Below are 56964 nucleotides of genomic sequence, written 5' to 3'. Positions count from 1 at the left end.
AAGACGGAGGCCGAGAACGAAGGCAACGCGCAGATCAATCCGTCCTGGCAATACAGCAAAGCGGCCGGCAACATCGTTCCTGCGCTGGGTGTCGGCAGTCCGGTGTCGGCGGCCAACCCGGATGGCTACTACGTCAACAGCCTCGTCTACTTCGACTCCACCAGCATGACCCTGGACCAGAAAGCCTGGTTCCTGGAAGACCGCTGGCAGATGACCGACAACTTCCTGCTTTCCGTGGGTATCCGCAACGACCAGTTCACCAACTCGAACAACGTCGGTGAGGTCTACATGGACGCCAAGAATCAGTGGGCTCCGCGCCTGGGTGCCAGCTGGGACGTGTTCGGTGATTCCTCGTTCAAGCTGTTCGCCAACGCCGGCCGCTACTTCCTGGCCATGCCGAACAACGTGGCGATCCGTGGCGCTTCGGCTTCGACATACACCCGCCAGTATTACACCTACACGGGCATCGATCAGTACGGCAATCCAACCGGCCTGACTGAGGTTCCGGGTGTCGATGGCGCGCCGCCTCCGGGCCCCGTGTCGGCCAACGGCGAGTATGGCGAACCGGTGGACGTGCTGGCATTCGCGCCCAAGGATATGGAGAACATGTACCAGGACGAGTACATCCTGGGGTTCGACAAGACCTGGGGCGAAAGCTGGGCCTATGGTGCGAAGCTGACCTATCGTGACCTGAAGTCCTCGATCGATGACGTATGTGATTCCGGCAAGATAGCGGCCAAGATGACAGAGATCGGTTTGGATCCCGATAGCGTGGAAATCGCCGGCTGCTACATGTTCAACCCGGGCGGCACCAATACCTTCAGCCTGGCAAACGTCGATGGCTCGGGCCGCACCGAAGTCAAGATGTCGGGCTCGGATTGGGGCTTCGAACAGGGAACCACGCGCACCTACAAGGCGATTGACCTATATCTGGAGCGTCCGTTCGACGGCAAGTGGGAAGTCCGCGTTGACTACACCTACAGCAAGCTGGAGGGCAACAACGAGGGCCAGGTGAAGTCCGAGTTCGGGCAGGACAACATCTCCAAGACCCAGGATTGGGACGCGGCCGAGATAATGGCGTTCTCGGATGGTTATCTGGCCAACGACCGTCGGCATCAGCTGAAGGTCCGCGGCAGCTACGAGATCACCCCGGAATGGATGGTCAGCGGCAAGCTCCGAGTCCTCTCCGGCATGCCGATCAGCTGCCTGGGCTACTACAGCCCGGATGGCAGCATCGACGAGAGCTCGACCGCAGGTGATCCCATCGGTTATGGCTCCAGCTACCACACCTGCTTCGGCCAGGTGCGGACGCCGGGCGAGGAACGTACCTCATGGACCCATCCGCTTGATCTGTCGGTGAGCTATCGCCCGGCGATGTTTGACCACAAGCTGGCCTTGGGCCTGCAGGTGTTCAACGTCCTCAACGAGCGCAAGGTTACCCAAGTGCAGGTTCAGGCCGAAACCGACCCGTACACGGTCGACAACACCTTCATGATGCCGCTGTCGCAGCAGACCCCGCGCTATGTGATGTTCACCGCTTCGGTGGATTTCTGATCCTGCAGGCGCAGGGTGTAGTAGCTTCACGCCAGTAAAGAAAAAGGCCGGTCCCTGAAGGGGCCGGCCTTTTTCTTGTGGGCTGCATGAACCATGCGTCATGGCCCATAAAAAAAACCGCGGTTGCCCGCGGTTTTTCATGACTGAAGCTTGCAGTTGGCTTTAAGCCAATCCGGCCTGCTTCATGACTTCGGCGTGGAAGTCGTCGGCCTGCTTCTCGATGCCTTCGCCAACGGCGAGGCGGGCGAAGCTGACCACTTCGGCACCGGCAGCCTTGAGCGTCTGCTCGACACTCTGGTTGGTGTCCAGCACATACGCCTGGCCGGTCAGGCACAGCTCGTTGATCGTTTTGGCGACCTTGCCGGAGATCATCTTCTCGAGGATTTCCGGCGGCTTGCCGGTGTCCTTGACCTGGGCCAGGGCGATTTCCTTCTCCTTGGCGATGAAGTCGGCGGGGACGTGGGCCGGCGAGATATACGGAGGATTCATTGCCGCGACGTGCATGGCCAGGCCGCGGGCGAGAGCGTCTAGGTCGGAACCGGGGTTGCCGCCCTTCAGCTCGACCAGCGCGCCGATGCGGCCACCGTGGACATACGCGGCAAGCGTGTTTTCGCTGTCGACACGGGCCATGCGCCGGACCTGCAGGTTCTCGCCAACCTTGGCGATGAGCGCCGAACGGGCCTCGTCAACGGTCTCGCCGGAAGCCAGCTTGGTGGCCTTCAAGGCGTCGATGTCGGCGGCCGCCAGGGCGGCGTTGGCGACGGTCTCGGTGAAGTTGATGAAGTTCTCATCCTTGGCGACGAAGTCGGTCTCGGAATTGATCTCCACCAGTACCGCCTTGCCATCGGCCTGGGCGGCGGCGACGCGGCCCTCGGCGGCGACACGGTCGGCCTTCTTGTCGGCCTTCGCCAGTCCCTGCTTGCGCAGCCATTCCGCGGATGCCTGGATGTCGCCATTGTTCTCGATGAGGGCTTTTTTGCACTCCATCATGCCGGCGCCGGTACGCTCGCGCAGCTCCTTGACCTGGGAGGCTGTGATCTCTGCCATGGGGTTTTACCTCGGTGTTCTGGGGGGATAGAGCCGTCGCGCGAGTGTCGCGCGACGGCGTGACAGCGGCCTTACTTCGTGGCGGGCGTATCGCTGGCCGGCTGGTCTTCGGCTGCCTTGGCGTCGGTTGCAGGCGCAACGTCTTCAGCTTCGGCGGTATCGGCCTTCACTTCTGCATCAGCGGCTTTCGGCGCGTCGTCGGTTTCCGCAGCAGCCTTCGGTGCTGCCGCCTTCTTGGCCGGAGCGCGGCGTGGCGCCTTGTCGGTGCCACCCTCGATGAAGTCTTCCTCGCGCACGCTGGCAGCCGACGGCGCAGCCGCCTTGCCTTCCAGCACCGCGTCGGCAGCGGCACGGGCGTACAACTGCACGGCGCGGATGGCGTCGTCGTTGCCCGGGATCGCGTAATCGACCAGGGTGGGGTCGTAGTTGGTATCGACCACGGCGATGACCGGGATGCCGAGCTTCTTGGCCTCCTTGATCGCGATGTCCTCATGGCCGATGTCGATCACGAAGATCGCGTCGGGCAGGCGGTTCATTTCCTTGATCCCGCCGAGCGAGGCCAGCTTCTTGTCGCGCTCGCGCTGCAGGCCGAGCACTTCGTGCTTGACCAGCTTCTCGAAGGTGCCATCGGTCTCGGCCGCTTCCAGCTCTTTCAGGCGCGCCACCGACTTCTTCACCGTGGCGAAGTTGGTCAGGGTGCCGCCGAGCCAGCGCTGGGTCATGTACGGCATGCCGCAACGCTCGGCTTCTTCCTTGATCGATTCGCGGGCGCTGCGCTTGGTGCCCAGGAACAGGATGACGCCGCGCTTCTGGGCGACGCCGGAGATGAAGTTCATCGCGTCGTTGAACAACGGGACGGTCTTCTCGAGGTTGATGATGTGGATCTTGCCGCGCGCACCGAAGATGTACGGGCTCATCTTCGGGTTCCAGTAACGGGTCTGGTGGCCGAAATGGACGCCGGCTTCCAGCATCTGGCGCATCGTGATCTGGGGCATTGGTGTAACTCCGATAAGGGAATCCGGCCGCCGGATAGGGTGGGGCGGCTGTCTCGGCGTGAACCGAGGCAAGGATTCCGGGGTTGGACTTCCCCGCTGCCTCCGTGACCGAACCTCGAGGCAACAAGCCTTGAAGCACCCCGGCACGGGCTTTGACAGCAGGTGTGTATTCGCCGGTGACGCCCGGCGTGGGCGAATCGCCAAGGCAGCGCCGTGGTGATCCGGGCAAGTATAGGGGTTGCCGACTGCGGTACGCAATTGCCGGCTCGTTTCGGTCCCGACAGGTCCGTCGCGAAGCGCCAATAGCTCGGTCAAGCGCCTTCCCAAGACCCGCAACGGGCAAGGGCTCATATAACGCAGGCAGATGGGCGATAATGTCCGGATGCCAGTCAATATAAAAACCCCCGAAGACATCGAGAAGATGCGTATCGCCGGCCGTCTGGCCGCTGAAGTCCTGCAGGTTGTCGCCCCGCATGTGAAGCCGGGCGTGACCACCGAGGAACTTGATCGCATCTGCCACGACCACATCATCAATGTGCAGAAGGCGACCCCGGCCAACGTTGGTTACAAGGGCTTTCCCAAGACCGTCTGCACCTCGGTGAACAACGTCATCTGCCACGGCATCCCCAACGAGGCCAAGGTGCTCAAGGACGGCGATATCGTCAATATCGACGTCACCGTGATCAAGGACGGGTGGCATGGCGACACCAGTCGCATGTATATCGTCGGGACCCCTTCGGTGCTGGCCCAGCGCCTGGTCGATGTCACCCGCGAGGCGATGTTCCGCGGCATCAGGGTGGTGAAGCCCGGTGCGACCCTGGGGGACGTCGGTCATGCGATCCAGCAGTACGCGGAGTCCGAGCGCTTCAGCGTGGTGCGCGAGTACTGCGGCCACGGCATCGGCAAGGTCTATCACGACGAGCCGCAGGTGCTGCATTACGGCCGTGCGGGCGAAGGGCTGGTGCTGGAGGCGGGAATGACCTTCACCATCGAGCCGATGATCAATGCCGGCAAGCGCCATACCCGGGTCCTGCCGGACGGCTGGACGGTGGTCACCAAGGACCGTTCGCTGTCAGCGCAATGGGAACACACGGTGCTGGTCACCGATGATGGCGTGGAGATCCTGACCCGCGTGCCAGGCGACGACAACGACCTATGAGCGACCCCGACCCTGGCGCCATTCAGGGCGGACAACAGGATGCGACATGGGCGGCCAGTGCCCGTGATGAGTTGGCCGTGCATGACGCCGGTTTTGCGGCCCGTTTCGACGCTGATGCCGACATCGACCGGTTGCTGGCCGAGCGTGCGGCGGCGGTGGATGTCGTGGTGCAGGCGGCGTGGCAGCGGAGCATCCCCGCGGACGCGGAGCTGGCGTTGTTCGCCGTGGGCGGCTACGGCCGTGGCGAGTTGTACCCGCAATCGGATATCGACCTGCTGGTGATGGCTGAGCCGGCGGCGTCCCGGGCCCACGCCGATTCGCTGGCCCGGTTCTTTGCCTTGCTGTGGGATTCCGGGCTGCCGGTCGGCCATGGCACGCGTTCGCTTGAGCAATGCACCGAGGCCTCGATCGAGGACATCACCGTGTTGACGGCGTTGCTGGAGGCGCGCCCGCTGGCCGCCAACGAGCATGAGCGCCGCGAGTTGCAAGGCGCGGTATCGCCCCGGCTGGTGTGGCCACCGCAGCAGTTCTTCGAAGCCAAGCGCGCCGAGTTGCGCGAGCGTCATGAGCGTTTCGACGACACCGCCGACAACCTGGAGCCCAACCTCAAGGAAGGCCCGGGTGGTTTGCGCGACGTGCAGACCCTGAACTGGATGGCGCTGCGGATCATTGGTACCGCCGACATGGAGTCGCTGGTCGCCTTTGGCCAGCTTGGCGCCGACGAGGTCGCCACCCTGGAGCGCGAGCGACGTGCGCTGGCGCGGCTGCGCTACGGCTTGCACCTGGTGGCCGGCAAGCGCGAAGAGCGGTTGCGTTTCGACTACCAGAAGTTGCTGGCGACCCGCCTGGGTTTCGAGGACGTGGGCGGCACCCTGGCGGTCGAGCAGATGATGCAGGGCTTCTACCGCAACGCCTCGCTGGTGCTGCGCATTGGCGAGCGCCTGCTGCAGCGCTTCGAGGAACAGTTGGAAGGCGAAGCCGAACCCGAACCGCTGGATGACCTGTTCGAATTACGCCGGGGCTACCTCGCCGCGCGCGACCCCGAGTGGCCGCACACCCCCGAGCAGGTGTTTGCGTTGTTCGCGACCTGGGCCGCGCGCGGTGAGTTGAGCGGCCTGCATTCGCATACTGCGCGGGCGTTGGCCGAGGCGCTGCCGACGTTCCCGGATTTCGGTCATGCAGCGCCAGCGCTGCGGCAGCAGTTCATGAAATTGCTGCGTGGCACGCAACCGGTCCGCACGCTGACCCGGATGGCGCGGCTGGGCGTATTGGGGCGCTGGATTCCGGCATTCCTGCAGGTTTCCGGGCGGATGCAGTTCGACCTGTTCCATGTCTATACCGTCGACCAGCACACCCTTGCGGTGCTGCGCAACCTGGCGTCGTTCGCGTCCGGCGGGCCGAGTGACCGTTTTGCGTTGGCCCACGAGGTCTGGCCACGATTGCGCAAGCCGGAACTGCTGTTGCTGGCGGCCCTGTTCCACGACATCGCCAAGGGGCGTGGCGGTGATCATTCGGTGTTGGGGGGCGAGGATGCGCGAGTGTTCTGCACCGCCATGGAGCTGACCGAGGTCGATACCGCATTGGTCGAATGGCTGGTACGCAAGCATCTGCTGATGTCGATGACCGCGCAGAAGCAGGACATCGCCGACCCGGACGTGATCCACCGCTTCGCCACCGCAGTTGCCGACCGCGAACGGCTGGACCACTTGTACCTGCTGACCTGCGCCGACATCGCCGGCACCTCGCCGAAGCTGTGGAATGCGTGGAAGGACCGGTTACTGGCCGACCTGTATGCCGCTACCCGGCTGGCGCTGCGACGCGGCCTGGAGAATCCCCTGGACGCCGCCGACCGCAGCGCGGAAACACGCCGCGCGGTGCACTCGATGCTGAGCGCGTTCGGCATTGATGATGCCGGGGTTGCCGAGTTGTTCGAGCGCATGCCGGCGTTGTCGTTCCAGCGCGGCCGGCCGGACCAGCTGGCCTGGCAGGCGGCCTCCCTGCGCGGCCTGGCGAGCGGCGGCACGCGGGTCCGGGTACGTGCGGTGGCCGCCCACACCGGTGCGCTGGAGGTGTTCGTGCACTCGCCGGATCGCGACGGACTGTTTGCGGCGATCGTCGCCGTGCTGGACCGCTGCGGCTTGGCGATCCAGCAGGCCAGGGTGCTGGACGGCCCCGACCACACGATCTTCGATACCTTCGAAGTGGTGCCGGTCGATCCGCGCCATGCACCGGTCGCCGATACGGTGGCCAACCGCCTCGCGCTGGCATTGGATGGCGCGCTGGAGGATATCCGGCCGGCCCGCCGCACCTTGCCCCGCCACCTGCGTCATTTCCGGATCCCACCGAGCATCGGTTTCAACGATACCGGCGATGGCCGCAGCACGCTCAGCCTGGTCTGCACCGACCGGCCCGGCCTGCTCGCCGATGTCGCCCAGGCCCTGCGCGACCAGGACCTGCGCGTGCACGATGCACGTATCGCGACCTTTGGCGCCCGCGCCGAGGACGTCTTCCAGATCACCGCCACCGATGCCGACGGCCACAACCAGCCGTTGGACGAGGGCCGCCAGGAGGCGTTGAGCATTGCGCTGCTCGCCTGCATTGAAGGAGAACACCAGTGAGTCCAGGCATTTCCGCGACCGATGAGCTGAGGGTGACCATCGAAGGCGCCTTCGCACGGCGCACCACGTTGACCTCGGCGGAAATCGAAGGCTCCACCCGGCCGGTCGTGGAGCGGGTGATCGAAGGCCTCGAGAACGGCGAGTTCCGCGTTGCCGAGCCCGACGGGGACGGTGGCTGGAAGGTCAATGAGTGGCTGAAAAAAGCCGTGCTGTTGTATTTCCGCACCCAGGACATGGAAGTGGTGGAGTCGTACCCTGCACCGTTCTGGGACAAGATCCCGGCGCGCTTTGGCGATTTCGACGAGGCTGCGTTCCGCCAACTCGGTGCGCGCGTGGTGCCCGGTGCGATCGTTCGTCGCGGCGCCCACATCGGCAAGGACGTGGTGCTGATGCCGAGTTTCGTCAATATCGGTGCGTACGTGGGCGAGGGCAGCATGGTCGACACCTGGGCGACGGTGGGTTCGTGTGCCCAGATCGGCAAGGGGGTTCACCTGTCCGGTGGCGCTGGCATCGGCGGCGTGCTGGAGCCGCTGCAGGCGACGCCGACGATCATCGAGGATCACTGCTTCATCGGCGCGCGTTCGGAGGTGGTGGAAGGTTTCATCGTCGGCCACCACAGCGTGATCGGGATGGGCGTCTTCCTCGGTCAGAGCACCCGCATCTACCACCGCGCGACCGGCGAGATCAGCTACGGTTCGGTGCCGCCATACAGCGTGGTGGTGTCGGGGCAGCTGCCGTCGAAGGACGGTTCGCACTCGCTGTACTGCGCGGTGATCGTCAAACAGGTCGACGCCAGGACCCGCTCCAAGACCAGCATCAACGAATTGTTGCGCGGGCTGGCGGATTAGCTGGATCGCGAACAACGGAAATGACCAACATGACCACTGTCTACGGCCTCACCAACTGCGACACATGCCGCAAGGCGCGCAAATGGCTCGACCGCTTCGGTATCGAGCATGCGTTCGTCGATTACCGCGACCAGCGCCAGGCGCCGGAGACGCTGCTCGAATGGAAGGAGCAGTTGGGCGGCTGGGACGCGATGATCAACAAGTCCTCGACCACCTGGCGCCAGCTGCCCGATAGCCGCAAGGCCCCCGGTTCCGACGCCGAGTGGAAGCTGCTGCTGAAGGAATACCCGCAGTTGATCCGGCGCCCGGTGGTGGTCACCGATGACGGCCAAGTCAGCCAGCGCTTCAGCGACAACGGCTTCAAGGCGCGGTTCGGGATCGACCCGTGAGCGATGTTGTCGATCTTGCCTGCGAGTTGATCTCGCGGCCTTCCGTCACACCGCATGACGGCGGATGCCAAGTGCTGGTTGCCTCGCGACTGGCGAGGGCCGGGTTCGTATGCGAATCGTTTCGTTTTGGCGCCGTCGAGAACCTGTACGCGACCCACGGTGATCCGGCCGCGCCCACCCTGCTGTTGCTGGGCCACACCGACGTGGTCCCGACCGGGCCGCGGGAAGATTGGTCCAGTGATCCATTCGTACCGGAGATCCGCAACGGCGTCCTGTACGGGCGCGGCGCCGCCGACATGAAAGGCAGCGTGGCCGCGTTTGTCGTCGCCGCCGAGCAGTTCGTCGCCGCCCATCCCGGTCACCCCGGCCGCATCGCATTGCTGTTGACCTCCGACGAGGAAGGCGATGCGATCGACGGCGTACGCCGGGTGACCGAGACCTTCCGCGGGCGCGATGAGCGCATCGACTGGTGCATCACCGGCGAGCCGTCATCCACCGCGGTACTGGGGGACCTGTTGCGCGTGGGGCGTCGGGGTAGCCTGACCGGCACCGTGGCCATGCGCGGCGTGCAAGGCCACGTGGCCTATCCCGACAAGGCGCGCAATCCAATCCACCAGGCGCTGCCGGCGCTGGCCGAGCTGGCCGCGCGGGTCTGGGACGACGGTTACCAATCGTTCCCGCCGACCAGTTTTCAGGTCAGCAACCTGCAGGCCGGCACCGGCGCGAGCAACGTGATTCCCGGCGAGCTGCAGGTCCAGTTCAACCTGCGCTACAACCCGACCTGGAGCGCCGCGCAGCTGGAGAGTGAATGCGAGGCGGTACTGCGGGCCCACGCGCTGGATTACACGATTCACTGGCATCGCAGCGGCGAGCCGTTCCATACCCCCGAAGGCCCGCTGCGTGCCGCCGCGCGTGACGTGCTGGCCGGCTTCACCGGCACCGCACCGGAAGAAAGCACCGGTGGTGGCACGTCCGATGCGCGTTTTATCGCGACCCTGGGCACCCAGTGCATCGAGGTCGGTCCGGTCAACGCCAGTATCCACCAGGTCGATGAGCACGTGAGCGTGGCGGACCTGGAAGCCTTGCCCGGACTATATTTGGCCCTGATCGAGCGGTTGCTGCTCGCGGAGACACCATGATCAACAACGACGTACTGCGCAGTATCCGTTTCATGCTCGACCTGAGCGACATCAAGGTGGTGGAGATCACCAGGCTGGCCGATCCTGATTTCCCGATCGAGAAGCTGGATGTGCAGGCGTTCCTGAAGAAGGACGAGGACGCGGACTTCATCGAGTGTCCCGACGACGTCCTCGCGCACTTCCTGGACGGGCTGGTACTGCACTGTCGCGGTCGCGACGAGAGCCTGCCGCCACGGCCGGTGGAAAAGCGGATCACCAACAACATCGTCCTGAAGAAGCTGCGTGTCGCCTTCCAGCTCAAGGACGTCGACATGCACCAGGTCTTCGACGCCGCCGGCTTCCCGATCTCGAAGCCGGAGTTGACCGCATTGTTCCGCCAGGCCGACCACAAGCATTTCCGTCGTTGCGGAGACCAGGTGCTGCGCAATTTCCTCAAGGGATTGACCCTGCGCCTGCGGGGCAGTGAGTAACGGTCAGCTGGGGCAGGACGTCGACGACGTACCTTTAACGCGGCTGTGGTTATACCGAGGGCCTGAAGTCACGCCACCTGTTCGCAGTGCGGCGTGTGCTTTTCGTGGCCTGCGCGTGGGAGGGTTCGATGTTCCTGAGTATGCACGAACAAGAACGGCTCATGATTTACCTGGCCGGCAAGCTTGCACTGGAGCGCAAGGCTCGCGGACTCAAGTTGAATCTGCCGGAAACCACCGCCGTCATCACCTCGTTCCTGCTGGAAGGCGCTCGCAACGGCGAGACCGTCGCCGACTTGATGGAGTCGGGCCGCAACGTGCTCGGGTGCGATGACGTAATGGAGGGCGTGCCCGCGATGCTGGCGCAGGTCCAGGTGGAGGCGACATTCCCGGACGGCACCAAGCTGGTCACCGTAACGGATCCGGTGGGATGAAGACCTCCAACCCGTTCGAGAATCCGGACTTCCGGCCCGCCAACCAAGACGAGCCACGACACGCCTCCGACGACCCGGGCCGGGATTATCCGGAAGGCCAGTCGGAATCCGAAGGTCCGACCCGGTCGTCGGGCATCTGCGGGCCAAGCGAGCCGCGCCGCCCGGGTACCGGCGAGCGGCAGGCGCCACGGCGCGAGTCGGCAAGTGAACTGAAAGAATCCGATCCGCTGATCCCCGGCGAGGTGCTGCTGGGGGAGGGCGACATCGAGATCAATATCGGGCTCGAGGTGACCACCGTCAGGGTGGTCAACGGAGCCGACCGGCCGATACAGGTCGGGTCGCATTTCCACTTCGCCGAGGTCAATGCCGCCCTCGAGTTCGACCGGTCGGTGGCCTGGGGCCAACGCTTGAACGTGCTCTCGGGCGGTTCGGTGCGGTTCGAACCCGGTGCCGTCGAGGAAGTGGAGCTTGTTCCGATCCAGGGGCAACGCGTTGTTCTCGGCCTGCGCGGGCTCTGTGGAGGCAAACTCGATGACTAGGGTTGCACGCGCCGAGTACGTTGCCTCCTATGGCCCCACCAAGGGCGACCGCATCCGCCTTGCCGACACCAGCCTGGTGATCGAGGTGGAGGAAGACCGTTGCGCGGGTGGCGATGAGGCCGTCTTTGGCGGCGGCAAATCCATCCGTGAGTCCATGGGGCAATCGAGTGCGACCCGCGCCGAGGGCACGCCGGATCTTGTCATAACCGGTGCGGTCATCCTCGATCACTGGGGGGTGATCAAGGCCGATGTCGGCATCCGTGACGGTCGCATCGTCGCACTGGGCAAGGCCGGCAACCCCGAGACCATGAACGGCGTGCATCCCGATCTCGTGATTGGCCCATGCACCGAGATCATGTCCGGCAACGGCTTGATCATGACCGCCGGCGCGGTCGACACCCACGTCCACTACGTGGGTCCGCAGATGCTGGAGATCGCGCTCGCCTCCGGAACCACCACGGTGGTCGGCGGCGGCACCGGGCCGACCGAAGGTTCCAAGGCCACACTGGCCACGCCCGGGTCGTGGTGGATGCAGCGGATGCTGGAAGGCTTCGATCCGTGGCCCCTCAATGTGTTGTTTCTCGGCCGTGGCAACACCGTTTCGCGCGAGGCCCTGTGGGAACAACTGCGCGGCGGTGTCGGCGGATTCAAGGTCCACGAGGACTGGGGCGCCACACCGGCGGCCATCGACGTGGCGTTGTCGGTGGCGGATGAATCCGGCGTCCAGGTCGCGATCCACTCCGACACCCTCAATGAAGCGGGCTTCGTCGAAGACCTGCTGGAGGCGGTGGCGGGGCGCACCTTCCACTCGTTCCATACCGAGGGCGCGGGTGGCGGCCACGCGCCGGACATCATCCGCATTGCGGGTGAGCCCAACGTGCTGCCGGCTTCGACCAATCCCACCCGTCCGTTCACGCACAACACGATGGACGAGCATCTGGACATGGTGATGGTTGCCCATCACCTGAATCCGCAGGTGCCCAACGACCTGGCGTTTGCCGAAAGTCGCGTCCGTGCCGGCACGATCGCCGCGGAGGATGTCCTGAATGACCTCGGCGCGATTTCGATCATGTCCTCCGACGCGCAGGCGATGGGCCGCATTGGCGAGGTTGTGATCCGCACCTGGCAGACGGCGCACCGGATGAAGAAGATCCGCGGCAGCCTGTCCGGCGATGGCCGTGCCGACAACCACCGGGCACGCCGCTACGTCGCCAAGTACACCATCTGCCCTGCCATCGCACACGGGCTGGAGAAACATATCGGTTCGGTGGAAGTGGGAAAAATGGCCGACCTGGTGCTGTGGCAGCCGGCTCTGTTCGGTGTGCGGCCGGCACTGGTGTTCAAGGGCGGCATGGCGGCCGTCGCCGCCCTCGGCGACCCCAATGCGTCGATCCCCACGCCTCAGCCCGTGCTCGAACGGCTCGGGTTCAACGTGCATACCCGCGCCGCCGCGTCCACCAGTGTCGCGTTCGTATCCCAGGTGGCCATCGACGACGGCCTCGCTGGCCGCTTGAACATCGACCGTCCGCTGGTTGCGATCGAGAATTGCCGGGGACGCACGAAGAAGGACCTGCCTGAGAACACGGCCTTGCCGCACATCGAAGTCGATCCCGACACCTATGCGGTCAGGGTGGACGGCGAGTTGATCGAGCACGAGCCCGCCACCGAGCTGCCGATGGCGCAGCGCTACTTCCTGTTCTGACGCGGCCAGGATGCCGTCCAGGGCTGCCCTGCTGCTGCTCGCCGATGGACGGTTGCCCGCCGGCGGCTACGCACATTCCGGCGGTCTCGAGCCGATCGTCCATATGCAGGACTTGAAGGACGCCGCCGACGTGGAACGCTTCCTGGAGGGCCGGGCGGCGACCACCGGCCTGGTCGCCGCGTCGTTTGCGGCCGCTGCATGCGAGGCTGCCCGCGCGGGCAATGCGCTCCTGCTGAAGGAACTGGACATCGAACTGGATGCCCGCATGCCATCGCCCACGGCACGCGCCGTTTCGCGCGCACTGGGTCGCCAGTTGCTGCGGGCGGCCTCGAGCATCCATCCGCACGTTTTGTTCGAGGGCCTGCAGGGGCGTCCACACCAACCGGTCGTCTACGGGGTTGCAGCGGCTGCGCTGGGGCTTGGTGCCCGTGATGCCGCCCAGGTCGTGCTGCACGATGCGGTTGCCGGGCCTGCCTCGGCAGCCGTGAAGGTGCTCAGCCTGGACCCGTTTGCCGTACACGCGGCACTCGTGCGGCTGACAGATTTTCTCGACGAGTTGACCGCACAGGCGGCCAGCCATGCGCGGACGCCGCCCATGGAATTGCCGGCGATGGGCTCACCCTTGCTGGACATCGCCGCCGAACATCACCACCGCTGGAAGGTGCGGTTGTTTGCCTCCTGAGCCGGCAGCCCGCAGCGCAACCACGATGATCGCGCGTGCATCGCTGGCGACCGAGCGGGTCGTGAGCGACAACGGCCGCGCAGTGAGCCGCGTTCGCGTGCTGCGGTCCCACGCCCCCCTCATGCTGCGACCGACGCTGCCGAAAGGCCGCGAACCGCTGGTTCATCGCATGACCGGCATCGCGCGGGTGTCGTTGGCCACCAGCGCCGCCGGCCCCCTGGGGGGCGACGATTTCACGCTGGACATCCACGTTGGCGCGGGCAGCACGTTGGTCCTGAACGAGATCTCGGCCACGCTGCTGCTTCCGGGCGCGCGGAGGGGGCGCTCACACATGCGTATCACCGTCAGGGTCGATGAGGGTGCAACGTTCTTGTGGCTGCCGGAGCCGGTCATCGCCGCACGCGGGTGTGATCATCTGCATGAGATCGACATCACGCTCGCCGCCGACGCACGCCTGTTCCTGCGCGAGGAGCTGTTGCTCGGGCGCCACCGGGAGCAGCCCGGGCATCTGACCCAGCACGTGCGCGTGATTCGAGCCGGTCGTTCGCTGTTTCAACAACAGCTTGTCCTCGGCCCGGCAGCGAAAGGATGGCGAAGCTCCGCCGTGCTGGGGGCACGCAAATGCATCGGCAGCGTGCTTGTCGTTGACCCCGCATGGCACACCCGCACACCCGGCACGCGCGTGCTGGGGCATGACGCGGCGTTGCTGTCCCTCGAAGGTCCCGGCGTCCTGGTGAGTGCGCTGGCGGACGACACGCTTGGGCTGCGCCGGCAGCTCGACCACGGTGTTACGCTGCTGGGGGAGCCGTGGGCACCGGCCACCGCATCGGCCACTGGAGACTGTCTTGACTGATCCCCGGAACACCACGCGAACCCGCTCGCTGCGCCTCGGCGTCGCCGGTCCGGTCGGCACCGGCAAAAGCACCGTCATCGCAACGCTGTGCCGCAACTTGAATGCGGAATTCCGCATTGGCGTGATCACCAATGACATCTACACCGACGAGGACGCCCGGTTCCTGCGCTCGGCCGGAGTGCTGCCCATTGAGCGGATCCGTGCGGTCGAGACCGGGTCCTGCCCGCACACCGCCATTCGCGACGACGTAACCATGAATCTGCTGGCCGTGGAAGATCTCGAGAAGGACTTCGCTCCGCTCGACATCGTCCTGGTCGAAAGTGGTGGCGACAATCTCACCGCAACGTTCTCCCCCGCGCTGGTTGATGCGCAGTTGTTCGTCCTCGACGTGGCCGGCGGCGGTGATGTCGCACGCAAGGGCGGGCCTGGCATTGCCCGCGCCGACCTTCTGGTCGTCAACAAGGTCGACCTGGCCGAGTACGTCGATGTCGATGTCGAGCAGATGCTGAAAGATGCGCGGGCCGCGCGTGACGACAGGCCGGTTCTCGCGCATTCGAAGAATCGCCGCGAAACCGACAAGCAGCTGTGCGACTGGGTCAGGCAGCTTCACACCGCGTTTGTCAACGGCACCCACTCGCCAAGCGACCCCGGCCCCATGGCACCGCACCATCACGCCAGCGAGGACGGCGGGCACGTTCACAGTCACGAACACGGCGGCCATACGCACCTACACCGGTAACGACGCTCCGGCCTTGCCGGAACTGCCAGGGAGCTTTCGTCATGCGATCGGTGCCGCCCACATCCAGCAAACTCACGGCATTGATCGGGATGGGTGTCGTCAACGCAGCGCTTTTTATCCTCGGCTGGGGCGCCTTCTTCCTGGTGGTCCTGCCCGGCGACTACATCATGGGTGGGCAGGTGGTGTTCGGGACCGGCCTGGCGGTTACCGCGTTCACGCTGGGGCTGAGACACGGTTTCGACCCCGACCACATCGCGGCGATCGACAACACCACACGCAAACTCGTCGCGGAGGACGGCCAGCACCCGGTCACGGTTGGCTTCTGGTTCGCACTCGGGCATTCCACCGTCGTCGTCGTCACGGTCTTGCTGCTGGTGGCGGGACTCAATGTGCTCGCCAGCCAGATCACGCTTGAGCACTCGACACTGACCTCGATCGCCAGCGTGTGGGGCGTGCTCGTTTCCGGCGTGTTCCTGTTGCTGATCGGCCTCATCAACCTGGTATCGCTGCAGGGAATCTGGCGGGTGTTCCGTAGCATGCACCGCCAGCAACTCGACGAGGCCGAACTCGAACGCCTGCTGACAAACCGCGGTGTGCTCAACCGGATTCTCGGTCCGGTCGCGCGCCGTGTGGACAAGCCGTGGAAGATGTACGTGGTGGGGCTTCTGTTTGGGCTCGGCTTCGATACCGCCACGACGATTGCGCTGTTCGTGATTGGTGGTACGGCCGCTCTCACCGCGCCGTGGTACGTGGTGCTGGTGTTGCCCATCCTGTTCACGGCCGGCATGACCCTCGTCGACACGCTCGATGGCGTGATCATGCATCACGCCTACGCATGGGCGTTCGCCTCGCCGGTACGCAAGGTCTATTACAACCTGACGATCACCATCATCTCGGTCGCCGTTGCGTTCCTGGTCGGTGGACTCGGGCTCATCGGTCTGGCAGCGGAAGCGTTTCCCGGCAGCTCCGGATTGCTGGGCTGGATCGCGGCCCTGGATATCGAGAACCTGGGCTATGTGATCGTGGCCATCCTGGTTTTTACCTGGCTCGCGGCATCCGCTTACTGGAGAATCGCGAAAGTGGAATCCCGGTATTCGGGTGACGACGGTCGCGCCGCCGACACGTGAGCTACATGGGCGCCGGCGACCGCCGCTAGTCCTCCAGCGTCAGCTCGGTCCACGACCAGCTCGAGTCGCCGGGACCGGATGGCACGGCGACCGCGTCGCGGGCATGCACCACTTCGGCCAGCCCGGCCGGCACACCGTGCGATCGGTCATAGGCGTAGAGGGTGACGGGTTCGCCGGCAGCGACCTTGAACTCGAATGTCGCGCCTTCGTCCGGCAAGCCGACCAGCGCGATCTTGCGCCACGTGGTTTCCTGCGCGTGCCAGCGCGACGGAGCCAGTGCCTGGCCCTGGACCCGGATCGATGCGACGTCGACGCTGCCGGGCAGGACCAGACCGCCTTCGATCGCGCCCCGGACGGAACGCAGGCGGAGCCGCAGCTGGCGTTTGCCGTCGATCACGACGTCTTGTTCCAACTCAAGGACCGGTGGCGTCAGTACCGGGCCATCGGGACCCGCGAAGCCCCGGCCCGACCACGGCAAGACGCGCTCCGATTCCGAGGCAAATCCGTTCTCCCGCAGGAAGCCGGCGGGCAGGTCTGCTCTGGGTTGCAGAAACACCCGCGCGCCTGAATCGGTGCCCACGTAGGCCAGGTTCATCGGTCGCGGGACATCGGCATCGAACGCTGGCCGCGCGAGTGCCAGCACGGCGCATGCAATCGTCGCCAACAACGCCGCGCCACCCAGCACGACTTCACCGCGGCCCAGCGACCTCAACGCCGGTATCAGAGGCAGCAACACCAGGCCGGTCAGCAGCATCGCTGCCGGCAAGCCCGGATGGCCGATGGCGCTGTAGCTGTCCACCGCATAGGGGAACCACAACGCCGCGGCGACCACCGCCGCGACTCCCGCCCACACGCGATGACGCCCAGGCCAGGCGTGGCCACACAGTGCGCCGGCCAACAGCGGCAACAGCCCCATGTGACTGGCGCCGGGCATCGCCATCACGGCGGCGATCGCGATGGCCGCAAAAGGAAGCAAGCTCGCGGCGGCAGCGGTCGCCTCGCCGCACCATCGCTGGAGCAGCCATCCCGCCAGCAGGGTCACTGGCAGGGCCAGCAACACGAAGGTCGCAACCAGCATGCCGCCCTGGGCCGTCCATGCCGCCGGCATCGCCCCCAATGCCTGCATCACCGAGTGGATCGCCCAGCCGATTCCGCCCAACATGGTCAGTCCGGCGAACATGCCGGCTCCGGCACCAATAAGCGGCAAGACCCGAACCGTACCGTCGCGGAGCAGCCGCACTACCAGAGCCAGCCAGGCGGCCAGGCCCAGTACCAACAGCCAGACATTCCAGGTGACCGGCCAGCCGGCCAGCGCGGCCCCGAACACGTTGAAGAACACCGCGTCGTGACTGGATTTCAGCGGAACTGTGGCACTGGCCAGCGCGCGCGCCATGGCCAGTGCGTTGTCGCCATGTTGCTGCAACGACCCGGGATCCAGGTGGGCGATGTCATCCAGTGGCGTGTGGTATCGCGCTGCGCCCCGGGCCCAGGCGAAGTTGACCCCGACCAGACCCTCGCGCCGGTAGACGGTGAAGTCGGTGTCGTTGGGCAGGGTCTTGTAGATCTCGTAGTCCAGCGATGAACTGCCCGGTCGCGACAGCGCACGACGCACGGTCGAGACGATTGCGGAGTTGCCCGGCTGGGTCTCGATCAGCAGGCTCGCACCGGTGGTGCCGCGAGCCTCCAGGTTCACCGCCGAGCGGATGTGCTTGAACTCCGGTTCGCGCGCGAAGGCTTCCGCGCCGATCAGGCCCAGCTCCTCGCCATCGTTGGCCAGCAGCCAGACATCCCGCGGCAATGGCGGGCCGGCCTGCAACGCACGTGCGACCTCGATGATCGCCGCGACCCCGGCGCCATCGTCGGAGGCACCCGGCCCGGCGGCCACCGAGTCGTAATGGGCCGACAGCAATACCGCGTCCTCGGCACTCGCACCCGCCAGCCTGGCGACGACGTTGTCGACCGTCGCGCAGGTGTTGCCGCCGCAAGCAAAGCGACGCTGGACTTCGGCATCGATCCCCAGCCGTGCGAACTCGGCCACTATGCGGTCGCGCACCGCGGCGTTGGCGGGGCTGCCGGTTGGGTGGGGGCGTTCATCGCCGAGGATGCGGACCAGCACCTGTTTTGCCCGCGCGGCCGAGAATGCCTCGGGTGGCGCATCCATGCCAAGCGGAGCCGGCGGCCGGTTGCCACGCAGCGACAACGCCGCGACCAGCACGAACAACGCCAGCAGAATGGTCGATGCCAGCTGCGAGCCGGCCGGCCCTGCTCCAGTCGGTCGCGCCTCAGTTGGTCGAGTACCAGTCAGTCGAGCCCGGGCTGCGCGCAGACCCGCGCCAATGGATGGTGTCGTGTGCGGCATCTTCTTCCCCAGGCCAACCGGAAACGGCCTGCCGATGATAGCCGTGATCCGGCTGCACCCGTCATGGCATGCAACGCGGCGACGGTCAGCGCCGCAGGGGGTGCTTCAACGCTTGTCCTGCGACGCCTGCGCGATGGGAAAGCCGTGGGCATTCCAGGCCTCGAATCCACCCGCCAGCGGACGCACGTGCTTGAAGCCGCGGCTCTTCAGCTGCCGGGCGAGCAGTGCCGCTGACGCTTCGTTGGGACAGTCGCAATAGATGATCACTTCCGGCTGGGCGGCCAAATCCAGCTCGGCAATGCTGGAGGCCGCGATCGCGCCGGGGATCCAGCCCGACAGCTGGCGTTGATCCGCCGGACGCACATCCAGCACCAGTGGATTGATGCCGGTTCCCATCAATTCGTGCAGCTCGGCCGGCGAAATGCGCGCCATCTGGATCAGGCGGATGAAACGCTGCCGTTTCCAGACTTTGCGCAGGACAAATACCGTGATGGCGGCCAGCAGCAGGATCAGACCGATCCGCCCAAGCGACTCCAGCCGCATCAGGACATCGTTCACGGCCTCGTGGAAGATCGCGCCGGTGGCAACCGCGACGCTCGCCCACAGTGCCGCGCCGATGCCGTCGTAAAAGGCAAAGCGGCCCAGGCCGGTCCGGGTCTGGCCCGCCAGCGTGGTGGCCAGTGCGGCGAAGCCGGGAATGAATTTCGCGACGATCAGCGATGGCGCGCCCCAGCGCGAATAGATGCCCTGGGTGGTGCCGACGCAGGAGTCCGGTGAAAGTGAAAGGCGGCAAATGAAGCGGATCATCGGCCCGCCGAACCGGCGCCCGCCGGCATACCAGAACGCATCGGCCAGCACGGCTGCGACGGTGGAGACCAGCAGGATCGACCACAGGCTGTCGCCCGACTGCACGGCCATGGCGCTGGTCACGACGATCGGTGGATACGCCGGCACCGGAACGCCGCCCTGGTCCAGCAGGACGGCGATGAACACGACCCACAAGCCGTAGTTCTCGATCAGGTGGATCAATGCATCCATGGGGTTCCAGGCTCTTGCGAGCGCAGGTTTCTACGAGGGCAGGCTTCCAGGGTGATTGTTCATATCGGCGCAGGCGAGCGCAAGAGCAACCGCTGCCTTGCGCCCGATGACATGCCTGTCGATGGTGCGGTCAGGCCGGTGTTGCCACCGGTGTGGCCGATGCGGCTTGCGTGGGTTCGGCTGCCCGCGGGCGCAGGCTTGCCAGCGCGCCTGTCCACTTGGCCAGTTCGTCCAGCATCTGCTGCGCGGAATGGTCAATCAACTCGTTGGAAACAAAGATGCCTTGTTCGTCCAGCGATTGGCCCACCATTGGCACGGCAACGCCTTCGACCATCGGCATCATCTTCAGGGTGGTGACCAGTTGCTTGGCCATCTGCACCGCGCGCAGGCCGCCGGACACGCCGCCGTAGCTGACGAAACCGCAGGCCTTGTAGTTCCACTCGCGGTAGACGTAGTTCAACGCGTTCACGAACGCCGGCGGCGGGTTGAAGTTGTACTCCGGGGTCACAAACACGAACGCGTCGGCCGCCGACACGCTGGCCGACCAGGCCTTGGTGTGGGCGTGCTCGTATTGCTGCATGGCGGGGTGGGTTGGCTCGTCGTAGACCGGCAGGTTGAAGTCCGCCAGATCGACCAGCTTGACGTCGAACGCGCTGTGTTCGGCAGCGAAATCACTGAACCAGCGCGCTACGGCAGGACCGACACGGCCCGGGCGGGTGCTGGCAATCACGACATGGAGTTGGGGTTTCACGTGGTGCTCCTTGAGAGTGGTCGAGGTGGGGGTTTCGTGTCAGTCAGTGCGGCATCCGTCCGAATTGACCGCTGTTGAAGTCGGTGATCGCCTGGTGGATCTCGTCCTGGGTATTCATCACGAACGGGCCGTGGCCGACGATCGGCTCGTCGATCGGCTCGCCGCTGAGCAGCAGCACGGTGGCATCGCTGTTGGCTTCCAGCAGCACGTCGCTGCCGGCGCGGTCCAGCATCACCATCTGCGCCTCGCGGGCGATCTGGCTGCCGTTGACCTGCACGGTGCCGCGCAGGACGATCAGCGCCGCGGTATGGCCTTCGGGCAGCTCGAATTCGCTGGAATGGCCTTGGTCCAGGCGCACGTCCCACACATTCATGGCGGTGAAGGTGCGTGCCGGTCCCGCATGACCGGCGTACTCTCCGGCAATCACCCGGACCCGGCCGGCGTCGCCGGGCAGGGCTACCGACGGGATGTCGGCGTTCAGCAGGTTCTGATAACCGGGCGGACTCATCTTGTCCTTCGCCGGCAGGTTGACCCACAGCTGCACCATCTCCAGCGTGCCGCCGGTGCGGGTGAACTCATGCGAGTGGAACTCCTCATGCAGGATCCCGGACGCGGCGGTCATCCACTGCACGTCGCCGGGGCCGATCTTGCCGCCCGCGCCGGTGGAATCGCTATGCTCGACCTCGCCTTCATAGACGATGGTGACGGTCTCGAAACCACGGTGCGGATGCTGGCCGACGCCACGTGGCTGCGCGGCCGGGTCGAACTTCATCGGTCCGGCGTAGTCCAGCAGCAGGAACGGGCTCAGGTGCGCGCCGTGGCTGTTGTAGGAAAACATCGAGCGGACGGGGAAGCCGTCGCCCACCCAATGCGGCTTTGGGGCGCTGTAGATGCCGAGGACCTTCTTCACCTTGATCTCCTGTTGGCTGGGCCGGGATGGTTCTGGGCCGATGGAGATAGCTTAATTTCATGACGATTGATCCGGAAGTCCCCGTTTCCTATCCTCATCGTTCTGTTTAAAGAACGATGAGGCGGTCGCCATGCAGGATCTCAACGATCTGTACTACTTCGTGCAAGTGGTCGATCACCGCGGCTTCGCGCCGGCGGGGCGTGCGCTGGGTGTCCCCAAATCCAAGCTCAGCCGGCGCATCGCGATGCTGGAGGAGCGGCTGGGCGTGCGCCTGATCCAGCGCTCTACGCGTCGGTTTTCGGTCACCGAAATTGGCCAGCAGTACTACGGGCATTGCAAGGCGATGCTGGTGGAGGCGCAGGCGGCGCAGGAAGCCATCGACCTGACCCGCTCCGAACCCTGCGGCATCGTCCGCCTCACGTGCCCGATCACCTTGCTGGACGCGAACGTCGGCGCGATGGTGGCCGATTTCATGGTCGACCACCCGGGAGTATCCGTTCACCTGGAGGCGACCAACCGTCGCGTGGACGTGGTCGGCGAAGGCATCGACGTGGCCATCCGCGCACGCACGCCACCACTGGAAAACAGCGACCTGGTGATGCGGGTGCTGGCCGTACGCACCTCATGCCTGGTGGCCAGTCCGGCGTTGCTGGCCGGCCACACGTTGCCGATGATGCCGGTCGATTTCACCGGCCTGCCGAGCGTGGATCTCGGACCGCCGCAACCGCAACATGTCTGGTCGCTGCAAGGCCCGGAAGGTGCCTCGGTCGCGATCCCGCACCAGCCCCGGCTGGTCACCGATGACATGAATGCCCTGCGCGTCGCCGCGATTCGTGGCGTCGGCATCGCGCAGTTGCCGACCATGGTGGTCAGTGACGCGTTGAAGCAGGGCGCGCTGGTGAAGATCGCCCCGGAATGGGCGTCACGAAGCGGCATCGTGCATGCCGTGTTTCCGTCAAGGCGCGGACTGCTGCCCTCGGTGCGAAGCCTGATCGACTACCTGGCGAGGCGGTTCGAGCAGCTTGATCAGGACTGAAGCCACGGGACACTTGCGCAGATGCAGGCACCTTTCGGGCGAGTGCTTGCGCGCGGTAGGCATATGGAGCAGGATCGGCCAATGATCCTCGTTGTCTCCCAGCTTGCATTCGCGTCCGCAGTGACCGGTTCCGGTCCGTGTGCGGCGCATTGTGCTGTGCAGTTCAATTCGAATAATAACGTCAGCCTCCCGCAGGCCGGCGATTAGCGAACGCGACAAACGCTCAATCGATCCCCAAGGCCTGCACTGCGAAGTGCGGGCCTTTTTATTTTCTGCGCCTCAATGTCCTCACGGAGCCAACCCATGTGTTCAATCTTCGGCATCTTCGGCCTGCAACCCGGCGACGACCTCCTGCAACTGCGGCAGCGGGCGTTGGAACTGTCACAACGCCAGCGTCACCGCGGTCCTGACTGGAGCGGGGTGCATCTGGACGACGGCGCGATCCTGGTCCACGAGCGCCTTGCCATCGTCGACCCGGCTGGCGGCTCGCAACCGCTGCGTTCGGCCGATGGGCAACTGGTGCTCGCGGTCAATGGCGAGATCTATAACCACCGCGAGCTCGAGGCCTCGCTGGAGCAGCCCTACGACTTCCAGACCGGTTCGGATTGCGAGGTCATAAGCGCGCTGTTTCGGGAGGATGCCGATATCGCCGGCTGGCTGAACCGTCTCAACGGGATCTTCGCGTTCGCGTTGTGGGACCGGGAGCACCAGCGTTACCTGATTGCGCGCGACCCGATCGGCGTGGTGCCGCTGTACTGGGGTCACGACGGCAGCGGCCGGCTGTGCGTGGCTTCGGAGATGAAGGCGCTGGTGGAGGTCTGCAACGATGTCTCCCAGTTTCCGCCGGGGCATTACTACGACAGCCGCAGCGGTGAACCGGTGCCGTACTACCAGCGCCCGTGGCGCGAGCACGACGCCACCGTGGGCGTGGAGGTCAGCCCGCGCGAACTGCGCGAAGCCTTCGAGGCCGCGGTGCACCGGCAACTGATGAGCGACGTGCCTTACGGGGTATTGCTGTCGGGTGGCCTGGATTCGTCATTGGTGGCGGCCTGCGCGGCACGCTTCGCACGTAAGCGCATCGAGGACGATGACAGCTCCGAAGCCTGGTGGCCGCGGCTGCACTCCTTCGCGATCGGCCTGGAAGGCTCGCCCGACCTGGCAGCTGCCGAGATCGCCGCCGAGGCGCTGGGCACCGTCCACCACGGTTTCACCTACACCATCGAGGAAGGTCTGGACGCATTGCCGGAGGTGATCCGGCATGTCGAGACCTATGACGTGACTACCATCCGCGCGTCCACGCCGATGTATTTGCTGGCGCGGCGGATCAAGGCGATGGGGGTCAAGATGGTGTTGTCAGGCGAGGGCAGCGACGAGATCTTCGGCGGCTACCTGTACTTCCACAAGGCACCCGATGCTCGCCAGTTTCACGAAGAGTTGGTGCGCAAGATCGACGCGCTGCACAACTACGATTGCCTGCGCGCGAACAAGTCGATGATGGCCTGGGGCGTGGAGCCGCGGGTGCCGTTCCTCGATGTCGAATTCCTCGAAGTAGCGATGAGGATGGACGCGACCGCGAAAATGGTCGGGACCCGAGCCGACGGGACGCGAAGGATCGAGAAGGCCGTGTTGCGTGAAGCTTTCGAAGGCTACCTGCCGGACTCGATCCTGTGGCGGCAGAAGGAGCAGTTCAGCGATGGCGTCGGCTACGGCTGGATCGATGGCCTGAAAGCGCACGCCGCCGCGCAGGTGAGCGATCGCGAAATGGCGGCCGCGGCAAACCGGTTTCCGGTCAACCCGCCGCAAAGCCGGGAGGCGTATTTCTACCGGCGGATCTTCGAGCGATTGTTCCCCGGCGAGGCCTGCGCGCAAACGGTGCCGGGCGGCAAGTCGATCGCCTGCTCGTCACCCGCCGCGATTGCCTGGGATGCGGCGTTTGCCGATGCGGCCGACCCGTCGGGCAGGGCGGTCGCCGGAGTGCATGCCGCGGCGATCGCCTAGGGTTTCCCGGTGTCGGCCGGGTCGGTCACTCCAGGACGTAGGACCGGCCTGACCATCTGAGCGACTCGTAGTCGCCGCATTCCATGCACGAGTACCAGCGGACCTCGTCCGTGCCGTTGGCCTGCAGGGCGCTGAAACCGGCCTCGCCGGGATACTCGAAATGCTGCACCAGGGCGCCATCGCGGGTAATCGCGAGGAAGCGGCCGTTGCTGCCGGAACCGGTTTCAAACACGCCCACGAAGACCTCTTCGCCGCCCTTGGCCTTGTCCAGCTGCGAATGCAGCCGGAAGGAGAAGCCGGATTCCGCGTAGTGGGCGATCGCCATTTCCGGGATGCGGCCGTGGAGCAGGGCGTCGTCGAGCGCACTGGCCTGCGTCCAGGACGGATTGAAACGGTCGATTGGAACTCCGGTGATGGTTGTGGAGCTCGGCGCGAACTCGATGTCGTACCACCACGCGGCAACCGGCGCGTCGGATGGAGTGTCCGTGGCAGCGCCACCGGGCGCGGCGCAGGCGATCAGCAGCAATGCGGCGACCAGTGTCGTCAATGCAGCCCGTGGTGTCGCCCAACAGCGAAGTCGATTACCAGTCCACATGCCAGTGCCTCCCTCCTGCAGCGCGGGGTTCGCGCAGGACCGACGCCCCGAGTTCCTGGATCCGGGCCTCGATCAGGTCGAGTTCGCGGTGGCTGCCGCTTGGCCAGCTGATGTCGCGGGCCGTATTGGACAGATGGTTGGAGACCTGGGCGCCGCGGGCACGGGCCTGCTCAATCAAGGCCTCGAAGGCATCGACCGTCTCCGTCTCGGTCGCGCGCGGATAGCCGCGGAACCACTCGTCCATCTCGGTGATGTGCCGCGTCATGCGGTAGGTGGTGAGGAACTCCCCCCGGCTGACGCGGATCCGCTGCGCCATGAGCTCCGCTTGCCTTCGTATCGTGCGTGCCCTTCCGGTAATGCGGATTCTGGCGTCGGGGAATTCGAGCTGGATGGTTCGAATCAATTCGTCGATATTGGCCGGCCGTGTCTGTACGGCTGCCCGGGCGGTGGTCTGCATATCCCCTCCTTGGGTAGTCAATATCCGGTTGTCGCGTGGCTATCGCCGATGCAGACGATACACCACGGTCTGCAGTGCAGTGACGCCTTCCGCAATGAATTGCGGTTGCTGGGCGAGGATGTCGCGACGCTCCAGTACCTCGACATTCCAGTGAGGCTCGAACAGCTCGCGGACCTCGGTTTCCTCGACCGAGAACGGCGGGCCGGATTTCTCGGCCTGCGGGTATTCCAGGGTGATCAGCATGCCGCGGCAGCCGGCCGGAAGTTTCGCGTACACCTCACGGACGTAGCGACGGCGCATCGGTGGCGGCAACGCGATCAGCGCCGCGCGGTCGTAGACGATGTTGCAGTCAGCGAGGGTGGCGGTGCCCAGCGCGAACACGTCGCCCTGGATCAGCTCGATGCCATCGGCGCGGTAATGCCGGCCAACGGTCGATTCGGTAACTTCCGGCTCCAGAGCATGTTCGGCGAAGAACTGCCCGATGGCTGTGGCCGACAATTCGGCCCCGAGGACGCGGTGGCCCCGTGCGGCAAACCACGCCATGTCGAGGCTCTTGCCCGCCAATGGCACGAACACCCGGCTGCTCGGAGCTGCGTGCACGGCAGGCCAGTGTTTCAGCATCAACGGCGTCTCGCGGTCCTGATGAAAGCCGATGCGGCCTTCGTGCCAACGTTGTTGCCAGAATTCGGGCTCCACGGATAATCCTCCATTTCTTCGACCGCATGGGTCCGAAAGACCTGGCGCCGGGCCTGCCGCGCGAGGACCTACCTGTTCAACGGCGAGATCACCCATCGCGACAGTCTCGGCTCGGAGCAGAACATCTATCCGGGCGAGGTCAACTGGATGACCGCCGGCAAGGGCATCACCCATTCCGAGCGCTTCGAGCGCCTGCGCGCAGACGGTGCCGGGCGCGCCTCAGTGAGCTGTGGCAGCAACGCTGCGAGGTATCGATACCAAGGTGTTGACCGACACCATCGTCCAATCGTTCCGCTTCGATGCTTCTGTTTTGATCGACGCATGGCATTTCGTGGCGCATCCGAAAGGGCCCGGAGCAATGGATCAATGAGAACCATCAAGACCTACCCGACAAGGCTTGAAGCCGATCTGGCGAAAATCGCCCTGGCGACATTTGGTATTCCGGCAATCGTGGCTGGAATCGGTGTGAGTCTGGAAGGCGGAAGTGCAGGCATGAAGCTGCTCGTTCCGGACGACTGCGTGGGCGCGGCCATGACAGTACTCGATGACGCGTGAGATCACCTTGAAACCATTTCGACCATGAACTATCTCCACCGGGAGCAAACCCATGTCCAATAAATTCAACTTCGACCGCCGCAACTTCCTGGGCGTTGCATCAAGTGCAGTTATCGCCGCACAGCTCGGCATGATCGGTGTTGCACACGCGCAGCTTGGCAGCACGAAACCGGGCCAGGCAAAGTCCACGAGTGGTTCGAACGCGTCGTTCAAAGTGATCAAGCAGATCGATGCCGGCCCGCTCAATGTCGGATACGTGGAGCTCGGTCCCGCCGGTGGGCCCGTCGCGCTTCTCCTGCATGGCTGGCCTTATGACATCCACAGTTTCATCGACGTCGCCCCGGCACTCGCGGCGAAGGGATACCGGGTGATCATCCCGCACCTGCGCGGCTTTGGTACTACCCGCTTTCTTTCGCCCGAGGCGCTTCGCAACGCTCAGCCCTCGGCACTCGCCACCGACGTGATCTCACTGATGGATGCGCTCGGGATCGAGAAGGCAATCGTTGCAGGCTTTGACTGGGGCGCGCGGTCGGCCGCTATCGTGGCGGCGTTGTGGCCGGAACGGGTGAATGCGCTTGTCTCGGTAAGCGGCTACCTCATCGGCAGCCAGGAGTCCGCCAAAGCGCCGCTGCCACCCGAGGCCGAGTTGAAGTGGTGGTACCAGTACTACTTCACCACCGACCGTGGCGCTGCCGGTTATGAGAAGTACCGGCACGACTTCGCGAAGCTCATCTGGCAGCTCGCGTCTCCGACGTGGTCATTCGACGACGCCACTTTCCATCGCAGTGCAGGGGCCTTGGAAAACCCTGACCACGCGGCGATCGTCATCCATAACTATCGCTGGCGGCTTGGACTCGCGGATGGAGAACGCAAGTACGACGCCTTGGAGAAGCAGCTTGCCGGGTTTCCTGCCATCGCGGTGCCGACGATCACGATGGAGGGCGATGCCAATGGCGCGCCACATCCGCCACCGGCCAGTTATGCCAAGCGATTCACCGGCAAGTATGAGCACCGTCTCATCAAGGGCGGCATCGGTCACAACCTGCCCCAAGAGGCTCCAAAGGCGTTCACGCAGGCAATCGTCGATGTCGCTGCGCTCTGAGCGCAAAGATAAGGGAGCACATGATGAAACTGACTCTTCTCTCCGTTCTTGCCGGTGTCGCGGCATGCTCGATGTCGGTGCTGTTCGCGGCTGAAGCCGGCGCTGGTAGTGAACGTGCGTCGCCGATCTACGGCGTCACGCTTCCCGACGACTATCGCAAATGGCAGCTGATCGCGCCTGCCGTGGAAGCGGAACCGCTGGATGAACTCCGGGCTGTCCTGGGGAACGACCGGGCGGTCGAGGCATACCGTCTGGGAACGCTGCCATTCCCGGATGGCACCGTCCTGGCAAAGCTTGCCTGGAAGCATGTCCAGTCCCCCGAATTCGAACCGGCCTCCATACCCGGAGCGGCGACGACGGTTCAGATCATGGTCAAGGATTCCAGGAAGTATGCGTCCACGGGTGGGTGGGGTTTTGGCCGGTTCGTCGACGGCAAGCCCGCTGACGAAGCGCAACACCGCACTTGCTTCGCATGCCATGAGGCGCGCGTGCAAGAACACGATTTCGTCTTCACCCGATTGGCACCCTGACGCAGCCCCCATCAGCACACCGAGGATGACCCCATGATCAAGATCGAGAAAGTTCTGTATACCGCCAAGACCCATACCACGGGAGGGCGTGATGGCGCCTCGCGGAGCGACGATGGTCGTTTGGAGGTCAAGCTGTCCTCCCCGGGAACCGCAGGTAAGGGCACCAATCCCGAGCAATTGTTCGCCGCAGGTTGGTCAGCGTGTTTTGAGGGTGCGATGGCGATCGCCGCCAGGCAGCGGAAAATCACGCTACCGCAAGAGACGGCGATTGACGCAGAGGTGGATCTCGGCATGACCGGCGACGGATATCTGTTGCAGGCGCGCCTGCATGTCTCGCTGCCTGGCCTGCCCCGTGATGTCGCGCAGGCGCTGGTTGATGAGGCGCACCAGACCTGTCCGTACTCCAAGGCAACGCAAGGCAACATCGACGTCACGATCGATTTGGCTTGATCCCCCGTCACCGATTTTCCCAGAAATCAAATGAGACCTGACATGAAAAAGATAGTCGCCACATTGGCATTCGCTTCCGCCATGGTCGTTGGACCGAATGCACTCGGCCAGGAGGTCAAGCCCACGATCGTCCTCGTGCACGGTGCGTTCGCGGATGCATCGAGCTGGAATGGGGTCATCAAGATCCTGAAAAAGGACGGCTATCCCGTTGTTGCCCCGGCCAATCCGCTGCGCGGTGTCCGGGTCGACGCGCAGTCCCTATCCGACGTCGTGGGCGGCATCCAGTCGCCAGTGGTCCTTGTCGGGCACTCATACGGCGGCAATGTCATTACCGACGCCGCCAACGGGCATGCCAACGTCAAGGCGTTGGTCTATGTCAGCGCATTCGCGCCCGATGCGGGAGAAACCGCTGTCGGGCTCTCGGGCAAGTTTCCCGGAAGCACGCTCGGGCCGACGCTTGCGCCTCCGGTGAAGCTCTTCGACGGTGGCGTGGACCTGTACATCCAGCAGGACAAGTTCCACGATCAGTTTGCAGCCGATGTTCCCGAAGCACAGGCGGCGCTGATGGCGGCCACGCAGCGACCGGTGACGGAAGGCGCTTTGAACGAGCCGACGTCGAATCCGGCGTGGAAGACCCTTCCTTCCTGGTTCATCTACGGCACCGCGGACAAGAACATTCCGTCGCAGGCGATGGCGTTCATGGCCAAGCGTGCCGATGCCAGGAAGGTGGAAGTCATCGAGGGTGGCTCCCACGTAGTGATGGTGTCGAATCCTGGCCCCGTCGCGCGGCTGATCGAGTCGGCCGCGACCGGATATTAGGGGCAACTCAACGCGAAACGAGAACCGCGCGTTCCCCTCAGCCCTGAATGCCGGATGGCAGCGAGAGTCTCGCTGCCATCTTTACGAGGTTCGCAAAGGTGCGGGCATTCATTTTGCGCATAACCTTGCCACGATGCGCTTTCACCGTGATTTCGCTGATGCCCAGATCACCCGCGACCTGCTTGTTCAACCGGCCTGCGACGACCATCGCCAGGACCTCCCGCTCGCGAGGGGTGAGGGATGCATAGGACTCCCGGAGCAACCGCAGGCTCTCCTCATGGTCGAGGGCGGCCTGGCTGTCCTCAATGGCATTGCCGATGGCGCTCAACAGCACTTCATCGTCGAACGGCTTTGTCAGGAATTCGGCAGCGCCCGCTTTCATGGCCTGTACCGTGCTCGGCACGTCGCCATAGCCCGTGATGAAGATAATCGGCATGTGGACTCGATCATCCGCAATACGCTTTTGCAGGTCGAGGCCATTGAGATCAGGAAGATTGACGTCGAGTACCAGGCAGCTCGGAGTCGTTGACCGCGGATGGGCCAGAAATTCCTGCGCAGATCCGAACAGTTCCGGTTGCCAGCCCGCGAAGCTGATCAGCAGCTCCAGCGATTCACGTACCGAAATGTCATCGTCTACAACGAAGACGACCGGGGTGATCTGCGGCATGACCGATAACCTCGACTCCCTGACGGAAGTATTGGCTGAACTCAACATGTTAGACCTCCTGGGTGTGGACGGCGGCATTGAGCGCTTTAAGCAAATCGGCCTCACTGAACGGCTTGAACAAGCACTCCACGGCGCCCTGTTCCAGTAGGCGTGGACGCACGGCGGCATCGCCATGCGCTGTAATGAAGACGATCGGAATGTGTATGTGTCGCAGCTTCAATTCTCGCTGCAGGTCAGGCCCGGACATGCCCGGCATGGCGATGTCGAGGATCAGGCATCTGGTCGCGTCCAGATAACCAGACGCCAGGAACGCCTCAGCCGACGAGAACACCTGGACCGAGAATCCGAACTCCCTCAGCAGGTCGGGCAACGATTCGCGCACGGACTCATCGTCATCGACTACCGAAACGAGCAGAGGTAAACCCATCAAAGCATCTCCATTGTGTGATCTTGATCGCCGCCCGCCGTCAAATGAGGATGCGCCATCCCATCAGGGTCCGCCCATCCTACTTTGGTGTCGGTTTCCGGCGATTGCAGGGACTCGGATGGCTTATAGCTGAGGTTTCGCGATCATCAGCCAGATCACTCCAGCCCAGCAAAGCGAGTTGATGTACAGCACCGCAACCGGCAGCACACCCAAGTGAAACCCCGCGACTTGCCCGTCGCCAGCGCGAGCGGCCAACAACAAGCGCTTGCGCCCGGGATCAAGTATCGCGACACCCAGGATGACCGCAATGGCCACGAGCAGGTACGCGCCGATCAACCAGGCCGAGCCATAGCCGAAGGGGGACGCCAGGTGAAGGCCGGAGAACACGCCGGCAATCACCATGACCTTCCCCGCAAGTCCCGCGGGTTTCGAAAGGCGTAGGGCGGTTTTGATGAACTCGGAACTTTTCGAGTTGGATGAGACCACGAACACCAGGTCGTAAGCCGTCAGCGCGGCAAAACCCAGCATCATCGTCGCGACGTGGAACCATATGATGATGATCATGCGATGGAGTCACGTTCCTATGAGAAGCGGACGTCACTGATGTCAATCGACACCATGAGCGGATCAAGCACCGGATTCCGGTTGGCATCGCGGGTGTAGGCGCGGCGCCTGCCCGGCAAACGGATGCCGCCGTCCGCAGTGATGTAGTCGAACACCAGTTGCGAGGCATCGAACCCGCCGGCGACATCGACGTTGTAGTCGTGGCGACGCAGGAGGAAGTCGTCGCCGAAGAAGAAGTCCTGGGTCGCGCTGTGCGTGGCGATAGCGTCGGGAAACCGTGCGCGCAGCACCCGCCAGGTCTCGCCCGCTTCCGTCCAGGGTTCGATCTCCGTGACCTCCACGTCCTCGCGCGCCAGCACGAAAGGTGTCCCGAGGTACGTCCACAGCGCATAGCCGCTGAAGTACGCCCGTTGCAGAGGGTCCCAGGGCGTGGTCATTTCATGACCGGCAAAGGGCGCCCGCGGGTTGTCGGTGCGGATGACCGGGGTGCCGTCGCTTTTCATGATCGCCACATATTGCGGGGCGAAATCGAGATGCCAGTCGGGGTCGCCGAATGGCGCCAGGAAGGCGCGCTGCTCATGCAGCTTGGCGGTCAGGCGGCGCGGATTCTGGTCTTGCTCAACCGACTTCATCTTCCAGAATTGGCCGTCGGTGACGATGGTGGCCTCCAACTGGCTGAACCCGTTCCAGCGATCAATGCCGCCGTGGGCTTCCAATACCGCATTCAAAAGTCTGCTCATGTCTGTGCACTCCACGTTGAAGAAAGGTGGCCACCCGGGCCCGGAGGGGGACGGGCCCGGGTAGCCGACGGATTCGGTGCGCACAAGCGCTGTCGTTTCCGTCAAAACATCAACAACCCGATCCGGCTGTCGAAAAAAGTGTCGCGGGTCGCGGATTGGTACTAGTTCGTCGCGGGTGCAGCTGCCCGGGCCACCATGAGGGCGCTCGTCCACCAGTGGAGTTCGTCCAGCATGGCTTTGGCGTTCTGTTCGAGGTAATCAAGCTCGGCGATATCCTTGCCCTGCTGGAGGACGGCGACGAAATCGCCACCCTGGATGTGGACGCCCGTACGTACCGGGGCCATCTGCAGCTCGATGCCAATCATCCGCAGGTGCTCGATCGACCGGGCCGCGCCCACGCTCCCGTAGCCGACGTGGGCCATGGTCTTGCGGTTCCATTCCGGATACGCATAGTCGATGGCGTTCTTCAGGGCGGCGGGGATACTGCGGTTGTATTCGGCGGTGACGAAGATGTAACCGTCGAACTCCGCGACCTTTCGCTGCCAGCGCTGCGCCACCTCGCTTTCGGAGGGGACCCAGGCATTTGACGCCGGCTCGTCGAAGAATGGCATCGGGTAGTCGCGCAGGTCGACCACCTCCGTGCGCATGTCCGCCCTGGAAGCGGCCAGGTCGTGGATCCATTTCGCTGGCTTGTCGCCAAAGCGGGCTGAGCGTGTAGTGCTGATAATGATGGCTATATTCGGAACTGCCATGTGTCTGTCCTCGCCGTTGGGTGCGGTCCTTTCTTTCATCGGACTGTGTGTCCGGAGGAGCGACCGTGTGGCGACGATCTGACTACAGTCGGCCATCTGCATCCATTGCACGATGGTGTCGACCCGCATGCGAAGCGGTTCCCCGGCGTCGAATATTGCTCTGCAATGCGCCTGCGGCGGTGGGCCCTGGAGAAAACCGACACCAAAGTATGGTGGTCGGTGTACGGGAGGCGATGCATGCTGGGCCCGCAAGGGGGCCTGGAATCGCGGAACACATTGAGGGCGGCAGGATGGACCAGACGTACATGCACGATCATGGCGGGCCCTTCCGCTCGATCTTCGATGACCTGCCTGCGCTGGTATGCCTCTTGAAACCCGCGGGCGGCGTCGAGCTTGCCAATCGCCGCTGCATGGAATTTTTCGGTGCGACGCTGGAGCAGATGGCGACGTGGGAGCTGGCGGACGTCATCCATCCCGACGACCTGGCAACGGTCAGCGCGGCCTGGACGCGTGCGGTGGAAACCGGCGACCCCTACGAAGTCGAGGGACGCCATCGTCGCGCCGACGGGATCTACCGGTGGTTGCACATGCGTGCCCATCCGTTGCCGGACGCGCAGGGGCAGGTCACGCTCTGGTATCTCGTGCAAACCGATATCGACGACCGCAAGCGGGCCGAGGACCTGCTGAAGGGCGAGAAGCGGCTGCTGGAGATGGTGGCATCGAACGACCCGCTTCCCGACGTGCTGACCGCGCTGTGCACGCTTGTCGAGGAAGCCGTCAGCGATTGCCACTGCGGCATGCTCTTCAGCGATGCCAGCGGCCGCACGTGGAGCCAGGCCATCGGACCAACGCTGCCATCGGGCTACAGGCATGCGATGAAAGGCCGATCCTCCGCCGGCGACGCCGGCCCCTGCGGCTTGGCAGCGGCATCGGCCCAGGTGGTGATCGTGCCCGATGTTGGTCTGGATGAAAGATGGCAGCGGCAAGGCTGGAGCACCCTGGCCCTCGGCCACGGGCTGCAATCGTGCTGGTCGTCGCCGATCGTCGGGCGCGGCAATCATGTACTGGGTTCGCTCGCCATCTACCGCGGCGAACCGGGCCTTCCGACGCCGTTCCAGCGCGACCTGATCGACAAGGTCGCGCATATCGCGAGCATTGCGGTCGAGCGGGCGCAGCATGATGCGGCGTTGAAGCAGAGCGAGGCGTTCCTCGCCCAGGCCCAGCGGATCAGTTCCACGGGCGGTTTTTCATGGCACACCGTGACCGACGCGATGACGTGGTCCGACCAGGTCTACCGGATCTTCGGGCTCGACCCGGCCGTGCCGGCCACGCTGGAGGCCATGCTGGCCAGGTTGCATCCCGAAGATCTGCCTTCGTTCTCGGCGACGCTGACCCGGCAACGCCGCGATGGCGGCGACTTCGAACACGAACACCGGCTGCGGCTGCCGGACGGTTCGACCAGGCATCTGCACGTGGTGGCCCGCGCCACGCAGGGCCCGGCCGGGCAGCTCGAGTACATCGCCGCAGTACAGGACGTCACGCCGCGCAGGATTTCCGAGGAGGCGCTGGGCACGCTCAGGTCCGAGTTGGCCCACATGGCCAGGATCACGACGTTGAATACGTTGACCGCATCGATCGCGCACGAGGTCCGACAGCCGCTGACCGGCATCATCACCAATGCCAGCCTGAGCATGCGCATGCTCGCCGCCGACCCCCCGAACATTGACGGGGCGCGCGAGGCCGCGCTTCGCACGATCCGCGATGGGAACCGCGCGGCCGATGTCATCACCGGTTTGCGCGCGCTGGTCGACAGGAAGACCGTCTCCAACGAGCTGGTGGACCTGAACGATGCCGCGCGGGAAGTGATTTCCCTGGCCCGCACGGAGCTCCAGCGCAGTCGGGTGATCCTGCGGGCCGAACTCGCCGACGACCTGCCGCCGGTCATGAGCGATCGCGTCCAGCTCCAACAGGTCATCCTGAACCTGCTTCTGAACGCCGCCGATGCCATGACCGGTGTCGAGGACCGGCCCCGGTACGTGGTGATCACGACCGGGCGCGACGAGGGCGACCATGTCCGGCTGACCGTGCGGGATGTCGGGGTAGGGTTTGATCCGCGTCAAACCGAGAGGCTGTTCGATCCCTTCTACACGACCAAAAGCTCCGGGATCGGAATCGGCCTGTCGATCAGCCGCTCCATCATCGAGAGCCACCAGGGACGGCTGTGGGCGGTATCGAACGACGGCCCGGGCGCGACGTTCGGGTTCTCGATTCCACCGCGGCCGGCCCATCATGCACAGATGGACCCCGTGAGCGCCGGCTGATGTCGGTAACGGGCGACACGCCGTTGCGCTCGAACCCGGACGGGCGCGCCGTGCCGCCGGTCGAAAGCCCCGGCACCGAATCCCTCGACAGCCTGATTGGCCGGATGAAAGGGCAACGGATGGCGCTTGCGCGTTGCCTGCGCATCCTGATCGCGCTCGCGCGGTCGCTTGCGCAACTGCACGGCCAGGGGATCCTGCACAAGGACATCAAGCCGGCGAACGTACTGGTCGATGATGCGGGGGACGTGCGCCTGACCGGATTCGCGCCGGCCTCGCGACTGCGGCGCGAACGCCAGGTGCTGGCGCCTCCGGAGACCATCGCAGGGACGTTCGCGTACATGGCACCCGAGCAGACCGGGCGCATGAACCGCTGGATGGATGCCCGCAGCGATCTGTACTCGTTCGGTATCACGATGTACGAACTGCTGACCGGCACCTTGCCGTTCAGCGCGTCCAATCCCATGGAGTGGATCCATTGCCACATCGCCCGGCAGCCAACGCCGCCGGGCGAGCGCGTACAAGGCGTGCCTCCGATACTCGACGAGATCGTGCTCAAGCTGCTCGCGAAGGATCCCGAGGCCCGCTACCAGACGGCGGCGGGCCTGGCGAACGACCTGCGCCGCTGCCTGAGGCAGTGGGAGGCGGAAGGGCGCATCGGCCGGTTCGAGCTGGCCGAGCGCGACGTCCCGGACCAGTTGGTGATCCCGGAAAAGTTGTACGGACGCCATGCGCAGATCGCCGAGCTGCTCGGTGCGTTCGATCGCGTTGTTAACCAGGGAACGACGGAGCTGGTGCTGGTCTCCGGGTATGCGGGCATTGGCAAGTCTTCCATCGTCCGCGAGCTTCACAAGGTTCTCGCGCCGGCACACGCCCTGTTCGCCACCGGTAAATTAGACCAGTTCAAGCGCGACATCCCATACGCCACCCTGGCGCAGGCCTTCCGGTCCCTGGTGCGCGACCTGCTCAACAAAAGCGACACCGAGCTCGCGCACTGGCGGGACGCGCTGATCGACGCGCTGGGGCCGAACGGCCAGCTCATGGTCAACCTGATCCCCGAGCTTGCCCTCATCATCGGAGAGCAACCGCCGACGCCTCCTGTCGAGTCGCAGGACGCGGCGATGCGTTTCCAGCTCGCGTTCGTGAACCTGGTCGAGGTTTTCGCGCGTCACGCGCATCCGCTTGTGCTGTTCATCGACGACCTGCAATGGCTCGACCCGGGGACGCTATCGCTCTTGCAGCGTCTGGCAACGCCGCCGGGCTGCGGCCACCTCATGCTGATCGGGGCCTACCGGGACAACGAGGTGGGTCCGATGCACCCGCTTTCGACCACGATCGACGTCATCCGCAGCGGCGGCGGGATCGTGACGCAGATCGAACTGGCGCCACTGGAACGGCACGACATCGCCCAACTCACCGCCGATGCCCTGCATGCGGATCTCGAACGCACCCGTCCGCTGGCGGAGCTGGTGTCCGAGAAGACCGGCGGCAATCCGTTCTTCGCGATCCAGTTCGTGACCGCACTGGCCGACGAAGCGCTGCTGGGATTCGACCCGGAAAGCGGCTCGTGGCGGTGGGACATCGAGCGGATACGCGCAAGGGGCGTGACCGACAACCTGGCGCAGCTGATGACGGCGAAGCTCGGCCGGCTGTCCGCTCCGGCCCGTGAATCGCTGGGGCAGCTGGCGTGTCTGGGGAACGTCGCGGAGATCGGCATGTTGGCGGCCCTGCGTGGCGTTCCAGTGGACGAGGTCAATGCAACATTGCGTGGCGCGGTGGAGGAGGGGCTTGTGGTGGTTACCAACGGGTCGCTCTCGTTCATCCACGACCGCGTCCACGAAGCGGCTTACGCACTGGTCCCGGTCGATGCCCGCGCGCTGACCCATCTGCGCATCGGCCGGATGCTCCTGTCGCTCGCACCCGACATGGAGAATGAATCGAACATCTTCGAGACCGCCAACCAGTTCGAGCGCGGGGCTTCGGCGATCGACTCGCTCGCCGAACGCGAGAGCGTGGCCGGGTGCTTCCTGGCGGCCGGCGGGCACGCCAAGGCGGCCAGTGCCTACGCCTCGGCGAAGAACTACTTCGCCGCCGGGCGGGCGTTGCTGGGCAGCGACAGTTGGGAGCGTCGGTACGAGCTGACGTTCAAGCTCGAGCTCGGTCGCGCGGAGTGCGAGATCGTTGATTACGACCTGGCGGAGGCGGAGGAGCGGCTTACCGCGCTCTCGCAGCATGCGACAGGGCTGACCGACCAGGCCGAGGTGGTCTGCCTGGCGGTGTTGCTGTATTTCACCACCGGCCGCAACGAGCGGGCCGTCGAGGCGGCGCTGTGCTTCCTTGCCGGGGCGGGCATCGACTGGTCGCCAAGGCCGTCCGAAGAGGACGTGCAGCGGGAGTATCTGGAGATGCGTCGCAGGCTCGCCGGGCGTCCCATGCAGACGCTGACCGATCTGCCCGCGATGAGCGACAAGCGCAGCATCGCCATCCTGGCAGTGCTCACGGAGCTTTTCCCCGCGGCCTATGCGGTCGATCGCCACTTGCTGGACCTCGTGCTCCTGCGCATGACCAACCTCAGTCTGGATCATGGTCACGGCGAGAGCTCGAGCGTTGCCTACGCGGCGTTGAACATGACGCTCGGGCCGCACTTCGCCGACTACACGACGGCCTATGATTTCGGGCGGCTCGCCTGCGAGCTGGTGGACCGCCGCGGCATCGATCGTTTCAAGGCGCGCGTCTATTCGTGCTTCGCCGCGTTCACCATGCCGTGGTTCAAGCACCTGCCGCTGTGCCAGCCGATGATGGTCCAGGCATTCCAGATCGGCAGCTCCAGAGGCGACATGGCGTTTGCCGCGTACAACCTGCGCAACCTCCTCACGCACCTGCTGATGTCGGGCGTTCCCCTCGCGCAGGTGCAGCAGGAGGCCGAGCAGGCGATGACATTCGCCAGGAAGATCGAGCTGGGATTGCCGGCCGAGCGCTTCATCGGGCAGCTCGCGCTGGTGCAGGCGCTGCGTGGATTGCCGACCGGACAGGATCCGGCCGACGAGGCCTGGGCCATGGGGGAGTTCGAGGATCACCCCCAGATGGCGATGATGGTTTGCTACCACTGGGTTTTCCGGCTGCATGAGCGGTTTATTGCCGGGGATTTTCCCGGCGCCCTCGTGGCCGCGGCCCGCATCGAGGGCATCCGCTGGGCGATGCGATCCTCGATCGAGGAAGCGGCCTACGAGTTCCATGCCGCGCTCAGCCACGCCGCCGCGTGCGAAACTGCCACCCCGACGCAGCGCGACCATCATGTCCGTGAGCTTTCAAAGCATCACGGGAGGATCGCGGCCTGGGCCGTGACGTGCCCGGAGAACTTCGCCGGGCAGGAAGCACTGGTGGGCGCCGAGATCGCGCGGCTGGAAGGTCGTGAGGTGCAGGCCCAGCAGCTGTACGAGGCGGCGGTCGCGCGCTCGCGCACATACGGCTTCCTGCACAACGAAGCCATCGCCAACGAGCTGGCCGGTCAGCACTATGCGGCGCTGGGGCTGGAGACCATTGCCTGTGCCTATCTGCGCAACGCGCGCGATTGCTATGAGCGCTGGGGGGCGGAGCCCAAGGTCAGGCAACTCGATACGCGCTACCCCCGCCTGTGTCGACGCCCCCCGCATGAGCCGGTCAATGCAACCATCGATGCGCCAGTCGTCCAACTGGACGTGGAGGCGGTCGACAAGGCATCGCAAACCTTGTCGAGCGAGATGATCCTTCCGGCCCTGCTTGAGAAGCTCATGCGGATCGCCGTTGAGCATGCGGGCGCGGAGCGGGGCTTGCTCATCCTGCTGCACGATGGCGTGCCGGTGGTCGAAGCGGAAGCCGCCACGGGGCGCGGCAGCGTGGACGTGACGCTGCGGAGATCGCGGGTCGTGCCGTCCGACCTTCCACAGTCGGCGCTCCAGTATGTGCTGCGGACGCGCGAGCGCCTCGTGCTCGATGACGCGTCGGCAGGGGGGCTGGACCGGGACGACGAATACATAGGCCGGCATCGGCCCAGGTCGCTGCTGTGCCTGCCGATCTTCAAGCAGGCGCGGGTAATCGGTGTGCTGTACCTGGAGAACAATATCGCGACGCGGGCCTTCACGGCCGGAAAGGTTGCGGTGCTGGATTTCCTGGCCTCGCAGGCGGCGATCTGGCTGGAGAACGCGCGCCTGTACTCCGACCTGCGCCGCAGCGAGGTGTGGCTGAAGGAGGCCCAGCACCTGAGTTCCACCGGCAGCTTCTACTGGCTCGTAGACCTGGAAACCCTCGAATTCTCGGAGCAACTGTTCCGCACCTACCAACTTGATCCGGCGCAGCCGGTGACGCTCGACCTGGTGGCGACACGGGTGCACCCGGACGACCTGTCGCTGTTCCGGGAGATCATCGAGGTCGCGCGCACCACCGGGGCGGATCTCGACCACACGTATCGCGCGCAGATGCCTGACCGGTCGATCAAGCATCTCCACCTGGTCGCGCATGCGGTACGCAACAGCGATGGCCGCAGCGAGTACATCGGCGCGGTCCAGGACGTGACCCAGGGCCGGCTTTCGGAAGAGGCGCTCGGCAAGGTCCGCTCCGAGCTGGCGCATGTGGCGCGCATCACGACCCTGGGCGTGTTGACGGCTTCGATCGCCCACGAGGTCAATCAACCGCTGGCCGGCATCGTCACCAATGCCAGCACGTGCCTGCGGATGCTCGACGCCCATCCGCCCAATGTCGATGGCGCGCGCAGTACCGCGCAACGCATGATCAGGGACGGCAATCGCGCGGCGGACGTGATCACCCGTCTGCGTGCGCTGTTTACCAACAAGGGCGTGGTGGTCGAGCCGGTCGACCTGAACGAGGCCACGGGCGAGATCATCGCGCTGTCGAAGAGTGAGCTGCGCAAGGCAGGCGTGCAGCTGGTCCCGGAACTCGCGTGCGATCTTCCATCCGTGACTGGTGATCGCGTCCAGTTGCAACAGGTGATCCTCAACCTGCTGCTCAACGCGACCGATGCGATGCGCGACATCGACGACCGGCCCCGGCGCATGGAAATCCGCACCGAGCGCGACGGCGACGACCGGGTGCGCTTCTCGGTGCGGGATGTGGGCGAGGGGATCGATCCGCAGTCGTCGTCCCGACTGTTCGAAGCCTTCTACAGCACCAAGGAGGATGGGATGGGCATCGGACTGTCGATCAGCAAGTTCATCATCGAAAGCCATCATGGGCGGCTATTGGCCGCCACGAATGACGGGCCAGGCGCGACGTTCTCTTTCTCGCTGCCGCGTGCCGTCGAGTAGCACGAGCAGGCAACAGACACCTTCGTGCAATGGCTGTTGGCTGCGCAATCTGATGTGATTGATGCCACCCGACAGGAATGAATCCGCATGACACCCACCCCGTCAACGACATCGTCGACCCGTCCGACACGTGCTATCGCGCAGCGCACCCGCGGCAGGACGCAGGGTCCGGTAACGCGCCTGATGAGTCCGTCCGATTTCGGCCAGTTGCTGAAGCCTTTCGTATTCCTCGATCTGTTTGATCATGACGGTGCGCCGTACGAAGGCCCGCTTCATCCCCACTCGGGGATTGTCACCCTGACCTACGTCGCGGAAGGCGCGTTGAGCTACATCGACCCGGACAATGTACGTGGCACGTTGCCGGCGGGCGGTGTCGAATGGATGCAGGCCGGACGCGGCATGTGGCACGGCGGCGGCCTGGACAAGGCGACGCGGACGCGCGGTTTCCAACTGTGGATCGCATTGCCGCCTGAACTGGAACTGGGCCCGACGACCAGCATCTGCCAGCTCCCCGGCGAGGTCCGCGGAGATGACCGGGTTCGCGTGCTCCTGGGTAGCCATGAGTCCGTATCGAGCGTCCTGACGCCCCCTTCGCCGATGAACTATCTCGCCGTGCTGTTGAAGGCCGGAGAGCGCTGGACCTATCACCCACCAGAAGGCCACACGATCCTTTGGGTCGCCATATCGGCAGGCGTGATAGCAACCCCTGATGAGTTGACGCATGGAGATCTTGTGGCTTTCGAGCCATCGGGCAACGCAGTGGAATTCGAAGCATTGACCGATGCGGAGTTCATCCTCGGATCGGCGTCACCGCACCAACACGGTCTTGTGACCGGGTACTACTCGGTCCACACCACGCCGGAAGCACTTCGCGAGGGTGAAGCCCATATCCAGTCGACCAGGGAACGCCTGGTTCGGGAAGGTCGGCTGTGAGCAGGTAGCAAATGGCTCTCCATACCGAACAGGGCGCAGGGATCTACTCGCCCGCTACCCTCAAGCTCTACGACTGGTGGGTGTTGGGCATCTCCAACCGCCATGCGTGGGAATGCTCCACCGACTCCGTCTTGCTTCCGTTCTTCCGGCAGCGCGTTGGTGTCCGTCATCTGGATGTGGGAGTCGGTACCGGCTTCTACCCTGCAAATGCGCAGTTGCCAGAGTCCACTCAACTTACCTTGATGGACCTCAACGCCAGCAGCCTGGAAGCGGCCCGGCGACGATGGGGGCGTGCTCACACGGAAGTGATCCAGCATGACGCAATGATGCCTCTGGTCGAACCTCCCGGAGAGGCATTCGACTCAGTATCCATGCTCTACCTGCTTCACTGCTTGCCACGTCCGATGGCCGAGAAGAGCAGGGTGTTCGCCAATCTCAAGCCGCACCTCAAATCCGATGGCGTGTTGTTCGGCGCGACGATCCTGGGCGAAAGCGCCCACCACAACAGCTTCGGCCGGGCGTTGATGAACGTCTACAACCGCAAGGGAATTTTCAGCAACCAGAATGACACCGTCGGCGGCCTCGAAATGGCTCTACGGCGCCACTTTGCGTGGGTGAAGACAAGTGTTGAAGGCAAGGTCGCGTTGTTCGAAGCGCGCCAGCCGATTTTCCAGGGTCGTGCCGCGCCGAATGATGCTTTGGTATCGAGCGGCACCATCGTGCAATAGATGCCGCCCATCCGCTCTGGTGTGATTGCAATCGAATCTGCCTGTCGCAGATCCCAATCACCCAGGAGAGTAGTCATGCGGAAGTCAGGTCAACTACGGCGCGGTTTGCTCGCCATTGCCGCAGCAGGTTCACTCGCAATTCCCTTGCTTGCGGTTTCCAGCGGCGCCTACGCCGCACCCGAAGCTGGAGTGTCTGCTCCGTCCGAGAGCAGCGCTATCCGGACGTTCCGCATCAACGTTCCCGAGGCACAGCTGGTCGACCTGCGTCAGCGCGTGCGGGCAACACGGTGGCCGGAAAAGGAAACGGTGTCCGATGAATCCCAGGGCGTGCAACTGGAGAAGTTGCAGGCCCTGGTCAAGTACTGGGGAACCACCTACGACTGGCGCAAGGTCGAAGCCGAATTGAACGCGTTGCCGATGTTCGTGACCAACATCGATGGCATCGATATCCAGTTCATCCACGTCAAATCGCGTCATCCCGATGCGATGCCGTTGCTGATCACTCATGGGTGGCCGGGCTCCATCCTGGAGTTGACCAAGTCGATCGGCCCGCTGACAGACCCGACCGCTCACGGCGGTCGAGCCGAAGATGCATTCGACGTGATCATTCCGTCGATGCCCGGCTATGGCTTTTCCGGCAAGCCGCAGGAAGAAGGCTGGGATCCGGACCGCATCGCGAAGGCCTGGGACGTGTTGGTCAAGCGTCTCGGCTACAAGAAGTACGTGTCCCAGGGCGGTGACTGGGGCTCGGTGATTGCCGACGCGATGGGTCGCCAGGCGCCGAAGGGGTTGCTCGGCATCCACGTCAACATGCCGGCGACCGTACCTGCCGCGGCAGCCAGAGCCATGAGTGTCGGGGATCCGGCACCAGCGGGATTGTCGGCGGAAGAGAAGGCCGCCTACGACGCGCTGAGCTATTTCTTCCAGAGGAACGGCGCTTACGGCGCGATGATGGCGACCCGGCCACAGACGGTTGGTTATGGGCTCACCGATTCGCCGGCCGGACTGGCCGCGTGGATCTTCGACAAGTTCAACCAGTGGACTTACAGCGGCGGTGATGCCGAGAAATCGCTGACCAAGGACGAAATGCTGGACGACATCACGCTGTACTGGCTGACCAACAGCGCCATATCGTCCGCGCAGCTGTACTGGGAAAACAACACCAACAACTTCAACGCCGTGGAGCAGCGGACCGCTGAGATTACGGTCCCGGTGGCAGTGACGGTGTTCCCCGGTGAGATCTATCGCGCGCCGCGCAGCTGGACAGAGCAGGCCTACCCCACGCTCATGTACTTCAACGAAGTCGACAAGGGTGGCCACTTTGCCCAATGGGAAGAGCCGCAGCTGTTCGCCGAAGAAATGCGCGCAGCCTTCAAGTCCCTGCGCTGACTGAATCCTATGCGGAGCGCGCTGGGCGCTCCGCATAGCTCAGGCCATTCAAGGAAAATCTGATGCATATTCCAGTGACCAACGGCCTCGTTGCCATTACCGGTGCCTGGCAATGATTGCCTATGTGCTCGCGGCCGTGGCCGGCGTGGCGACCATCGCATCACCTTGCATCCTGCCGGTGTTACCGATCGTGCTCGCCACCACGGCGGGTCGCAGCAGGGTGGAGCCTCTGCTGATCATTGTCGGTTTTGTCTCCACCTTCGCGGCGGGTGGCATCCTGATCGGCGCGTTGTCAGCGTCATCTGGCGAACTGCAACAGAGCATCCGTACGGCCGCGATCGTGTTGTTGCTCGCTGCCGGTCTGTTCTGCCTGTGGCCTGCACCCTTCGACTGGTTGGTGCAGAAAGGCCGTGCGCTTCTTCCTTCGCGGGGATTCGTATCACCTCGTCTGGGATCAGCCTTTGGAAAGGCCGGTGCGCTTCTGGTTGGTGTTTCCCTCGGCCTTGCCTGGGCGCCCTGTGCCGGTCCGATTCTGGCTTCCGTGCTGGCGCTTGCCGCCAGCTCGCAAGAACCAGGAAAAGCGACCGTCCTGCTGGGAGCTTATGCGATAGGCGCTGGGCTCCCGATGCTCGCGATTGCCTACGGGGGCGAGTGGGTGTCCTCGCGCCTGGGCTTCTTCAACCGCCGCGCAAATCTGTTCCGAAAAATTTTTGGCGCCGTCGCCATCGCCTTCGCACTCCTTCAGCTCTTCCAATACGACGTTCTTTTCACTGCCTGGGCCACGCAGTGGCTTCCCTCCATTTCCACAGGACTCTGATCATGTTCCAGCGACTTGTCTTCACCTTGAGCTTCTGCCTGTTCGCAGTCGCCTGCACCCCTGGTGCGCAGGCGGATCCAGCGGTAGATACCCGTTCGGAATCGGTCCCCCTTGCGCCCGAATTCACCGGCATCAACCACTGGATCAACAGCGAGCCGCTCAGGATGGAAGAGCTGCGGGGGGAAGTGGTATTGGTGGAGTTCTGGACCTATTCCTGTATCAACTGCATCAGGGTCATGCCGTATGTGAAAAAGTGGCACGAACGCTATCAGGACAAGGGGCTCGTCGTTGTTGGCGTGCACACGCCGGAATTCGGATACGAAAAAAGCACGAAGAACGTCGAAGCCGCTGTGAAGCGCTTCGGGATCGAATACGCCGTTGCCCAGGACAATGGCTACAGGACGTGGAATGCCTACGGTAACCGCTACTGGCCGGCACTGTATCTCGTCGATCGGAATGGTCGAGTGGCCTATCGACACTTCGGGGAAGGCGACTATGAGCGTACCGAAGCCGTCATCAGGCAGTTGCTGGAGTCGAGTAGTGCGGCTCCCGTTTCCGCGAGCGCGGCGCCATGATGTCGGGCGGCACGTCCTGATCGAAGATCGGATTCCCGTTGTGGGATACGATCTCGATCAGTTCCGAAATCCGACGTCAGTTCAGCGGCCGCTCCCGACCCATAGCGGACCTAGCCGAGTGCTGCGTCGGGTGACTACAGATGCCGAGCGCCCTCAGAAATAGGGGCGGGCGGCTTCATCCGCTTGCGCGCGGTATGCCGGGATCTGCGCGGCGTCCGCCTTCGCCAAGGCCGCTTCAAGTCCCGCGGCATCCAAATCCTGGCAGTACGCCGGCGTCCCTGGCTGCTGCCGCCAGGAGTCAGCGAGCGATCCGGCGTCGACGCCATCAAAGCCAATCGCGTCGATCAAGCCCAGCGTCAACTCCTTGGCGTGCTTATTGTCACCGGCGACGGAAAGGCTGATGCGCCCTGGCGTGCCCGCTGGCGCGCCGCGTGACGCAAGACTACTGGCGACTATGTTGTTGAATGCCTTGACGACAGGTCGACCGAGCACCCGCGTGACCCATTCGCTTTCGGTCAATCCACCATCGATCTCGGCGATGTGACCGTCGCGCGACGGGTAGTAGTTCCCAGTGTCGACAACCACAGCCGATGAGGTGGCAAGGCTATCGCGCGGCAGTTGCGGAACCGCTTTCTCCGGGACAGTGATGATGACCAAGTCCTGCGCGCGCGCTGCCTGCTCCACCGTCACTGCGGTTGCGCCCGTTTCCGCGGCCAGCGCCGTCAGCGACGCAGGGCCGCGCGAGTTGGCGATCGACACCTGGTGACCGAGGCCCTTGAGGTGGCGCGCGAGAGTGCTGCCGATGTTCCCCGAACCTATGATTCCAATGTCCATGTCCATTTCCTGTGCCAGCGGAGTTGGCATCCAAGTACCTATGTGGGGGCGTACATCGGGCTGCGAAAGGCCATCTACGCAGGCTGCTTGACCTCCGCGAAAAGTGGGCCAATTGGCCAACCTCTGGGTGAACGCGCATGACGGCACAGTCGACCTGTCAGCAGAGGGTGGCCGCTTCTGGCGGGAAGCCGATCTTGGGCGGATCAAGCAGGGCCCCGCGCGTGCAGAGCCCTGCACCTGGCTTACTCCGCCGACGCCTCGTCTGGCGTTTCTTCCTCGGGGTACCACGAGTAACGCCAGCCGAGTGGTGCGTCGGCATCGACGGCGCGTGCGACGTACTGTCCATCTGGCCGCACCTGTACAACACGATCGGTATCGTTGCGCAGTGGCACCACCGTCACACCCGTTTCTACGCGGGCGGGGAGTGAACCTGCAAACAGGCGGCTCAGCAGCGTCTCAATGTCGGTCGCACCTTGCGTGAGCGCCGAACGAACCAGGCTGCAGTCGTCGGCCGTCCATGCACGCGCGCGCGCAGCAGCCGCTTCGCGCGGTGTCCACTCCAGTCCCTTGGCATCGCGCATGCGCGCTTGGTGGGTCCTGAGCAATCCGCTGGCGGCGCGGCGGGCGGTACGATCGCCCGCGTTGGCGGCTTGGATCAGCTTGTACACGCCACTGTCCGCGTAGCGCGTGGTCTCGCGTGAGATTGCGGTTCGAACGTCTTCCGGGGTCTTCTCGGCCAATGGGACGACGTCTGACACCACGACAAGGTCATCGCTCCACGCTGGCTTCTTCTGCCAGCGCGTCGGCGCCCCTGGCAGTTGCGACGAGTACGCGGCCAGCGCGACCGAGGTGACCAGCGCAGAATAGTCCGGCGTCATGCTGTAGGTCGCCACCAGCTCGTAACGCGGCTCGTCCTGCGGCACCAGATCGTCCACCGACTGATCTTGCGCGAGCACATGGCGTTGGACGCTTCGTCCCGCACCCCATGGCGTGCCACCAACGCTGCGCTCGATCGCACCCAACAATGCGTCGGTGTTCGACAGCTTGCACTGGGCACGTTCGAACTCCGTGTTCGCATCCCGGACCTGGTTCTTGGCTGAGGCTTTGGCCTCGGCATTGATGAGCGCGGAGGCGATCAGGCCACCTGCGAGGCCAGCGGCAGCTGCGCTGCCGTACGACAGTCCGGGTGTGCTCGCGTATAGGTTGTTCGTGGCGTTGGCGGCGGTGGCACCCACGTTGATGTACCCGTAGGTGATCTGGCTCTTGAGCCGGTCATGCGCGGCGGCGGCGTGCACCGCCATGCTCGAGAGTAGTTCGTCTTGCGACGGATCGTGGCCCTCCGGCCTGTCCTTCGCCGCGTGAGCGGCACCGCACGCGCAGACAAGAACCGCCGCCACGAGCGGCAGCCCAATGCTTCGACTCGTCATATCTTCCCCTTTCCCCTGAATGCGCGAACGCGCCGCGAGAGCATATCAACGAGCAGCAAAGCTCGTTAAGTGGATTGGCTTGGGGGCAGGGGAGTCCGACCGCGTGGGTTTACGGAACGGTAGCGGGGCGAGGTCGGCTCCAGGCGTGGCCGGAAAAGCACGCAGCTCCCAAGTCCGCTGATGTCGATCAGCCGATGTCCGCTTCCGACCCGAAGCGGACATTGCGCACGGTGCAGTAATGATATGCCGGGAGAGACTATGTCGACCGCCTAGACGCATTGGAGGGGCCGGTATAGCTTTCCTTGCTGATGAATGGGGAGGAGTCGAAGAAGTCTCTGAAGATCAGTCGGTGCAAAACGGCTCGCGTATTAAGGTCTACTGTTCATCTTGGGTGGGGATCGGTGACTGCGGTTGTGATAGTCGATCAAATGCTGCGAGTTTTCGCGGAGACTGATGGATTCAAGCCGCAACTCTCACGAGTTGCCACATCTTCACAATCTATCTACGTATGCCAACGCCAGACTAGTCCCGATACCCCCGACGAAGGAGCATTGAAATGTTTGTGACCAAACAACATCTGGTGATGGCGCGTACGCTCGGCGTGGCGATCGTCGCCACCGTGGGACTTGCCGGCTGCGCAACCTATGCTGACGAGTTTGCAGGAATCAACTCACGCCTCGATCAACTCGACACGAGGGTTCAGAGCGCCGCCCAGAGCGCCGAATCCGCCAATCAGTCCGCGCAGCAGGCCAACCAGCGGCTGGATCAAATGGAAAGCCGCGTCCAGCAGCTCGAAGCGGCGCCGGTCCGCGCGCCGCGAGGTTAGTCGCCCTCGCACTTCGCGACGGACGGCCTGAACTGGGACCCGGTGGCCTTGTGCTGGTCACCGGTCTCCTTAGTCTCGCCCAGTCTTCGTTCCAAGGAACCGCCCTATCAATACGTGCACACACCCTGCGATCCGGGCCGCTTTTGGTGCGCTGGTGCTGGCCCTGGCGTCCGCGAGCTTCGGCGTGGCCAGCGCCGAGGATGCCGCCGCGCAACCGGTCGCCGCCGTCGACCAGCTTCCGCGAGGCCAGGATGTGTCCGGCACGGTGGTTGAGCTCGCGGGCTGGGTTGTCGCAGCCAACGACAACCAAGGCTATCCGTTTGCGGTCATAGACAAGGCCGCCGCACAGATCCTGGTGTTCGATGGCGACGGCCGGCTTCGCGGCGCGGCCCCCGGGCTCTTTGGCTCGGCGATCGGCGACCATTCGGCCCCCGGCATCGCCGGTCTCGCTCTCCGCGAGATTCCGGGCCGGGATCGCACGACGCCCGCTGGTCGCTTTGTGGGCGGTTTCGGTCCGTCAATCGACGCTGGCCGCGTGCTGTGGGTGGACTACGATTCCGCAGTCTCCATCCACCCTACCGCTACTGGCGTCCCGGCCGAGAAACGTGCCGAACGCCTTGCATCGTCCTCGCCTGACGACAACCGCATCAGTCATGGCTGCATCAACGTCTCGCCCGAGTTTTACGAGCGGATCATCAGTCCGACGTTCGAGCGGGGTGGGGTGTTCTACATCTTGCCGGATGCGGCGCCGATAGCGGAGACCTTCCCGGAGTTCGCGCAAAGTCGCGCGGCTACGCAACACAACGATGGTTGACGCGCACGGCCCGCCCGCCAGTAAAGGGCGCGTCGGCGTGTCGCCTTTGGTGTGCGAGGCAGCGCAGCGGATGACGCTGCTCGTGGCCCGGCCTCTTTTGCTAGTGTGCGGCACAATGCCGTGCCTTCCATGCAGTGGGGATCCGGTCAGGCGTTACGTCTGATCTTGGCAGTCCTCGACCCACCAAGGTCCAGGAGCATGCGTCCTTAACTCAGACATCCGTCTCCTCGGCATTGCTCCGTCCAGTTTGCTCAGTGAACAGGTCTGACAATTTATTCAGGCCGAAGCGGCTTCGCGGTTCAGCTGAACTCTGGCGTTGGTCCATGTCCGTTTGTGGCCGATAGCGGACGTCGGCCTGAAAACAAGCTTGGGTGATTTTTCGAGCCTTCGATAGCGGGCTCGTCAAAAAAAAGTCGGCCCAAGTGGCAGAGCCTCCGCTCTTTTAGTCCGAATTTTCCGGCCTCCGTCGGCCATGCGCCTGCTTCATCGCATTGTGCTCCCTCTCGGGACGCGTAGCGGGCAGCCTGCTCGTGCGCGACCCAGCTCAGAACCGCTCCAGCTCCTGCGCCCGGCCATCGCGAACGCAGACCCGCAGTTTCGCCTTCTATAAGGAAAGTCCGATGCCTCAACGATATCCGCTCGACAGTAAGGCCCGACCCGATCGCACGACGCCGACCCTGCCGGCGCACGGTGAGCAAAGGAGCAGCGCCCGCTGCGTCGTTGCACTTGGAAAGGTCGTGGCGGTGTCCACCCTGCTGGCCGCGGTATTTGTCGCAACAGCAGCGACTCCTGTTCCAACAGTACTGGACGATGCCTGCGCGCTCGCGGACGTTCCATCGTCGGACGCGCTGGTGCATGTCCCGTTTGAAACCGTGGACGGGCGCATCTACGTCCAGGCCCGGGTCAATGGGCGCGGGCCATTCCGATTCGCGGTTGATACAGGTGCAAGTGGGATGGCCCGTGCGGATGCCAGTCTGGTCACTTTGCTGGGCCTGTCGATGCATGGAGAGACCACCACGTCGGACGGGGTAAAAAGCGCGAACGTGGAGACGACCCACCTGGACTCGCTTGAGCTCGGCGGCGTTGTCCGACGCGATTTAGAGGTCATCGCGCGCGACTACAACAGCCGCAACGCTCCGGATGCAGTGTTCTCGGGGATCATCGCGCGCGAGTTCTTTTCTGACGGGCTGCTGGTTATCGATTACCCACGCAAGACCCTGACGTTCAGTCGTGCGCTGCGACTGTCGGCGTCTGGAAATAATACCCTCGGTTATGAGCGCGCTTTTCGCATACCGGTGTCGATCGGTGCACTGCAGACCGTGGGACACCTGGATACGGGTGCCAATATCAGCTTCGTGCTTCCCCAGGCGTTGTACGAGAAGGTCGCTGCGGGTCCGCTGGAGCAGGCAGGCCGCGCACAGCTCACCAATGGCCAGATCGAGACCCAGCGCGCCACGGTGCATGGGCCGTTCCGGATCGGAGAGGTAAGCGTTTCCGACGTGGAGGTACGCGTCTCCGCACAATTCCCGGAACTGCTCGTCGGTGCACATGCGCTCCAGGATGCGGTGGTTCTGATCGATCAGCGGTCGAAGACTGTCGCCGTCTGCGATTGAAGGAAGCCGGTCTGCCGCGTCGCTCGCGACCCGAAGCGGACACTGGCGTGGATGTCCGCAGGCCGTGCGACGTGTCCCGCTTTCAGTAGCGGGTCGATCTAGAGTCCCGGCTCCGCCTCGGCAGCCGACCGCTCGATCACATCCGCCAGTTCATGTAGCACGACGGCGTCGTCGAAGCCTGGCGCCCGTCGCGTTCTCTGCCGGATGTCCTGCGCGAGCAGGGCGTAGATGCGCGCCACGTTGCGTGCGGTCGCGTTGTCCGGCAAGCCCTCGTAGGCGTTGGCAGGCGGCATCAGCTGCGCCAGTTTAGGGGCATCGCCATTGCCACCCCTCGCCGCGAGGTCCACGAGCTGGGCGTGGCCGCTGGCGTCGGTCGCCTGGGTGTCGCCCTGCGTGCCGTTGATCTCCCACAGCAGGTTGAGCCCGCGCGAGTCGCCGCCGCGATAGTGGATCGAGAATGCCGCGCCACTCTCGAGCGTGCCCTGCACCAGCACCTGCTCGGTTACCTCGTGAACTTGAGGACTGCGGTGGTGCCGTGCGTCGAATCGGACTGCAGGTCGAGCCGCCAGCCGAAGTGCTCGCACAGGCGCGAAATCAGCTCCAGCCCGATGCCTGAATCACCACCACCGCCACCGACGCGTGCCATTCGCGTGTAGATCGCGCTGATCTGTTCAGGGCTCATGCCGTGGCCGGGGTCGTGGATGACGATGGTGGCATCGTCCTGCAGGCGGATGTCGATGCGGCCGTTGTCGCTGTTCTCGATGGCATTGCGCAGCAGGTTTCCGACCGCGGCGCGGACAATGCCCGGCGGCGCGTTGATCTCGCAGTGCGGTGTTGGCGCCAGACACAACTGCAGCGACTTGCCCGCGGTCAGGTGCTGGTGATCGTCGATTATCTGGGGCAGCAGTGCGTCCAGCGCCAGCGGCTTGTTGATCTTCGCCAGTCGCGCCGGGTCCTTGGCCAGGGCCAGCAGCAGGATGATCAGCTGTTCCATCTCGCGCGCGCTGCGTTGGATGCGCTGCAACTGGTGTTGCATCGTCGCCGGGTCGGCATTCGCCTGCAGCGCCAGTTCGGCCGCGCCGTTGATCACCGCCACCGGCGTGCGCAGTTCATGGCTTGCGGTGTTGACGAAGGTGCGCTCGCGCTCGACGAACTGCGCGTTGCGCTGCAGGTAGCCGTTGAACGCATCGGCAATGACGACCAGTTCCGAACCCGCACCCGGTTCAAGCTCGATGCGATCCATGCCCTGCTCGGGCCGCATCGCGCCGATGCGCTGGGCCAGGCGACTCAGAGGCCGAAGAAGGTGGCTGACGCCCAGGGCGGTGGCCACGCCAATGGCCAGCAACAACAGGACGGCGGCGAGGACGGTGAGAAGCTCGTAACCGGACTCGTCGATGGCGAACTGCTCGATGTCCATCGCCAACGTGTACCGGGTACCGGCGTCGTCATGCACCAGCACGACGTGGCTGGTATCGCCGACGAGCAAATCGTCGTGCAAACCTTCATCCAGTCCGCGCAGGGCGGGCGGCAGGTCTGGATCACTGACGCCGACATAGACGACAAAGCCACTGGTGTCGTCCCAGCGGTAGCCGGGTTCGTCCTGGCTGCGCTGGATGAAGTGGTCCAGCTCTACCGTCATCAGCGATCTCCACACTATGCGCTCGACGTACTCGATGACCACCGTGCCCTGGGCGACCATGGCCACGGTCAACGCGGTGGCGAACAGCAGCAGCCAAAGCGTAATGCGCCGGCGCAGGCTATGCGGCTTGGGAAGCTTCATCACCGTCCACCCTGGGCCGGCAGGCGCGCGAGGCGATAGCCGACCCGCGGCAGGGTCTGGATCAGCTTGGCCGCGCACGGCCCGTCCACCTCACGACGCAGCTCGTAGATATGGGACCGCAGCATGTCGCCATCCGGCGGATCGTCGCCCCACAGAGCGGACTCGAGTTGTTCGCGGGTCACCACTGCAGGGCTGGCGCGCATCAGCATTTCCAGCAATTTCCGTCCTGCCGGGAACAGGTGCACCGGCTTTCCGGCGCGACTGGCTTCAAGGGTGGACAAGTCCAGGCGCAGGTCATCCACTTCCAGAACCGTGCGGCGCATGCGGCCTTGCATGCGTGCCTGCAGGGTTTCCAGGCGAATCTCCAGTTCCGGCAGGTCGAAGGGCTTGGTCAGGTAGTCGTCGGCACCGGCGCGGAAGCCGACGATCTTGTCCGGCAGCTCATCGCGTGCGGTAAGCATGATCACCGGCACGTCGCTGTTGCCGTCATCGCGCAGTTTGCGCAGCACTTCCGGACCGTCCATCCGCGGCAACATCCAGTCCAGGATCAGCGCGTCATAGGACTGCGTGAGCGCCAGGTGCAGGCCGGTGATGCCGTCTGGCGCGGCGTCCAGGACGTGGCCGCGAACCTCGAAATAGGCGAACAGGTTGGCGACCAGGTTGCGGTTGTCTTCAATGACCAACAGGCGCATGGGGATTCCGGAAAGTCAGCTTGGGACAATCGCGCAGTGTGGGGTGGAGCATGTCGGAATTTCGTCGCTCGCAGGTTAACCGAATTCATACCGGTGTCCGACGGGGTTCCGACAGTGCCTGAACCGGCTTCCGACGTGGCGGCTACCGGCTTCCGACGCGGCCATCGCGAACATGCGCGGCAGGTCTCCTCGTGGTCGTGTACGCATGCGTTCCGAAATTGCAGTTCTGTGGTGGTTGCCGTTCGCGGCATTCCTGTTGTTGTCTGCATGGCTATTGGGCCTGCATGGCGATCTGTGGCTGGCCGACCATGTGTATGCCTGGGAGGGCGGGCGCTGGGCGCTGCAGTCGCACTGGCTGAGCGAGCGTGTGCTGCACACCGGCGGGCGCTGGGCATCGACCCTGGCTTGGCTGGGCGTGCTGATGGCGTGGCTGGCAACACTGCTGCACAGGCAGTGGGGCGCCTGGCGCAGGCCGTTGGGGTACCTCGCGCTGGCGGTTCTGCTTAGTACTGGAATGGTGTCGGCTCTCAAGTCGTTCAGTCACATGGATTGTCCATGGGACCTGACGCGCTACGGCGGCACGCGCGCCTACCACGGGTTGTTGCAGATGCGTGCCGACACGCCTGGGCGCTGCTTTCCTGCAGGACATGCCAGTGCCGGTTATGCGTGGCTGGCGCTGTTCTTCTTCTTCGCCGCGGTGAAGCCGACGTGCCGCTTCCGGGGGCTGGCTATTGGTATTGGCCTGGGCCTGTTGTTCGGTATCGACCAGCAACTGCGTGGCGCGCATTTCCTTTCGCATGACGTGTTCACCGCGATGATCTGCTGGTCCATCGCGCTGGGCCTGTACCTGCTGATGTTTCGTTCGCGTGGTGCCGGGGGTACGGCATGAGCAGCGTGGCGTTGCCTGCATCGGTGTCCTTGCCCAGGGTGCCGGGCGCGGTCCGGCACTGGCGGCCGCAGGTCACGGTGGAAGTGCTGGCGATGCTGGCAAGCGGCTACTTCGCCCTGGCTTGCAACCTGCCGTTCTGGCACGCGGCGCTGACACATGGCTGGGAGCAGTGGCGGCTGGCGCTGGCCTTGTTCGTATTGTTGTTCGGTTTGCACGGCTTGTTGCTGGGCGTGATGCTGGCCCGGCCGTGGGCCAAAGCCATGTTGATGGTGCTGTTCGTCGTCACCGCTTGTGCGACGTATTACATGCAGTCCTACGGCGTGTACGTGGATGCGGACATGCTGCGCAACGTGCTGCATACCGATTGGGCCGAATCGCGCGAGCTGCTCACGCCTGGTTTGTGCCTGCACTTGCTGTTGTATGCGGGCTTGCCCGGCGCGCTGTTGTCGCGAGTGGAAGTGGTGCGGCGCCCGATGACGCAAGCCTTGATGGTACGTGCCGGGTTCCTGCTGTTGATGTGGGTGTTGATGATGATTGCAGCGGCTTTGTCCTTCAAGGATGTGTCATCGCTGATGCGCAACCAGCACGAAGTGCGTTACCTGGTCACGCCGGGCAACTATCTGTATGGCCTTGGCAACCTGGTGTTCTCGCGTCCGGCGAAGGCAAACGCGCCGCTGTTGCCCGTCGCCGAGGACGCCCACCAGATTCCGCTGGCGGCAACGCGCAAGCCGCGCCTGCTGGTGCTGGTTGTGGGTGAGACCGTGCGGGCGCAGAACTGGGGACTGAATGGCTATGAGCGCCAGACCACGCCGGAACTGGCGCGCCAGGACGTGGTGAACTTCGGTGACATGCAGGCCTGCGGCAGCAGCACCGAAGTCTCGCTGCCGTGCATGTTCTCGCCCTATGGCCGCCGCGATTACGACGAAGAGCAGATTCGTGCGCACCAGTCGCTGTTGCACGTCCTGCAGCGTGTTGGCGTAGATGTTCTGTGGCGGGACAACCAGAGCGGCTGCAAGGGCGTATGCGATGGCTTGAAGTTCGAATCAGTGGCCCAGTCCAGCGATCCCGCGTTCTGTAATGGTCTGCGCTGTCTCGACGAAATCCTGCTGAAGGACATGCCGACAAAAGTCGATGCAGACGGCGGCGACAAGCTCATCGTCCTGCACATGCTGGGCAATCACGGCCCGAGCTACTTCCAGCGCTATCCGCCGGAATTCAAGCGCTTCCTGCCTGCCTGCGAAAAGCCGGAGCTGGGCCGCTGCTCGCGCGAGGAGATCGTCAATGCCTACGACAACGCCGTGCTCTACACCGATCACGTGCTGTCGCAGGCAATTGCCCGATTGCACCAGGTGGATGAGTACGACGCCGCGCTGATCTATCTCTCCGATCATGGTGAATCATTGGGCGAGAACGGTTTGTACCTGCATGGCATGCCCTATGCGATTGCGCCGCAAGAGCAATTGCGGGTACCGATGGTGATGTGGTTCTCGCCCCAGTTCGCCGCTGACGTGAAACTCGACCGGTCCTGCCTGCGCGACAGATCCGCGCGGCCGGCCAGCCATGACAACCTGTTTTCCACCGTGCTTGGGCTGTTCGACGTGCAGACCTCGGCGCGAGTGCCGGAACTCGACCTGCTGGCCGCTTGCCGCAACGGGCGTTCCGACGATTTTCCGACACCACGCCCACCGGCTTCCGACTCCTCGCCAATCAACCTGACCCCGCCGCGTTGATGCGGCGCGGGTGTGCTGATGCTGTCGAGAATGTTTGCGCCGGTCTGGCCGGTGGTGTGGTTCTTCATTGCGGGGTTGCTGTTGTTGAGTGCCGCGCGGCTGGGACTGGCGTTGTGGCAATTCGATGCAGTGAACCAGACGCACGGCTGGACGACGGTGCTGCTGCAGGGTGTGCGTGTCGATGTGGCTACGCTGTGCCTGATGTTTGGGCTGCCGGCCGTCGTATTGCTGCTACTGCCGGCGTGCCGCCCGGTGCACGCGCTTGCATCGCTCTGGCTGGCGACGTGCATGGCGCTGTTGCTGTTGCTGGAGTTGGCCACGCCGGGCTTCATGGGCGAATACGGCCTGCGCCCGAACCGCTTGTTCATCGAATACCTGGTCTATCCGCACGAGGTGCTTTCCACCTTGTGGCACGGCCGACCATTGCAACTGCTTCTCGCGCCCATCGCGGTCGCCATGGTGTTGTGGTTGGGGTGGAAACTGGCGTGGCGCCTGTTTGCGCGCCAGCCACCCGCCGCGCCGTGGGGATTGCGGGCAGTGCTCGCCGTGCTGGTGTTGTGCCTCTCGGTGCTGGGCGTGCGCTCCACCCTGGGCCATCGACCCCTGAACCCGGCGATGGTCGCGCTCTGTGCCAATCCCCTGGTCAACCAGCTACCGCTCAATTCCTTTTATGCACTGGCCACGGCCGCGCGCCGGTGGCTGAAGCAGGAGGACAGCGCCGTGGATCTGTACGGCGCGCTGCCGGACGAGGCGGTGGTGGCCGCCGTGCGCGCAGCCAGTGGCCTGCCCGTCAGCGCTTTCACCAACGCGAGCATCCCCACGCTGGCCGCGCGCGTGCCGAGCTACACGGGCGAGCCGAAGAACCTCGTTATCGTGCTGGAGGAAAGCCTGGGCGCGCAGTTCATCGGCCACCTCGGCGGCCTGCCGTTGTCGCCGAACCTGGACCGGTTGAGCGAAAGCGCATGGACCTTCACCCGGATGTACGCCACCGGCACCCGCAGCGTGCGCGGCATCGAGGCCGTGGTCGCCGGGTTCTCGCCCACGCCGGCGCAGGCAGTGGTGAAGCAGCCCGAAGCGCAACAGGGGTTCTACACCTTGGCGCAAACCCTCCGCGGGCATGGGTACGACACCACGTTCTACTACGGCGGGGAAAGCCACTTCGACAACATGCGTGGGTTCTTCTTCGGCAATGGCTTTGGCCGCGTGATCGAACAGAAGGACTATTCCGATCCGGCGTTCACCGGTTCGTGGGGCGTCAGCGACGAAGACCTTTTCGCCCGTGCCGACGAGGAATTCACCCGGTTGCACGCAGCCGGCACGCCGTTCTTCGGCCTGGTGTTCTCGTCCAGCAACCACGATCCGTTCGAGTTCCCCGATGGCAGCATCGCGTTGTACGAGCAACCGAAGCCGACCCGGAACAACGCGGCCAAGTACGCCGACCATGCCGTGGGCGAGTTCTTCAGGCAAGCCATGGCATCCGATTACTGGAGCGACACGGTCTTCCTGGTGGTGGCCGATCACGATTCGCGCGTGTTCGGCGAGGACCTGGTGCCGGTGGATA

At 64.3% G+C, this 56964-nt stretch carries 53 protein-coding genes and 1 pseudogene (2 of these 54 cut by a window edge); 35 read left to right on the top strand and 19 right to left on the bottom strand.

What is annotated here, in order from left to right; all coding sequences use genetic code 11:
* Window positions 1–1554: the end of a TonB-dependent receptor gene (locus tag ACW7G6_RS05455; RefSeq protein WP_456997682.1), read on the top strand. 1593 nt of this gene lie to the left of the window's left edge; only the last 1554 of its 3147 coding nucleotides appear in the window; its start codon lies off the left edge, out of view; its stop codon occupies window positions 1552–1554.
* A gap of 162 nt (window positions 1555–1716) precedes the next feature.
* On the opposite strand, the gene tsf is transcribed toward ACW7G6_RS05455, so the two are convergent.
* Both tsf and rpsB read right to left on the bottom strand, forming a co-directional pair.
* Window positions 1717–2601, bottom strand: a complete 885-nt coding sequence (gene tsf / locus ACW7G6_RS05450; RefSeq protein WP_456997681.1) for a translation elongation factor Ts — start codon at window positions 2599–2601, stop codon at window positions 1717–1719.
* 71 nt (window positions 2602–2672) lie between these two features.
* On the bottom strand, window positions 2673–3596 hold the full coding sequence (gene rpsB, locus ACW7G6_RS05445) for a 30S ribosomal protein S2 (RefSeq protein ID WP_456997680.1): 924 nt from the start codon (window positions 3594–3596) through the stop codon (window positions 2673–2675).
* 382 nt (window positions 3597–3978) lie between these two features.
* Between rpsB and map the strand changes: the two genes are divergently transcribed.
* From map to ACW7G6_RS05380, 13 genes are all read left to right on the top strand, one after another.
* Window positions 3979–4755 carry a type I methionyl aminopeptidase gene (gene map / locus ACW7G6_RS05440; RefSeq protein ID WP_456979825.1) on the top strand — a complete coding sequence of 259 codons (777 nt, stop codon included), beginning with the start codon at window positions 3979–3981 and terminating at the stop codon, window positions 4753–4755.
* Complete coding sequence (gene glnD / locus ACW7G6_RS05435) at window positions 4752–7373, top strand: [protein-PII] uridylyltransferase (RefSeq protein ID WP_456979824.1); 2622 nt, start codon at window positions 4752–4754, stop codon at window positions 7371–7373. The genes map and glnD overlap by 4 nt, the downstream gene beginning before the upstream one ends.
* The gene (gene dapD, locus ACW7G6_RS05430; RefSeq protein WP_456979823.1) at window positions 7370–8221 is read left to right on the top strand and encodes a 2,3,4,5-tetrahydropyridine-2,6-dicarboxylate N-succinyltransferase; all 852 of its coding nucleotides are present in this window, start codon (window positions 7370–7372) and stop codon (window positions 8219–8221) included. Before glnD ends, dapD begins: the two co-directional genes overlap by 4 nt.
* Window positions 8222–8250: 29 nt before the next feature.
* Window positions 8251–8610 carry a Spx/MgsR family RNA polymerase-binding regulatory protein gene (locus tag ACW7G6_RS05425; protein WP_456979822.1) on the top strand — a complete coding sequence of 120 codons (360 nt, stop codon included), beginning with the start codon at window positions 8251–8253 and terminating at the stop codon, window positions 8608–8610.
* Window positions 8607–9749 carry a succinyl-diaminopimelate desuccinylase gene (dapE, locus tag ACW7G6_RS05420; RefSeq protein WP_456979821.1) on the top strand — a complete coding sequence of 381 codons (1143 nt, stop codon included), beginning with the start codon at window positions 8607–8609 and terminating at the stop codon, window positions 9747–9749. The genes ACW7G6_RS05425 and dapE overlap by 4 nt, the downstream gene beginning before the upstream one ends.
* Complete coding sequence (locus tag ACW7G6_RS05415) at window positions 9746–10219, top strand: DUF1456 family protein (protein WP_456979820.1); 474 nt, start codon at window positions 9746–9748, stop codon at window positions 10217–10219. The genes dapE and ACW7G6_RS05415 overlap by 4 nt, the downstream gene beginning before the upstream one ends.
* A gap of 128 nt (window positions 10220–10347) precedes the next feature.
* Window positions 10348–10650, top strand: coding sequence for an urease subunit gamma (locus ACW7G6_RS05410; RefSeq protein ID WP_456979819.1), 303 nt, complete (start codon window positions 10348–10350; stop codon window positions 10648–10650).
* Complete coding sequence (locus ACW7G6_RS05405; protein ID WP_456979818.1) at window positions 10647–11189, top strand: urease subunit beta; 543 nt, start codon at window positions 10647–10649, stop codon at window positions 11187–11189. Before ACW7G6_RS05410 ends, ACW7G6_RS05405 begins: the two co-directional genes overlap by 4 nt.
* The gene (locus tag ACW7G6_RS05400) at window positions 11182–12891 is read left to right on the top strand and encodes an urease subunit alpha (RefSeq protein ID WP_456979817.1); all 1710 of its coding nucleotides are present in this window, start codon (window positions 11182–11184) and stop codon (window positions 12889–12891) included. Before ACW7G6_RS05405 ends, ACW7G6_RS05400 begins: the two co-directional genes overlap by 8 nt.
* A gap of 10 nt (window positions 12892–12901) precedes the next feature.
* Window positions 12902–13573 carry an urease accessory protein UreF gene (locus tag ACW7G6_RS05395; protein ID WP_456979816.1) on the top strand — a complete coding sequence of 224 codons (672 nt, stop codon included), beginning with the start codon at window positions 12902–12904 and terminating at the stop codon, window positions 13571–13573.
* A gap of 25 nt (window positions 13574–13598) precedes the next feature.
* On the top strand, window positions 13599–14426 hold the full coding sequence (locus ACW7G6_RS05390; protein WP_456979815.1) for an urease accessory protein UreD: 828 nt from the start codon (window positions 13599–13601) through the stop codon (window positions 14424–14426).
* The gene (ureG, locus tag ACW7G6_RS05385; RefSeq protein ID WP_456979814.1) at window positions 14419–15165 is read left to right on the top strand and encodes an urease accessory protein UreG; all 747 of its coding nucleotides are present in this window, start codon (window positions 14419–14421) and stop codon (window positions 15163–15165) included. Before ACW7G6_RS05390 ends, ureG begins: the two co-directional genes overlap by 8 nt.
* A 41-nt stretch (window positions 15166–15206) precedes the next feature.
* Window positions 15207–16292, top strand: a complete 1086-nt coding sequence (locus ACW7G6_RS05380) for a HoxN/HupN/NixA family nickel/cobalt transporter (RefSeq protein ID WP_456979813.1) — start codon at window positions 15207–15209, stop codon at window positions 16290–16292.
* 25 nt (window positions 16293–16317) lie between these two features.
* Here the strand turns inward: ACW7G6_RS05380 and ACW7G6_RS05375 are convergent, their stop codons facing one another.
* The 4 genes from ACW7G6_RS05375 to ACW7G6_RS05360 all read right to left on the bottom strand — a co-directional run bounded on the left by ACW7G6_RS05375 (window position 16318) and on the right by ACW7G6_RS05360 (window position 21350).
* Window positions 16318–18651 carry a M20/M25/M40 family metallo-hydrolase gene (locus tag ACW7G6_RS05375; protein WP_456979812.1) on the bottom strand — a complete coding sequence of 778 codons (2334 nt, stop codon included), beginning with the start codon at window positions 18649–18651 and terminating at the stop codon, window positions 16318–16320.
* 105 nt (window positions 18652–18756) lie between these two features.
* A complete protein-coding gene (locus ACW7G6_RS05370) occupies window positions 18757–19689 on the bottom strand; it encodes a rhodanese-like domain-containing protein (protein ID WP_456979811.1) in 933 nt (310 codons plus the stop codon).
* A 130-nt stretch (window positions 19690–19819) separates the two neighbouring features.
* On the bottom strand, window positions 19820–20440 hold the full coding sequence (locus ACW7G6_RS05365) for an NADPH-dependent FMN reductase (protein WP_456979810.1): 621 nt from the start codon (window positions 20438–20440) through the stop codon (window positions 19820–19822).
* Between the two features lie 43 nt (window positions 20441–20483).
* Complete coding sequence (locus tag ACW7G6_RS05360; protein ID WP_456979809.1) at window positions 20484–21350, bottom strand: pirin family protein; 867 nt, start codon at window positions 21348–21350, stop codon at window positions 20484–20486.
* Window positions 21351–21480: 130 nt separating this feature from the next.
* Here ACW7G6_RS05360 and ACW7G6_RS05355 point away from each other — a divergent pair, with 130 nt between their 5' ends.
* Together ACW7G6_RS05355 and asnB are read left to right on the top strand one after the other, a co-directional pair.
* Window positions 21481–22386, top strand: coding sequence for a LysR family transcriptional regulator (locus ACW7G6_RS05355; protein WP_456979808.1), 906 nt, complete (start codon window positions 21481–21483; stop codon window positions 22384–22386).
* A 303-nt stretch (window positions 22387–22689) separates the two neighbouring features.
* A complete protein-coding gene (asnB, locus tag ACW7G6_RS05350) occupies window positions 22690–24384 on the top strand; it encodes an asparagine synthase B (protein WP_456979807.1) in 1695 nt (564 codons plus the stop codon).
* 25 nt (window positions 24385–24409) lie between these two features.
* On the opposite strand, the gene ACW7G6_RS05345 is transcribed toward asnB, so the two are convergent.
* From ACW7G6_RS05345 to ACW7G6_RS05335, 3 genes are read right to left on the bottom strand one after another with little or no spacing between them, the layout of a single operon-like run.
* Complete coding sequence (locus ACW7G6_RS05345) at window positions 24410–24931, bottom strand: hypothetical protein (RefSeq protein ID WP_456997679.1); 522 nt, start codon at window positions 24929–24931, stop codon at window positions 24410–24412.
* A 34-nt stretch (window positions 24932–24965) separates the two neighbouring features.
* Window positions 24966–25436: a hypothetical protein gene (locus ACW7G6_RS05340; protein WP_456979805.1), complete on the bottom strand. Its 471-nt coding sequence runs from the start codon at window positions 25434–25436 to the stop codon at window positions 24966–24968.
* A gap of 39 nt (window positions 25437–25475) precedes the next feature.
* Window positions 25476–26132, bottom strand: coding sequence for a thiopurine S-methyltransferase (locus tag ACW7G6_RS05335; RefSeq protein ID WP_456979804.1), 657 nt, complete (start codon window positions 26130–26132; stop codon window positions 25476–25478).
* A 66-nt stretch (window positions 26133–26198) separates the two neighbouring features.
* Between ACW7G6_RS05335 and ACW7G6_RS05330 the strand changes: the two are divergent.
* From ACW7G6_RS05330 to ACW7G6_RS05305, 6 genes and pseudogenes are all read left to right on the top strand, one after another.
* A pseudogene (locus ACW7G6_RS05330) lies at window positions 26199–26315 on the top strand (pirin family protein); the annotation flags it as partial.
* 183 nt (window positions 26316–26498) lie between these two features.
* Window positions 26499–26687, top strand: a complete 189-nt coding sequence (locus tag ACW7G6_RS05325; protein ID WP_456979803.1) for a hypothetical protein — start codon at window positions 26499–26501, stop codon at window positions 26685–26687.
* A 52-nt stretch (window positions 26688–26739) separates the two neighbouring features.
* The gene (locus ACW7G6_RS05320) at window positions 26740–27789 is read left to right on the top strand and encodes an alpha/beta fold hydrolase (protein ID WP_456979802.1); all 1050 of its coding nucleotides are present in this window, start codon (window positions 26740–26742) and stop codon (window positions 27787–27789) included.
* A gap of 23 nt (window positions 27790–27812) precedes the next feature.
* The gene (locus ACW7G6_RS05315) at window positions 27813–28319 is read left to right on the top strand and encodes a cytochrome P460 family protein (RefSeq protein WP_456979801.1); all 507 of its coding nucleotides are present in this window, start codon (window positions 27813–27815) and stop codon (window positions 28317–28319) included.
* 36 nt (window positions 28320–28355) lie between these two features.
* The gene (locus ACW7G6_RS05310) at window positions 28356–28769 is read left to right on the top strand and encodes an organic hydroperoxide resistance protein (RefSeq protein ID WP_456979910.1); all 414 of its coding nucleotides are present in this window, start codon (window positions 28356–28358) and stop codon (window positions 28767–28769) included.
* 42 nt (window positions 28770–28811) lie between these two features.
* Window positions 28812–29588 carry an alpha/beta fold hydrolase gene (locus ACW7G6_RS05305; protein WP_456997678.1) on the top strand — a complete coding sequence of 259 codons (777 nt, stop codon included), beginning with the start codon at window positions 28812–28814 and terminating at the stop codon, window positions 29586–29588.
* Window positions 29589–29625: 37 nt separating this feature from the next.
* Here ACW7G6_RS05305 and ACW7G6_RS05300 read toward each other — a convergent pair whose 3' ends face one another.
* From ACW7G6_RS05300 to ACW7G6_RS05280, 5 genes are all read right to left on the bottom strand, one after another.
* The gene (locus ACW7G6_RS05300; RefSeq protein WP_456979799.1) at window positions 29626–30255 is read right to left on the bottom strand and encodes a response regulator transcription factor; all 630 of its coding nucleotides are present in this window, start codon (window positions 30253–30255) and stop codon (window positions 29626–29628) included.
* A gap of 49 nt (window positions 30256–30304) precedes the next feature.
* Window positions 30305–30682, bottom strand: coding sequence for a response regulator (locus ACW7G6_RS05295; RefSeq protein WP_456979798.1), 378 nt, complete (start codon window positions 30680–30682; stop codon window positions 30305–30307).
* Between the two features lie 123 nt (window positions 30683–30805).
* A complete protein-coding gene (locus tag ACW7G6_RS05290; RefSeq protein ID WP_456997677.1) occupies window positions 30806–31246 on the bottom strand; it encodes a hypothetical protein in 441 nt (146 codons plus the stop codon).
* Between the two features lie 17 nt (window positions 31247–31263).
* Window positions 31264–31986: a hypothetical protein gene (locus tag ACW7G6_RS05285; protein ID WP_456979796.1), complete on the bottom strand. Its 723-nt coding sequence runs from the start codon at window positions 31984–31986 to the stop codon at window positions 31264–31266.
* Window positions 31987–32147: 161 nt separating this feature from the next.
* A complete protein-coding gene (locus tag ACW7G6_RS05280; protein ID WP_456979795.1) occupies window positions 32148–32738 on the bottom strand; it encodes an NADPH-dependent FMN reductase in 591 nt (196 codons plus the stop codon).
* Window positions 32739–33028: 290 nt separating this feature from the next.
* Here ACW7G6_RS05280 and ACW7G6_RS05275 point away from each other — a divergent pair, with 290 nt between their 5' ends.
* The 7 genes from ACW7G6_RS05275 to ACW7G6_RS05245 all read left to right on the top strand — a co-directional run bounded on the left by ACW7G6_RS05275 (window position 33029) and on the right by ACW7G6_RS05245 (window position 44798).
* A complete protein-coding gene (locus tag ACW7G6_RS05275; RefSeq protein WP_456979794.1) occupies window positions 33029–35059 on the top strand; it encodes a PAS domain-containing protein in 2031 nt (676 codons plus the stop codon).
* Window positions 35059–40356: an AAA family ATPase gene (locus ACW7G6_RS05270; protein WP_456979793.1), complete on the top strand. Its 5298-nt coding sequence runs from the start codon at window positions 35059–35061 to the stop codon at window positions 40354–40356. The genes ACW7G6_RS05275 and ACW7G6_RS05270 overlap by 1 nt, the downstream gene beginning before the upstream one ends.
* 183 nt (window positions 40357–40539) lie before the next feature.
* Window positions 40540–41289, top strand: a complete 750-nt coding sequence (locus tag ACW7G6_RS05265) for a pirin family protein (protein WP_456979792.1) — start codon at window positions 40540–40542, stop codon at window positions 41287–41289.
* A gap of 11 nt (window positions 41290–41300) precedes the next feature.
* Window positions 41301–42017, top strand: a complete 717-nt coding sequence (locus ACW7G6_RS05260; RefSeq protein WP_456979791.1) for a class I SAM-dependent methyltransferase — start codon at window positions 41301–41303, stop codon at window positions 42015–42017.
* Window positions 42018–42092: 75 nt separating this feature from the next.
* Window positions 42093–43406: an epoxide hydrolase family protein gene (locus tag ACW7G6_RS05255; RefSeq protein WP_456979790.1), complete on the top strand. Its 1314-nt coding sequence runs from the start codon at window positions 42093–42095 to the stop codon at window positions 43404–43406.
* A 112-nt stretch (window positions 43407–43518) separates the two neighbouring features.
* Window positions 43519–44223 (top strand): cytochrome c biogenesis CcdA family protein, encoded by a 705-nt coding sequence (locus ACW7G6_RS05250; RefSeq protein WP_456979789.1) that lies wholly within the window; start codon window positions 43519–43521, stop codon window positions 44221–44223.
* A 2-nt stretch (window positions 44224–44225) separates the two neighbouring features.
* Complete coding sequence (locus ACW7G6_RS05245) at window positions 44226–44798, top strand: thioredoxin family protein (protein WP_456979788.1); 573 nt, start codon at window positions 44226–44228, stop codon at window positions 44796–44798.
* 153 nt (window positions 44799–44951) lie between these two features.
* Here the strand turns inward: ACW7G6_RS05245 and ACW7G6_RS05240 are convergent, their stop codons facing one another.
* Both ACW7G6_RS05240 and ACW7G6_RS05235 read right to left on the bottom strand, forming a co-directional pair.
* Window positions 44952–45638 (bottom strand): NADPH-dependent F420 reductase, encoded by a 687-nt coding sequence (locus ACW7G6_RS05240; protein ID WP_456979909.1) that lies wholly within the window; start codon window positions 45636–45638, stop codon window positions 44952–44954.
* Window positions 45639–45874: 236 nt separating this feature from the next.
* Complete coding sequence (locus tag ACW7G6_RS05235) at window positions 45875–47059, bottom strand: hypothetical protein (protein WP_456979787.1); 1185 nt, start codon at window positions 47057–47059, stop codon at window positions 45875–45877.
* 556 nt (window positions 47060–47615) lie between these two features.
* On the opposite strand from ACW7G6_RS05235, the gene ACW7G6_RS05230 reads away from it, so the two are divergent.
* The 3 genes from ACW7G6_RS05230 to ACW7G6_RS05220 all read left to right on the top strand — a co-directional run bounded on the left by ACW7G6_RS05230 (window position 47616) and on the right by ACW7G6_RS05220 (window position 50312).
* Window positions 47616–47885: a hypothetical protein gene (locus tag ACW7G6_RS05230; RefSeq protein ID WP_456979786.1), complete on the top strand. Its 270-nt coding sequence runs from the start codon at window positions 47616–47618 to the stop codon at window positions 47883–47885.
* A 157-nt stretch (window positions 47886–48042) separates the two neighbouring features.
* A complete protein-coding gene (locus ACW7G6_RS05225; protein ID WP_456979908.1) occupies window positions 48043–48699 on the top strand; it encodes a hypothetical protein in 657 nt (218 codons plus the stop codon).
* 743 nt (window positions 48700–49442) lie between these two features.
* Entirely contained in the window at window positions 49443–50312 is an 870-nt protein-coding gene (locus ACW7G6_RS05220; protein ID WP_456979785.1) for an aspartyl protease family protein, read from the top strand.
* Window positions 50313–50410: 98 nt separating this feature from the next.
* Here the strand turns inward: ACW7G6_RS05220 and ACW7G6_RS05215 are convergent, their stop codons facing one another.
* Genes ACW7G6_RS05215 through ACW7G6_RS05205 form a run of 3 tightly spaced genes read right to left on the bottom strand, consistent with a single transcriptional unit; the run spans window position 50411 to window position 52784 of the window.
* The gene (locus ACW7G6_RS05215) at window positions 50411–50800 is read right to left on the bottom strand and encodes a hypothetical protein (protein WP_456997676.1); all 390 of its coding nucleotides are present in this window, start codon (window positions 50798–50800) and stop codon (window positions 50411–50413) included.
* 14 nt (window positions 50801–50814) lie between these two features.
* Window positions 50815–52092: a sensor histidine kinase gene (locus ACW7G6_RS05210; protein ID WP_456979783.1), complete on the bottom strand. Its 1278-nt coding sequence runs from the start codon at window positions 52090–52092 to the stop codon at window positions 50815–50817.
* Complete coding sequence (locus ACW7G6_RS05205; protein WP_456979782.1) at window positions 52092–52784, bottom strand: response regulator transcription factor; 693 nt, start codon at window positions 52782–52784, stop codon at window positions 52092–52094. Before ACW7G6_RS05205 ends, ACW7G6_RS05210 begins: the two co-directional genes overlap by 1 nt.
* A 205-nt stretch (window positions 52785–52989) precedes the next feature.
* Between ACW7G6_RS05205 and ACW7G6_RS05200 the strand changes: the two genes are divergently transcribed.
* The 3 genes in view from ACW7G6_RS05200 to ACW7G6_RS05190 are tightly spaced (at most 18 nt apart) and all read left to right on the top strand, a layout consistent with a single transcriptional unit that may run on beyond the window.
* A complete protein-coding gene (locus tag ACW7G6_RS05200) occupies window positions 52990–53673 on the top strand; it encodes a phosphatase PAP2 family protein (protein ID WP_456979781.1) in 684 nt (227 codons plus the stop codon).
* On the top strand, window positions 53670–55403 hold the full coding sequence (locus tag ACW7G6_RS05195) for a phosphoethanolamine transferase (protein WP_456997675.1): 1734 nt from the start codon (window positions 53670–53672) through the stop codon (window positions 55401–55403). The genes ACW7G6_RS05200 and ACW7G6_RS05195 overlap by 4 nt, the downstream gene beginning before the upstream one ends.
* Before the next feature lie 18 nt (window positions 55404–55421).
* Window positions 55422–56964: the 5' portion of an LTA synthase family protein gene (locus ACW7G6_RS05190; protein ID WP_456979779.1), read on the top strand. The gene runs 395 nt beyond the window's last position; the window shows 1543 of its 1938 coding nt (coding positions 1–1543); the start codon lies at window positions 55422–55424; its stop codon lies off the right edge, out of view.

This window comes from Lysobacter sp. A421 (assembly GCF_054052145.1).
This window is presented reverse-complemented; position numbering and strand designations above follow the sequence as displayed.

Excerpts from the sequence above, each read along its gene's own strand:
- ACW7G6_RS05210 (WP_456979783.1), bottom strand. The coding sequence starts at position 52,092 with ATGAAGCTTCCCAAGCCGCATAGCCTGCGCCGGCGCATTACGCTTTGG.
- ACW7G6_RS05320 (WP_456979802.1), top strand. The coding sequence starts at position 26,740 with ATGTCCAATAAATTCAACTTCGACCGCCGCAACTTCCTGGGCGTTGCA.
- ACW7G6_RS05415 (WP_456979820.1), top strand. The coding sequence starts at position 9,746 with ATGATCAACAACGACGTACTGCGCAGTATCCGTTTCATGCTCGACCTG.
- ACW7G6_RS05405 (WP_456979818.1), top strand. The coding sequence starts at position 10,647 with ATGAAGACCTCCAACCCGTTCGAGAATCCGGACTTCCGGCCCGCCAAC.
- ACW7G6_RS05270 (WP_456979793.1), top strand. The coding sequence starts at position 35,059 with ATGTCGGTAACGGGCGACACGCCGTTGCGCTCGAACCCGGACGGGCGC.
- ACW7G6_RS05200 (WP_456979781.1), top strand. The coding sequence starts at position 52,990 with ATGCGTTCCGAAATTGCAGTTCTGTGGTGGTTGCCGTTCGCGGCATTC.
- ACW7G6_RS05235 (WP_456979787.1), bottom strand. The coding sequence starts at position 47,059 with ATGACGAGTCGAAGCATTGGGCTGCCGCTCGTGGCGGCGGTTCTTGTC.
- ACW7G6_RS05275 (WP_456979794.1), top strand. The coding sequence starts at position 33,029 with ATGGACCAGACGTACATGCACGATCATGGCGGGCCCTTCCGCTCGATC.
- ACW7G6_RS05245 (WP_456979788.1), top strand. The coding sequence starts at position 44,226 with ATGTTCCAGCGACTTGTCTTCACCTTGAGCTTCTGCCTGTTCGCAGTC.
- ACW7G6_RS05260 (WP_456979791.1), top strand. The coding sequence starts at position 41,301 with ATGGCTCTCCATACCGAACAGGGCGCAGGGATCTACTCGCCCGCTACC.
- glnD (WP_456979824.1), top strand. The coding sequence starts at position 4,752 with ATGAGCGACCCCGACCCTGGCGCCATTCAGGGCGGACAACAGGATGCG.
- ACW7G6_RS05375 (WP_456979812.1), bottom strand. The coding sequence starts at position 18,651 with ATGCCGCACACGACACCATCCATTGGCGCGGGTCTGCGCGCAGCCCGG.
- ACW7G6_RS05285 (WP_456979796.1), bottom strand. The coding sequence starts at position 31,986 with ATGAGCAGACTTTTGAATGCGGTATTGGAAGCCCACGGCGGCATTGAT.
- ACW7G6_RS05315 (WP_456979801.1), top strand. The coding sequence starts at position 27,813 with ATGAAACTGACTCTTCTCTCCGTTCTTGCCGGTGTCGCGGCATGCTCG.
- ACW7G6_RS05370 (WP_456979811.1), bottom strand. The coding sequence starts at position 19,689 with ATGGATGCATTGATCCACCTGATCGAGAACTACGGCTTGTGGGTCGTG.
- ACW7G6_RS05295 (WP_456979798.1), bottom strand. The coding sequence starts at position 30,682 with ATGGGTTTACCTCTGCTCGTTTCGGTAGTCGATGACGATGAGTCCGTG.
- ACW7G6_RS05390 (WP_456979815.1), top strand. The coding sequence starts at position 13,599 with ATGATCGCGCGTGCATCGCTGGCGACCGAGCGGGTCGTGAGCGACAAC.
- ACW7G6_RS05250 (WP_456979789.1), top strand. The coding sequence starts at position 43,519 with ATGATTGCCTATGTGCTCGCGGCCGTGGCCGGCGTGGCGACCATCGCA.
- ACW7G6_RS05380 (WP_456979813.1), top strand. The coding sequence starts at position 15,207 with ATGCGATCGGTGCCGCCCACATCCAGCAAACTCACGGCATTGATCGGG.
- ACW7G6_RS05410 (WP_456979819.1), top strand. The coding sequence starts at position 10,348 with ATGTTCCTGAGTATGCACGAACAAGAACGGCTCATGATTTACCTGGCC.
- ACW7G6_RS05300 (WP_456979799.1), bottom strand. The coding sequence starts at position 30,255 with ATGCCGCAGATCACCCCGGTCGTCTTCGTTGTAGACGATGACATTTCG.
- ACW7G6_RS05265 (WP_456979792.1), top strand. The coding sequence starts at position 40,540 with ATGAGTCCGTCCGATTTCGGCCAGTTGCTGAAGCCTTTCGTATTCCTC.
- ACW7G6_RS05230 (WP_456979786.1), top strand. The coding sequence starts at position 47,616 with ATGTTTGTGACCAAACAACATCTGGTGATGGCGCGTACGCTCGGCGTG.
- ACW7G6_RS05195 (WP_456997675.1), top strand. The coding sequence starts at position 53,670 with ATGAGCAGCGTGGCGTTGCCTGCATCGGTGTCCTTGCCCAGGGTGCCG.
- rpsB (WP_456997680.1), bottom strand. The coding sequence starts at position 3,596 with ATGCCCCAGATCACGATGCGCCAGATGCTGGAAGCCGGCGTCCATTTC.
- ACW7G6_RS05305 (WP_456997678.1), top strand. The coding sequence starts at position 28,812 with ATGAAAAAGATAGTCGCCACATTGGCATTCGCTTCCGCCATGGTCGTT.
- ACW7G6_RS05290 (WP_456997677.1), bottom strand. The coding sequence starts at position 31,246 with ATGATCATCATCATATGGTTCCACGTCGCGACGATGATGCTGGGTTTT.
- map (WP_456979825.1), top strand. The coding sequence starts at position 3,979 with ATGCCAGTCAATATAAAAACCCCCGAAGACATCGAGAAGATGCGTATC.
- ACW7G6_RS05325 (WP_456979803.1), top strand. The coding sequence starts at position 26,499 with ATGAGAACCATCAAGACCTACCCGACAAGGCTTGAAGCCGATCTGGCG.
- ACW7G6_RS05395 (WP_456979816.1), top strand. The coding sequence starts at position 12,902 with ATGCCGTCCAGGGCTGCCCTGCTGCTGCTCGCCGATGGACGGTTGCCC.
- ACW7G6_RS05400 (WP_456979817.1), top strand. The coding sequence starts at position 11,182 with ATGACTAGGGTTGCACGCGCCGAGTACGTTGCCTCCTATGGCCCCACC.
- ACW7G6_RS05255 (WP_456979790.1), top strand. The coding sequence starts at position 42,093 with ATGCGGAAGTCAGGTCAACTACGGCGCGGTTTGCTCGCCATTGCCGCA.
- ACW7G6_RS05425 (WP_456979822.1), top strand. The coding sequence starts at position 8,251 with ATGACCACTGTCTACGGCCTCACCAACTGCGACACATGCCGCAAGGCG.
- ACW7G6_RS05205 (WP_456979782.1), bottom strand. The coding sequence starts at position 52,784 with ATGCGCCTGTTGGTCATTGAAGACAACCGCAACCTGGTCGCCAACCTG.
- tsf (WP_456997681.1), bottom strand. The coding sequence starts at position 2,601 with ATGGCAGAGATCACAGCCTCCCAGGTCAAGGAGCTGCGCGAGCGTACC.
- ACW7G6_RS05280 (WP_456979795.1), bottom strand. The coding sequence starts at position 32,738 with ATGGCAGTTCCGAATATAGCCATCATTATCAGCACTACACGCTCAGCC.
- asnB (WP_456979807.1), top strand. The coding sequence starts at position 22,690 with ATGTGTTCAATCTTCGGCATCTTCGGCCTGCAACCCGGCGACGACCTC.
- ACW7G6_RS05240 (WP_456979909.1), bottom strand. The coding sequence starts at position 45,638 with ATGGACATGGACATTGGAATCATAGGTTCGGGGAACATCGGCAGCACT.
- ACW7G6_RS05340 (WP_456979805.1), bottom strand. The coding sequence starts at position 25,436 with ATGCAGACCACCGCCCGGGCAGCCGTACAGACACGGCCGGCCAATATC.
- ACW7G6_RS05355 (WP_456979808.1), top strand. The coding sequence starts at position 21,481 with ATGCAGGATCTCAACGATCTGTACTACTTCGTGCAAGTGGTCGATCAC.